Genomic DNA, 56026 nt, shown 5'->3' with positions numbered 1-56026 from the left:
CCGCGCGCATTCTGCCGCTAACTCCGGGACGCGCGGACGCGCTGTTCGAGCATGACGGCCAGATCACCAAGCACGATATTCGTGCGCTGACCCTTTCCGCCCTCGCCCCACGGCGCGGCGAAACGCTGTGGGATATCGGCGCTGGCTCGGGCTCCATCGCCATTGAATGGCTGCTGGCCGATCCCAGCCTGTCGGCGATCGCCATCGAGGCCAATCCCGATCGCGCCGACCGCATCATCCGCAATGCTGCCGCTTGCGGCGTGCCCAATCTCAAGCTGGTCATCGGCACTGCCCCCGAAGCGCTCACTGGCCTCGACGCCCCGCACGCCATTTTCATCGGCGGCGGCGGCTCGGATCCCGGCGTACTCGACGCAGCGATAGACGCGTTGCGCCCTGGCGGGCGGCTGGTCGCCAATGCCGTCACTATCGAGCTAGAAGCCCTATTGCTGGCCCAACACGCCACGCGCGGCGGCAGCCTTACCCGCATCGCCATCGCCCGCGCCGACGCGCTTGGCAGCATGACCGGCTGGCGCCCCGCCATGCCGATCACGCAATGGGTTTGGAGCAAGCCATGACCGTCCATTTCATCGGCGCCGGCCCCGGCGCGGCTGATCTCATTACCGTGCGCGGCAAAAACCTGCTCGCCGCCTGCCCGGTCTGTCTCTATGCCGGCTCCATCGTGCCGCCCGAAATGCTGGCGTGGTGCGGGCCGGACGCACGCCTCGTCGACACCGCACCAATGTCGCTCGATGAAATCGAGGCCGAATATGTGAAGGCCTGTGAAGCGGGTGAGGATGTGGCCCGTCTCCATTCCGGCGACCTTTCCGTGTGGAGCGCGGTGGCCGAGCAGATGCGCCGGCTGGACCGGCTCGGCATCCCCTATACGCTGACCCCCGGCGTGCCGGCCTTCGCGGCCGCCGCTGCTACGCTGGGCCGTGAGCTGACCATTCCCGCCGAAGCGCAAAGCCTGGTGCTGACCCGGATTTCCGGTCGTGCCTCGCCGATGCCCGAGCGCGAAACTCTCGCCGCTTTCGGCGCCACCGGGGCGACCTTGGCGATCCACCTTGCCATCCATGCGCTGAATCGCGTGGTGGCCGAACTGACACCACTTTACGGCGCTGATTGCCCCGTCGCCATCGTGTTTCACGCCTCCTGGCCCGATGAAAAAATCATCCGGGGCACGCTGGCGGATATCGAGGCCCGCTTTGCTGCGGACCCGGTGGAGCGCACCGCGATCATTTTTGTCGGCCGGGGCCTGGGGGCCGCAGATTTCCGCGAAAGCTCGCTCTACGACCCCGATTATCAGCGGCGGTTCCGCGACCGGACCTAATGCGCCGCCGGGCCGATCAGGCGTGAGCGGATGGCGTTCGACACATTGTCGAACAGGAACACCACGCCCAGGATCAGCAGCACCATATAGGCGACCTTGTCCCAGTCCGAGTTGGTGCCCATGGCTTCGAGCAGTTTGAGTCCGATGCCGCCGGCGCCGACAGCGCCGATGATGGTGGCCGAGCGGGTGTTGCTCTCCCAGAAATACAGCGACTGGGAAATGAACACCGGCAACACCTGCGGCACCACGCCGAAGCGATTGACCGAGCCCGCACTGGCCCCGACCGACTTGACGCCCTCGCGCTGCTTGTCGTCGACATTTTCCAGCGCCTCGGCATAGACCTTGCCCAGTGCGCCGGTGTCGGTGAACAGGATCGCCGCGATGCCGGGGATCGGGCCTGGGCCAAAACCCCGAGTGAAGAACAGCGCCCAGATCAGCATGTCGATGGAGCGCAGGAAGTCGAAACTGCGCTTCATCAGCCAATTGGCGGGGCGGCTGGCGGTGATGTTGCGGGCGGCGATGAAAGCCAGCGGAAAGGCGATCAGCGTGGCAAACAGCGTGCCGACAAAGGCCATCACCAGTGTCTGCATCAGCTTCGTGAGAATATCGCCATGCTGCCAGGTGCGGTTGCCGAGCCATTCGCTCAACACCAATGATCCCTGGCCTTGGAACACGAGGCCAATGGTCGACACCAGATCATTGCCCCAGAGCGGCGAGCGCGGATCGTAGAGGAAATTGGCCCAGCCGAGGAAACGGCGCTGCACCGCCACCTGATTGCTGCGAATTTCCGCCTGCCCGGCAAAGCCGTAATTAACCAGCACCTTGCTGCCGTCCTGCTCGATGGCCGATGGTGCATTGTCCGGCGCAAAGGCCCCGGCCTCGGTGATCATCACCGGCCAGACCGCACCATCGAGATGTACGTCCACCTGCGTGGTGGCGATTTCCAGCCGGTCATCCGCGCTGCCGAAACTGGCCGTCATGCCGCCATCGCTGCGCGGCGTCAGCCAGTCGATCTCGGCGCCCTCGGCATATTGCCCCCGGCTCGACCATTGCGGCGTCACCACGCCATCGGCAAAGCGCAGGCGTGGCTGGGCCCGCCAAGAGTACCAGTCTTGAATATAGATCGACGCGCGATCCCATTTGCCATTTTGCAGCGCCGGCCCGACGCTGAAGAAAAACCAGCAGAACACCAGATAGGCCAGCGTTGCCGTGATGCCGACCGGCAGGCCCCAGCGCTGGAAAAAACTCTGCTGAAACACGGCCGGATACTTGGTGGCAAGACGGTGGCGCTCCGCCAGGCTGATCGTGGTCATCAGGCTTTCTCCCGGCCCAGTTGGAAGGATTGGTCGCCCACCAGCCGGCGGCGCAGAAAGCCGGAGAACTGGTCGATGGCGATGACCGTCACCAACAGCAGGATGACGATGGCATAGGTTTTTGCGGCATGGTCGCGACCGATCGACAGGCGGAACGCCTCGCCGATGCCGCCGCCGCCGACTGCGCCGATAATGGTGGAGGCGCGGACGTTGATTTCGGTTCGCAGCAGCGTGTAGCTGACGAAATTGGGCAGCACTTGCGGCACAATGGCGTAGCGCACTCGCTCCAGCCAGGAGGCGCCGACCGAGCGCAGCCCTTCCTCGGGCTTCATGTCGGCATTTTCGACCACTTCGAAGAACAGTTTGCCCAACGCGCCGATGGTGTGCAGCGACACCGCAGCGATGGCGGCAATCGGGCCGATGGACAGCACCGCCGTCAGCAGCCCGGCAATGACGATCTCGGGAAAGGCCCGCAGCACTTCCATGATGCGCCGCACCACCCAGCGCACCGCGCCTGCGCCAACCAGATTGGTGGCGGCGAAAAAGCACAGCACGAAGGCCAGTGAGCCGCCGATAATGGTCGAGACGATGGCGATATTGACCGTGATGATCAGCTGATAAATGAAGTTCGGAATATAGAAGCTGTCGGTCAGATACAGGCGATCCGCCGTGTAATTATATTTGAGCGAGCCGTCGTAATAGGGCGACTCGATATCGAACATGGCGCGCACGATCTCGAACGGATCGTTGGGCACGAAGTTCTTCAGGAAATCGAACAGGTAGGGCAGGCGCTCGAAGAATTTTCCCGAGTTCGCCGCATTGGCGTAATTCATCGCCGCACCCAGCGCCACCAGCACCAGCGCCACGCCGATGAGCGAATAGACCCGCCGGGTGAGTACCTGGCTGCGATAGTGGCGCAGCAGGGTTTGGCTAGCGGGGGAGAGGCCCGGTGGGGCGTGGGCGGTGTCCGTCATGGCGTGCGGTGTCTCCACATTCACGATGTCATCCCGGACTTGATCCGGGATCCATCCCGAGATCTCAGGATGGGCCCCGGCTTTCGCCGGGGTGACACCGCGTTTGCTGGTCGTTGGGAAAGCAAAAATGGCGACGCCGGAGCGTCGCCATCACAGGATAAATCAGCCGCCGATGACCGACTTACGGGCGTCGATGATGGTCTGGTAGAATGCCTGATTGGCCGGAGCGAAATCGACATAGCCACCGCTGGTGAAGCTGTCGAAGCACTCGAAATCGGCCGCCGGCAGGCCGGTGAAGAAGGCGGTGACCTTGGCCTTCATCTCGTCGGACAGCTTGTTGGAGACCATCAGCGGGCCGTTGGGGATGATCGGCGACTGCCAGACTTCCACCAGATCGTCCATGTCGAGCAGGCCCTTGTCGACCATGATGCGCAGGTTGCCCGAGGTGTAGCCCTCGGAGAATTCGCCCTGGCCCGAACCGAAGGTGGTGCCGACATCCCAGGTGCCGTCAAGCACGCCGAGCACGAGGTTTTCATGGCCGCCGCCGAAGCCGGTCGAGCCGTAGAAATCGGCAATCGGGCCCCCGAGATCGACCGGCAGCGCGACGTTGGGAACCAGGAAGCCCGAGGTGGAGTCGGGATCGGCAAAGCCGAGCTTTTTGCCCTTGGTCGAGGCCAAGTCGGTGATGCCGGAGTCAGCGCGGGCGACCATGATGGTGTGGTAGCCGGTGGAACCGTCGTCCTGCTTGGTGGTCAGCACCGGATCAACGGCGTTGGGGTCCTGCAGGTAGATGGCGGCATAGGACGAGGCGCCCATGATGGCGATGTCGATGGTGCCACCGAGCAGTCCCTGGATGACGCCATTGTAGTCGGGCGACGGGAAGAACTGCACTTCGGAGACGCCGGTCGCGGCCTTCAGCGGCTCGGCGACGCATTCGGAGCGGCGGATCTGGTCGCTCTCATTCTCGCCGCCATCAAGGCCAATGCGCAGGACGGAAACGTCCTGGGCGAAAGCGGCAGTGGACATGGAGAGGGCCACGGAGGCCAGCAGGAGGGTGCGGATCGCGGTCATGGATGATTTCCTTTGGGGACGCGGGTTGATCGGCAGGCCCGCTGAGCGGGCTGCGGAACTCGGTTAGTGCGCGGCAGGCGCGCTGGTCTTGAGGGTGATGGGGGCGATGGCGGTGGACGTCATCGCCTCGGAGAAGGCTTCCTTGAGCCCGTCGGCGCCATAGATCGTGCGGGCCACATCGGTGGTCAGCTCGTTCGGCGTGCCGTCGAACACCACCTTGCCGGCGCTCATGCCGATGATGCGTTCGCAATAGGCCCGCGCCGTATCGAGCGTGTGCAGATTGGTGATGACGGTGATGCCTTCGGCATTGATGTCGCGCAGGCTGTCCATGACGATCTGGGCATTGCGCGGGTCGAGGCTGGCGATCGGCTCATCGGCCAGGATCATCTTCGGCCCCTGCATCAGCGCCCGGGCAATCGCCACGCGCTGCTGCTGGCCACCCGACAGGGTCTGCGCCCATTGCAGCGCCGTCTGGGCAATATCAAGCCGCTCCAGCGCCTTCAGCGCTGCCAGCTGCTCATCGGGCGAGAACATTTGCAGCAGATTGAGCACCGGATTGCGACCATTGAGCCGCCCCAGCATCACATTGGTGATGACATCGAGCCGGGGCACCAGATTGAACTGCTGGAAGATCATGGCGCAATCGCGCTGCCAATTGCGCAGGGCCTGCCCGCGTAAATCCGAGACGCGCAGCCCGTCATAATCGATGTAGCCGGAGGACACGTCATTGAGCCGGTTGATCATGCGCAGCAGCGTCGACTTGCCGGCGCCCGAGCGGCCAATCACCCCGACCATCTGGCCCTGGGGGATTTCGAGGTTCACGCCATCGACGGCCAGCTTGTCGCCGAAGCGCCGCGAAACATTGGAAATCTTGAGCATCTGGCGCCCTCGCCGTTACGTTGGCGCAGACCTAGGGGGGCGACGTGAAGCTGGGATAACGGTTGGATGACGGTTGTGTGACCGTGCACAGGGGCAGTTTGGTAGATTGGGGGGCACCGGTGTTGCCCACCCACAATGTCCCCCCGGCCTTGAGCCGGGGCCCATCCTGAGATGGCCATTCTACGCAAAATGGCCGCAGGGCCAGTATTGGCACCTTGCGGCCGTGGTAACATCTCGAGATGGGTCCCGGCTCAGGGCCGGGATGACACCGCGTTTGTGGGGCGCCCAGAGCTACCCGCCATATTTCTCCAGAAACGCTTCGATCCCCAGCTTGCGGAAATCCGGCAGCGCGGTATGCAGCGTCTCGTGATCCCAATCCCACCAGGCCAAGGCATCCAGCCGCCCCGCCACATCGTCGCTGAAGCGTTGCTTGATGGTCCGCGCCGGCACGCCCACGGCGATGGCGAAATCGGCCACGTCCTTGGTCACCACCGCATTGGAACCGATGATGGCGCCATTGCCAACCGTCACGCCCGGCATGATCACCGCGCCATGGCCGATCCAGGTATCGTGGCCGATGGTGATCCCCTGCCCGGCCCGCCAGTCGAAGAATTCCTGATCGTCCGCTTCGCCCTCGAAATACCAGGCCGAGCGATAGGTGAAGTGATGCAGCGAGGCGCGCTCCATTGGGTGCATCGAAGCATAAATGCGGACATGGCTGGCGATGTTGGCGAATTTGCCAATCTGCGCATAGGCGATCTGGGTGTTCTCGACGCAGTAGGAATAATCCCCCAGCGTCGAGCGCGACACGCTGCTGCCCGCGCCCACCTCGGTGTAGCGCCCCAGCGTCGAGCCGACGACATTGGCGGTCGGATGGACGGAGGGTTTCTCGCTCAACCGGGTCATGCCGCGATCCTTGGGGCAAACGCCATCACGTCGACAATCCGGTCGGCCACCTGCTCGCGCACCTCTTCATCATGGAAAATCCCCAGCAGGGCCACGCCCGCCGCCTTTTTCTTGGCGATCATTGCCACCACCACGCCGCGATTGGTGGCGTCGAGCGAGGCGGTCGGCTCATCGAGCAGCAGCACCTTGTGGTCGGTAATGAAGCCGCGCGCGATATTGACGCGCTGCTGCTCGCCGCCCGAGAAGGTTGCCGGCGGCAGGCTCCATAGCCGCTCGGGCAGATTGAGCCGCGCCAGCAACTCCCTTGCCCGGCCTTGTGCCTCAGCCTTGTCGGTGCCGCGCACCACCAGTGGCTCGGCCACCACATCGAGCGCCGACACCCGCGGCACGGTGCGCAAAAACTGGCTGACATAGCCGATGGAGTCGCGGCGCAAAGTCAGCACCAGGCGCGGCTCGGCCGTCGCCAGATCGATGATTTCGCCATGGTGCTGCAGCAGAATGGCCCCTTCATCGACGCCATAATTGCCATAGACCATTTTGAGGATCGAGCTTTTGCCGGCCCCCGATGGCCCGCCCAGCACGACGCATTCGCCGGCTGCGACTTCAAAGCTGACATTCTCCACCACCGGCAGGATCACCCCATCACGCAGATGCATGGTGAAGGTTTTGGCGAGATTTTGGACGGATAGAGCGGTCATGGTCACACCTGCAAAATCGAAGAGACGAGAAGCTGCGTATAGGGCTCGCGCGGATCGTCCAGCACGCGGTCGGTGAGGCCAGCCTCGATGACGTGGCCGTCTTTCATCACCATCATGCGGTGGCTGAGCAGCCGGGCCACGGCCAGATCATGGGTCACCACAATCGCCGCCAGCCCCAACTCGCCCACCAATTGGCGCAGCAGATCGAGCAGCCGCGCCTGCACCGAGACGTCAAGCCCGCCGGTCGGCTCGTCCATAAACACCAGCCGCGGCCCGGTCACCAGATTGCGGGCGATCTGCAGGCGCTGGCGCATGCCGCCGGAAAAATCGCGCGGCTGATCATCGATCCGGTCGGCGGCGATTTCCACCCGGCCGAGCCAGTCGAGTGCGGTGTCGCGGATATGGCCATAATGCCGATCGCCCACCGCCATCAGCCGCTCGCCCACATTGGCGCCGGCCGACACCGTCATGCGCAAGCCATCGGCCGGGTTCTGATGCACAAAACCCCAGTCGGTCCGCACCAGAAAGCGTCGTTCGGCCTCGCTCAGCTCATAGATATTGCGCCATTGCCCGTCGCGCATCCGATACAGGGTCTTGCCGGCGCTGGGCTCCAGCGTCGCCGATAGCGAGTTGAGCAGCGTGGTCTTGCCCGAACCGCTTTCGCCGACAATGGCCAGCACTTCGCCCGGCCATAGCTCGAAACTCACATCGGCGCAGCCCAGCCGGCTGCCGTAATATTTGCTCAGGCCTTCGACCCGAAGCAGCGGTTCGGTGCTCATTTCGTCGCCTCCATCGGGTCCACGCCCAGCACGCCCACATGGCCGGCGGCGCGGCGTTCTTCACAATTGTCGGTGTCCGAGCAGACATACATATGCCCGCCCCGATCATCCAAAATCACCTCATCGAGATAGACTTGTTCGGCGCCACACAGGGCGCAGGGCTCCTCGAAATGCTGGATGGCAAAGGGGTGGTCCTCGAAATCGAGGCTCACCACTTCGGTGTGTGGCGGCACCGCATAAATCCGATGCTCGCGCCCGGCGCCGAACAGTTGCAGCGCCTCGCTCATATGCATTTTTGGATTGTCGAATTTGGGCGTCGGACTGGGGTCCATCACGTAACGACCGGCCACCTTCACCGGATAGGCATAGGTGGTGGCGATCCGACCATGGCGGGCGATGTCCTCATAGAGTTTGACATGCATCAGGCCATATTCTTCCAGCGCGTGCATCTTGCGCGTCTCGGTTTCGCGCGGTTCGAGAAAGCGCAGCGGCTCAGGGATCGGCACCTGATAGACTAGGATTTGCCCGGCACTTAGCGCCCGCTCGGGAATGCGGTGGCGGGTCTGGATGATGCTGGCTTCGGCGGTGTGAGTGGTGGTCGCCACCTGTGCCACCTTGGCGAAGAACGCCCGGATCGACACCGCATTGGTGGTGTCGTCGGCCCCCTGGTCAATCACCTTGAGCACGTCCTCCGGCCCGATAATGGAGGCGGTCACCTGCACCCCGCCCGTACCCCAGCCATAGGGCATCGGCATTTCGCGGCTGGAAAACGGCACCTGATAACCCGGCACGGCAATGGCCTTGAGAATGGCGCGGCGGATCATCCGCTTGGTCTGCTCATCGAGATAGGCAAAGTTATATTGGGCGACGGCGTTCATTCCGCGGCCTCCTTCAGTTCAGTCGCATCGTGCTCGGCGCGCATGCGCCGGATCAGGTCCAGTTCAGCCTGGAAATCCACATAATGCGGCAGTTTCAGATGCTCGACGAAGCCGGTCGCCTGCACATTGTCGGAGTGCGAAATGACGAACTCCTCGTCCTGCGCCGGGGCCACCACGTCCTCGCCGAATTCGCGGGCGCGCAGCGCCCGGTCGACCAGCGACATGGCCATGGCCTTGCGCTCCGCCTGGCCAAACACTAGCCCGTAGCCGCGGGTAAACTGCGGCGGCACCTTGGCTGAGCCCTTGAATTGATTGACCATTTGGCATTCGGTGACGCGGATGCTGCCCAAGTTCACGGCAAAGCCCAGCTCAGGCACCTCGAACTCGACATCGACTTCGCCGATGCGGATTTCGCCGACAAAGGGGTGGCTGCGGCCATAGCCGCGCTGGGTCGAATAGCCGAGTGCCAGCAAAAAGCCCTCATCGCCGCGCGCCAGCGCCTGCAAGCGCAAATCGCGGTCGAGTGGGAAATCCAGTGGTTCGCGGGTTAGGTCGCCGACGTCGCGCTCGGGGTCGGTATCGCCATCGGGCTCCATCAGCCCCTGGCGGCCGAGCAGATCGGTGACGCGCGGGGCTTGTTCCGTCTCTGCTTCGCGGGTCACTGGGGCGGGTACATCGCCGTCGACGATGGATGGATCAAGCAGGCGGTGGGTGTAGTCGAAGGTCGGCCCCAGCAATTGCCCACCGGGCAGATCCTTGAACGTCGCCGAAATGCGGCGTTCGATCTTCATCGCCCCAGTTTCCACCGGCAGCGAATAGCCGAAGCGTGGCAAGGTTGTGCGATAGGCGCGCACCAGAAAGATGGCTTCGATCAAATCGCCCCGCGCCTGCAACAGCGCCAGCGCCGCCAGTTCGCGGTCATAGAGCGAGCCCTCGCCCATGGCGCGGTCGACGGCGAGGCCGAGCTGTTCCATGATCTGATCGAGGCGCAAGGCCGGCACCGAGCGGTCGCCGCGACGGCGGTCGGCCAGCAAGGCATGGGCGTTGGCAATGGCGGCTTCCCCGCCTTTGACGGCTACATACATCTCAGTGTCCTTCCGAAATCCGGGTCGAGCGTGGCAGGCCGAGCACTGCGCCATCCGCCACCAGCAGCAGGTCGATGCCGCGCGGAAACAGCTCGCGATTGTCGGCCCACTGGGCGACGAAATCCTCGGGCAGGCCGATGGGGCTGATGTGGCCGTGCCCCTTGATGCCGGGGCCGCGCAGGGTCAAGTCATTGCCACCGCTCAAGGATTTTACGGCGAGCACAATGGTGGTGGAGCGGTCGGGGTATTCCTGGGTGCCCAGATTGAACTGATCGAGCCGGGGCAAGTCGGCGGCCGAACCGGCGAAAGCGAACACGGCCCGGCCCGGTTCTTGGGTAATCGGAGCGCCGGTGTGGAAGGCGACGAAGGGGGCGATACCGGTGGTGTCGGCCAGCCAAATTGCGGTGTCCTGATCGGCTAAGGTCAGGAGAATGCTGGCTAATTCCGACGTCAGCGCGCCGTGGGCGGCGGCGGGTTGGGTGAGGGTTTGCGGCGTGCCGGGGTTGGCGAGGGCGTCCATGATGGCGCGGAAAGTCGCCTGCGATTGCAGGACGGGGTTGGCGAAACCACTGTCGAGTCCGAAATCCATCTCAGTCATCTCCGCGCACCATGGTGAAAAAGTCGACCTTGGTCGCTGCAGTTTCGTCGCGGCTCTGCTGCTCGGCTTTCGCCGCAAGGGCTTGGAGGGGTTGGATAATTTCGGCTTCGACCTGCGCGGACTGTTGCTGCCAGAGGGCGTCGATCACCGCGATCACCTCGGCTTTGGCGAGGTCGCGACCGAGGCAATAGCCGTGTCCGACTTCGCCACTGGCGAGGCGAATGCTGGCGCGGCTGACGCTGGCTTCGCCCAGATTGAACGGCGCGCCGCCGCCCCCGGCCCGACCGCGAACCATGACCAAACCGACCTCGGGACCACGCAGCACGGTGATAAGTGGCTTGTTGGGCCAGCGCTCCCAGTACTCGGCCAAAGCGCGGGCTGGGGCGGCGGCCAGGGTGTCGAGCACCGCTTTTCTATCCAACGAAGTCGGCGTTTGCATGCTTGCCTCGATTTGTCTATTACACTAGACAACTAATGTCCTGAATCCGGTCCTACGCTTCCTATGTGAAAATGCAATGACAGTTGTGAAATCCGATCTGGGCGGCATCGCCCTGTGGCGGCGCATCGTTGATGCGATCCGCCTCGATATCGTCGGCGGCAAGCTGGCGGCGGGGGATCGTCTGCCCACCGAAGCCATTCTGGCACAACGTTTTTCTGCCAATCGCCATACCGTGCGGCGGGCGCTGGCGGTGCTGGCGGAAGAGGGTGTGGTGGGCGCGGAACAGGGGCGCGGCACCTTTGTGCGCAGCGCCAAACGGCTGAGCTACCCCATCGGCAAGCGCACCAGATTCTCCGAAGGACTGGCCGGACAGGCGCAAAACGTCGCCGGGCAATTGCTGTCCAGCAGGCTCGAAAATGCCAGCGCCACGGCTGCCAAAGCACTCGGAATCAAGCTTGGGAGCAAGGTGGTTCGGCTCGAGACCATGTCGCTGGCGGATGGCAAACCGCTGTCGCGGGCAACAAGCATACTGCCGTATCGGCTATTTCCCGATATGGCCGACCGCTATGCCGAATTGCGGTCATTTACGGCGGTGTTTGCCAGCTATGGGCTGGGTGATTATGGCCGGGCCTCGACAAGGATTTCGGCGCGGCATGCCGATGTGGAGGAGACCAAATTGCTGGGGCTGGCGCCGGGGGCAATCCTGCTGGTGTCGGAGGCGGTGGATGAGGATTCGGCTGGAAATCCAATCTCTTATGCGCTGAGCCGGTTTCCGGCGGAGCGGATGGAATTGGTGGTTTAGGGCGCAGATCGAGGTGGATTGAGGGCACGACACCCCCACCCCGGCCCTCCCCTCAAGGGGGAGGGAGTGCATCGGGGCTCGCCGGTTTCAGTGGCAAGAGCTGGGTTCTAGACCGGTTCGACCAAGCCAGCATTGGCTGCCAGCATGCTGGCGAATTTCTTGCCGGCTGCTGCCAAATCGCCGGAATTGTCGATGCGGATCGTGTTTTCCGGCAATCCGTCGTCAACATTGCGGGCCAAACGCGCCTGAATCGACTCAGGTGTTTCGCGACCGCGCGCGGCGAGGCGTTGGGCCAAAACCGAACGTTCGGCGGTGACCAGGACCACCACCGCATCGGGGTGGCGTTCCAGCAATGCCGGAATGACGCGACGCGACAGATTGGCGACGACGACGCGACCGGCGGCGAGGTCGGCTTCGAGGGAAATGGGCAGACCATAGCGCAGGCCATGGGCACCCCAGCTCAGGGTGAACTGGCCCGCTGCTTCGGCGGCGGCGAAAGCGGCTTCGTCCATGCTGTCGTGATCTTCACTGCCGCCATCGGCGGGGCGGGTGACGACGCGACGGACGAAGACGACGCGGCCGGTCGGTTCCAGCCGTTCGCGGGCGTAACCGATCAGGCTGTCCTTGCCGACGCCACTCGGCCCGACAACGGCAACAAATTTTCCGCTCATATCACTCGCTGGCCCTGACGCCACACTGTCCGCACGATGGGGATACCATCCTCGACGCGCACATGCACGAAGTCGGCGCGCTTGCCGATGGCGATTTCGCCCCGGTCGTGAAAACCCGCCGCTTCGGCCGGGCGCTTGGTGACCAGCTGGATGGCCTTGAACAGGTCCATCGTGTCGGTGAGCGCGAAGGCCCCCTGCAGCATCGAGAAGGGGATGTAATCCGAGGACAGGATATCGAGCAGGTCGGCTTCGGCCAGTGCCCGCGCCGAGACATTGCCGGAGTGGGAACCGCCGCGCACCACATTGGGGCCGCCCATCAGGATGGCCATGCCGGCAGCGCGCGACGCTTTCGCGGCTTCCAGCGTGGTGGGGAATTCGGCGACGTCAATGCCCAGGGCCAGAGCTTCCTCGACATGGTCGCGGGTGGCGTCGTCATGGCTGGCCAGCACAATGCCCAGCTCGTGGCAGGCGGCGGCGATGGCGCGGCGATGCGGGCCGGCGTGAGCGGTGGATTCGGCAATGCGGCGCTCGGAAAAGTCGGCGAGCGCGGCGTCGCTCATTTTCAGCTTGCCCTGATAATAGGTCTTGTAGGCATCCATGCTGGCGAATTGGCGCTGGCCGGGGGCGTGGTCCATCAGCGAGGCCAGACGGACCTGCGGATCGTCCTTGAGCAGCAGGAAGCTCTCGAGGCAATCGGGGGCGGAGACTTCGCAGCGCAGATGGATATGGTGCTCGGCGCGCAGGCGGCCGGCTTTGGTGCCGGCGGCGATGGCATTTGCCAGCGTCAGCATTTCGGCGGCGCCCATATCGGAATTCTCATCGAGCCCGACGCGGATGGCGTCGAGCACGGTGGTGATGCCGGAGGCGGCGATCTGCGCGTCATGCGCCTGCACGGCGGCCACTGGGTTCCAGCGCACTTTGGGGCGCGGCGCATAATGGGTTTCGAGGTGGTCGGTGTGCAGCTCGACCAGACCGGGGATCAAATAATCCCCGTCGAGATCGACGCCGCTGCGGCTGGGCGCGCCGACATCGGTGATGAGGCCGCCATCGACCCGCACGGAGCCTTCCAGCACCTCATTGGCGAGCACGATCCGGGCATTGGTGAGGACAAGTTCCCCGAGAGCGACGGTGTTCATAACGATAAGCCGATCCTGCGTTCGTAAGCCTGGCATGTTGGGGCCTGCGCTAGCCGAACTTCATGACAGTTTGGCGACCACAGTCGATCTATCCCGCCGACAAGGGTCGTATTATCGTCATGCACAGCGGCGAGAACAAGCCGGCATGATTTGGGGACCAGCCATGAGCAATATCGTCGCCACCGGGTTCAATGCCGATTCCGAGGATGGGGAACTGTTCAGCCTCGAAGCCGACCTGCGGCGGCTGGCCGAGATTGGCACCGATACGGTGGAACTCGGGCTCACCGGGGTCGATCTGATCGCCGGCGGGCGCATCCTGCCCGAGCGACTCAATCGGCTCGTCGCGATGACCAAGCAGTTCGATTTTCGCTACACTGTGCATGGGCTGGTGTCGTCCAATTTCATGGACCCGGACACCCTGCCCTACCAGATGGCGGCGGCCAAGGCGCTGGCCGAAATCTGCGACCGCATCGATGCCCGCATCCTGGTGCAGCATAGCGGGGAATTGCGCGCCGACCAGTGGCACCACCGCCCGGGCGCCGACCAGCGCGAGCGCGAGGCGCTGGGCGAACTGGCCGAATTCTGCCGCCCCTATGGCATTCGCGTGGCGCTGGAAAACATCTTTTCCACCGCGCCGGGGCAGTATCGGCAGACGCCGGCCGAAGTGGCCGACACGGTGCGGGCGGTGAACCACCCCAATCTGGTGGGGCTGATCGATTTCAGCCACGCCTACATTGAATCCACCTATCGCGGGCTGGATTTTCGCCAGCAGCTTGCGGCCATGGCGCCGGTGACCGGGCATCTGCATGTGCATGACAGTTTTGGCCGGCCGCAGGGGTTTTATGTGCCCTATCATCAGGCCGAAAACGTCGCCATGGGGATTGGCGATCTGCATCTGCCGCTGGGCTGGGGCGATATCGACTGGGAGGGGATTTTCGCCGAGCTGACGTTTTTGCCGGGGACGGTGATGATGATGGAGATCGGGATGCGGTATCGGAGTGAGCGGGGGGAATGTTTGCGACGGGCTCGGGGGTTGGCGGGATTGGATGGTGTGAGGGCAGCGGCGCAGTAGTGCTCTTCCCTCGCCCCTTGAGGGAGAGGGACAGCTTTTCTGCGTTCAGCAGAAAAGCAGGGCGAGGGGTGTGGCGTCACCCCATGCTTTGAGGCGCGTTAAAGAGACCCCTCATCCGCCCTTCGGGCACCTTCTCCCTCAAGGGGAGAAGGGAGAAAGAACGGGCATCTCAGGATGGGTCCCGGCTCAAGGCCGGGATGACATCGAGTTTTTGGGATGTATTGAGGTTCACCCATCGTCTCTGCCCAAACCGGCACCCCCTCCTAGCCTCCCCCATCAAGGGGGAGGTATCAGATCGAGGTCGGGGCACCATCGAGTCACAACCACTGGGCGGCACCTCCCCCTTGATGGGGGAGGTTGGGAGGGGGTGTGGGGAGCCCCGATGCTTTGATGCGAACTGGAGCCCCCTCATCCGCCCTGCGGGCACCTTCTCCCACGAGGGGAGAAGGGCAGAAGGGAGCGTCGCCTCCCTACCCCGCCAGATAGCCAAATTGCGCTTTGTGCAGCACTGCGTAGGCGCCGTCTTGGGCCAGGAGGGCGGTGTGGGTGCCTTGTTCGACGATGCCGGTTTCGTCGATGACGACGATGCGGTCGGCGTGCTGGATTGTCGCCAGACGGTGGGCGATAACCAGGGTGGTGCGGCCTTGGGACAGCTCGCTCAGCGAGCGCTGAATGGCGACTTCGGTGGCGGTGTCGAGGGCGGAGGTGGCTTCGTCGAGGATCAGGATGGGTGGGTTTTTGAGGAATATTCGGGCGATGGCGATGCGCTGCTTCTGGCCGCCGGAGAGCTTGACCCCGCGCTCGCCGACCACGGTATCGAGGCCCTCGGGCAGACGCTTGATCACCGTGTCGAAGCGGGCGCGGCGGGCCGCTTCCATGATGGCGTCGTCAGTGGCGCCGAGCTGGCCGTAGGCGATGTTTTCGCGAATGGTGCCGCCGAACAGGAACACGTCCTGCTGCACGATGCCGATCTGGCTGCGCAATGACGTCTGGGTCATGTCGCGGATGTCGATGCCGTCGATGGAAATCGAGCCGCTGTTCAGCTCGTAAAAGCGCGGCAGCAGCGAGCAGAGCGTGGTCTTGCCGGCGCCGGAGGGGCCGACAATGGCGACGGTTTCGCCGGCATTGATGGTGAGGCTGACGCCGTCGAGGACGCTGCGACCGTCTTCATAGGCAAAGCCGATATTGTCGAAGATGATGTCGCCGTTGAGGTGGGTCACCGCCTGGGCGCCGGGGCGGTCGGCGATATCGGGGGCGGTGTCGATCAGCTTGGTGAAGCGGCGGAAGCCGGCAATGCCCTTGGGGTAGCTTTCGAGCACGCCGGTGATCTTGTCGACCGGGCGCATGAAGACGTTGACCAGCAGCAGGAAGCTGACAAAGCCGCCATTGGTCAGCTCGCCCTGCACCACCAGCCAGGCGCCGACCAGCATGACCACCAATTGCACGAGGCGCGTGCTGAGATAGGTGATGGTGACGCTGGCCGTCATATAGGCGTAGGCCTGCAGCTTGGTCTGGCGATAGGCATTGTTGTTGCCGGCGAACAGCTTGGCTTCGTGGGACTCATTGGCGAAGGCTTTCACCACGCGAATGCCGCCGATCGAGTCCTCGATGCGGGTGTTGAAGTCGCCGACCTGACGGAACAAAGTGCGCCAATTCTGGGTCATCCTGGCGCCATAGCGGCTGACCAGCCAGGTCATCACCGGCACGATCAGCGTGGTGATCAGCGCCAGTTGCCAATTGACGGTGAACATCAGCACGAAGGCGCCGATGAAGGTCATAATGGCAAGGAACACGTCTTCGGGGCCGTGATGGGCCACCTCGCCGACATCCTCAAGATCCTTGGTCACATGGGTGATCAGATGGCCGGTCTTGTTGTTGTCGAAAAAGCTGAAGCTGAGCTTTTGCAGATGGTCGAAGACCTGGCGGCGCATGTCGGTCTCGATGCCGATGCCGAGCATGTGGCCGAAATAATTGACCACCCCCATCAGCACCGCATTGAGCACATAGATCGCCAGCAATGCGGCGCCGGCGATCAGGATGAAGCCGAATTCGGAGCGCGGCAGCAGCTGGTCGATGAAATAGGCCACTGCCATCGGGAAGGCGAGTTCGAGCAGGCCGGCAATGATGGCGCAGCCGAAATCGAGAATGAACAGGCCCTTATAGGGGGCGTAATAGGAGAAAAAGCGCTTGAGCATGAAAGGCTACTGAATATGGGGGCGGGCAAGACAATAGCCGCAGGTCGCATATTAAGTAGAGCGCTTCAATCATAATATGGGTTGGGTCCACCCGTGACGCGCCGGGTGGACCGCTGATGGCTAGGCCGCGACAGCGCCGCCGGGGGCGCCCTTGGCGCCGGTCATGAAGGCCACGGCGTCGGACATGGTGTAGTCCTTGGGGTCGATGACGCAGAGGCGGCGGCCGAGGCGGTGGACATGAATGCGGTCGGCGACCTCGAAGACATGGGGCATGTTGTGGCTGATCAGGATGATCGGAATGCCGCGGGCGCGGACATCCTGGATCAGTTCGAGCACGCGGCGGGATTCCTTGACGCCGAGGGCGGCGGTGGGTTCATCGAGAATGATGACCTTGCTGCCAAAGGCGGCGGCGCGCGCCACCGCCACGCCCTGACGCTGGCCGCCGGACAGGGTTTCCACCGCCTGATTGATGTTCTGGATGGTCATCAGCCCCAGATCGGAGAGCTTTTCGCGGGCGATGCGCTCCATGGCCGAGCGGTCGAGCTGGCGGAAGACCGAGCCGAGAATGCCCGGCTTACGCAGTTCGCGGCCCATGAACATATTGTCGGCAATCGACAGGGCCGGCGACATGGCCAGCGTCTGATAGACGGTTTCCACCCCGGCATTGCGGGCATCGATGGGCGAGGTGAAATTGACCTTCTGCCCATCGAGGAACACCTCGCCGGTGTCGGGAATGATGGCCCCCGACAGGGCCTTGATCAGCGAGGATTTGCCGGCGCCGTTGTCGCCGATGACGCCGAGGATTTCCCCCGGCATCAGATCGAAGTCGCAATTGTCGAGCGCTGTGACGCGGCCATAGCGCTTGGAGAGGTTGCGCGCCTTGAGCAGGGGTTCGGTCATAGCGACACCTTTCTGATCCACTGGTCCACGGCGACGGCGGCGATGATCAGCACGCCGATCAGCAGATAGGTCCATTGCGCATCGGCGCCGAGCAGGCGCAGGCCGAGCGAGAAGACGCCGACGATCAGCGCCCCGAACAGCATGCCCAGGATCGAGCCGCGCCCGCCAAACAGCGAGATGCCGCCAATCACCACGGCGGTGATGCTTTCGATATTGGCCGACTGGCCGGAGGTGGGCGAGACCGAGCCGATGCGCCCGATCAATGCCCAGCCGGCAAAGGCACAGATCAGCCCCGACAGCATATAGACCGAGATCAGGATGCGCTTGGTGTTGACGCCGGACAGCTCGGCCGCGTCGGGATCGTCGCCCACGGCATAGACGTGGCGGCCCCAGGCGGTGTGGCGCAGCACATAGGCCAGCAGCAGCACCAGCAGCACGAAGAAGATCACCCCATAGGTGAACACCGCGCCGCCGAAATTGATGGTCTGGCCGAAAAATTGCAGGATCGGCGCCTGGGTTTCGATCTCCTGGGCGCGGATGGTTTCATTGCCCGAGTAGAGGAAATTGGTGGCCAGCGCGATCTGCCAGACGCCCAAGGTGACGATGAAGGGCGGCAGCTTGACCACCGCGACCAGCCAGCCATTGAGATAGCCGACCGCCGTGCCGGCGATCAGGCCAATGCCGATCGATACCACTGGCGGCAGGCCGTAGCGGAAGGTGAACTGGCCCATGATCACCGAGCTGAGCACCATGATGGCGCCGACCGACAGATCAATGCCGGCGGTGAGAATGACCAGCGATTGCGCGGCGCCGACAATGCCGACAATGGCGACCTGCTGGAGGATGAGCGTCAGCGCGAAGGAGGAGAAGAACTTGCCCCCCAGCAGCGCGCCAAAAATGATGATCGACAGCACCAGAACGATCAGCGGCACCAGCGACGGCGTGCTGTGCAGGGCGTGTTGCAGCCGCGACAGCAGTCCGGTCGGCTGGTGATCGAATGTGGCGACCGTCTCGTTGCGCGCGGCGCTGGCCGCATCCATGTCGGCTTCGCTGGGCATGGGCTCTCCTCCCCCATTGGTATCGAATAGGGGCGGAATCATGGTCCGCCCCCGGGCATACGCACTCAGGTTAAGGCACACTCTGGTTGTCGCAAGATTCGAAGCGAAAAGCCGGTTCCCACCTTTTCGCCCCTTGCTTTAGCCCCAGCAGAGCGCCGTGCCCTCGGTGCTGTCAATGCTGTCGACGCCAGCCACTGGCGCGTCGGTCACCAGCTTCACCCCGGTATCGAAGAATTCCTTGCCGGGGGTGGGTTCCGGCTTCACGCCGGTATCGGCCCAGGCCTTGATGGCCTCGACGCCAAGTGCGGCCATCTGCAGGGGATATTGCTGGGAGGTGGCGCCGATGACGCCGTCCTTGATGTTGGCGACGCCGGGGCAGCCGCCGTCGACCGAGACGATGGTCACGTCATTTTCGCGGCCAATGGATTTGAGCGCTTCATAGGCGCCCGCTGCCGAGGGCTCGTTGATGGTGTAAACAACGTTGATCATCGGGTCCTTGGCGAGCAGGTTTTCCATCGCCTTGCGGCCGCCCTCCTCGTTGCCGGCGGTCACATCATGGCCAACGATGCGCGGATCGGTTTCGTCGCCCCATTTATTGGGATCGCCCAGTTCGATGCCAAAGCCCTGGAGGAACCCCTGATCGCGCAGCACGTCGACGGTGGGCTGACTGATGCCCAGATCGAGCATGGCAATCTTGGCATTGGCGGCTTCGGCGCCGAGCGTGCCGGCGGTCCATTTGCCGATCAGTTCACCGGCGAGGAAATTGTCGGTGGCGAAGGTGGCGTCGGCGGCATCGGCCGGGGTCAGCGGGGTATCGAGCGCGATCACCAGCAGGCCGGCAGTGCGTGCCTGCTGCACCGACTGCACGATGGACGAGGTGTCCGAGGCGGTGATCAGAATGCCCTTGGCGCCATCGGCAATGCAGGTCTCGATGGCCGCGACCTGGGTTTCATGGTCGCCATCGACCTTGCCGGCATAGGATTTCAGCGTCACGCCCAATTCGGCGGCCTTGGCCTCGGCGCCTTCGCGCATCTTGACGAAGAACGGGTTGGTATCGGTCTTGGTGATGAGGCAGGCGGTAATAGCATCCTGGGCCATGACAGGCACGGACAGGCCGGCAAGGCACAGCGCCGTGCTCAAAAGCAGCTTGTTCAATTTATCTCTCCCTGGTGGGCGGCGAATTGGGCTCCTCCCTGATCCGCAGCCACTGATCTTTCGATCCGACGCCAGCATCGTGGCGCAGTTTTTGGCAGCCCGTCAATATATAAATCTCATTTATTTATTTATTCGATGCCGGGTATCTTCCCGGCTGATCGGACGCCGCTTATGGTGCTCGCCATGGGCAAACCAATCATCAGAACCCTTAGCAGCGGCGTGAACCAGAGTGGCGTTCGTGACTATAACGAACGGCTGCTGCTGACCTTGTTGCAGCGCAATGGCCCTACGGCGGGCAGCGATCTGGCGCGGCTGGCGAATTTGTCACCGCAGACGGTGTCGATCATTTTGCGCGAAATGGAGGCCGAGGGACTGCTGAGTCGCGGCACCCCGATCAAGGGCAAGGTGGGCAAGCCATCGGTGCCGATGAGTCTGGCCGAGGATGGGGTGTTGTCGTTCGGTTGCAAGGTGGGGCGGCGCAGCGCGGTGCTGCTGCTGGCCGATTTTCGCGGCACGGTGCGCCACCAATTGCAGCTCACCTATAAATATCCGATGCCGGAGCAGATCTTCCGCTTCATCAAGGAGGGGATGACGACGCTGCTGCTGCAATGCACCCCGGTGGAAGTCACCCGCATCTGCGGCATCGGCATCGCGATTCCGTTTGAGCTGTGGCGCTGGAACGAGCTGGTCCGCGCGCCGGCCGAGGCGCTGTATTCCTGGAAGGGCGTCGATTTCGCTGCCCAACTGGCCAGCTTCACCGATTTACCGGTCAGCGTGGTCAATGACGCCACCGCCGGTTGCCAGGCCGAGCATATTTATGGGCGGGGCAAGGAATTCCGCGACTACGCCTATTTCTTCATCGGCGCCTTTATTGGCGGCGGCGTGGTGCTCAACCACTCGGTGTATCAGGGCCATCAGGGCAATGCCGGGGCGCTGGGCTCGCTGCGCAGTTTTGGCCCGCATGGCGAAAGCCAGCAATTGATCGACACCGCCTCGATCCATTTGCTGGAGACACGGCTGACCGAAGTCGGGCTCGACCCGCAGGCGCTGTGGGCGCAGCCGCAGGACTGGAGCGGGCTATCGCGGCTGGTCGATCCCTGGCTCGGGCAGACGGCGCAGGAACTGGCCAAGGCGAGCCTCTCGGTCTGTTCGGTGATCGATTTCGAAGCCATCCTGATCGATGGCGCCTTTCCCGATGCGGTCAAGCATGCGCTGGTCGAGCGCACCCGCCGCTATCTGAACAATCAGGACATGCGCGGGCTGATCGCCCCCCGCATCGAAGCCGGCACCGTGGGCGGCAACGCCCGCGCCATCGGCGCCGCCACCAGCCCGCTATTCCAGCGCTATTTCATGAACGGCAATATCCGCCTGCAGGCGTAGATTGCAGCAGCGCTAGCGATCCTGTTCGGCCAATGCCAGTTCGGTGCCGAGCCAGGCGACCAGCCGGTCGATGGCGGGATTGCCGCGGCGCTGGGGCGCGCTGACCACGTAGTAGCCGCCGAGGCGGATATTGGTGTCGAACAGTTCCACCAGCCGGCCGCTGGACAGATCGTCAGCGGCCAGAATGCGGCTGCCCAGCACGATGCCCTGATTGGCGCTCGCCGCGTCGAGCCCGAGGCTGGAATCCCAGAGGCGCGGGCCGTGCAGGCGATGGCCGGCCCCTACCCCGGCCGCCTCGAACCAGTCGGTCCATTGGCGGTGGCTGGCCTCATGGATCAGCGGCCAGTTGGGCAGGTCGGCCAGCGATTTTGGCGTGCCGTGGGTGGCCAGCCATTGCGGGCTGGCGAGCGGAAACATACGCGGGCGCAATAGCGGCATTCCGCCTGCGGCAAGCGTGTCGAAATCGCCGAAGCCGATGACCAGATCGGCTTCGCCGCTGGCAAAATCGGGCATGGCGTCGGTGGAGCGCAGCACCACCTCGGTGCCACGCAAAATCTCCTCAATGATGGCGAGGCGCGGGGTCAGCCAGCGGGTGGCGAGCCCGGGAATGCACCAAATGCGCAGCATGGCCCCGGCCCGGGCCGAGCGCAATTCGCCGGCGGTATTGGCGATCAGGCGGAAGGCCTTGCTGACCGAAGCGAGGAGGATCTGGCCTTCATCGGTCAGCGTGACGCCGCGCGGCCCGGCGGTGAGCAGCTTGCGGCCCATCCAGGCCTCCAGATTACGCACATGGCGGCTGACCACGGTGTGGCTGACGCCGAGATCATCGGCGGCCTTGCGCATCGAGCCGGTGCGGCCGGTGGCCTCGAAAGCGCGCAGCATCAGCAAAGGCGGCAGGCGCGAGGCGGAATCGTCGGGCATGGCGGGCGTCTCCGGTGGCAACATGGATGCACCACACTGCCCCACATAATCACATACCGCCCTGGCCCGGCAACGGCCTAGGCTGGGCGCATTGAGGAGACTTGCCATGACCGACAATGCCAGCCTGCAGACCCGCCGCCAGACGGCCTTGCCGCGCGGCATCGGCACCGCCTTTCCGGTGTTTGCCCAGCGCGCCGAGGGCAGCGAATTGTGGGACGTCGAGGGCAAGCGCTATATCGACTTTGCTGCCGGCATTGCCGTGCTCAATACCGGCCACCGCCATCCCAAGGTGATGGCGGCGGTGCAGGCGCAGCTCGACAAGTTTACCCATACCGCGTTTCAGATCGTGCCCTATGAGCCCTATGTGGCGGTCTGCGAGCGGCTGAATGCGCTGGCGCCGTTTTCAGGGCCGGCCAAATCGGTGCTGTTTTCGACCGGGGCCGAGGCGGTGGAGAATGCAGTGAAAATCGCGCGGGCGCATACCGGGCGGCCCGGTGTGATTGCGTTCAGCGGCGGGTTTCATGGCCGCACCACTTTCACCATGGCCCTGACCGGCAAGGTGGCGCCGTACAAGAAGAAATTCGGCATTTCGCCGCCGGGGATTTTTCACGTGCCGTTCCCGGCGGAATCGCATGGCGTCAGTGTGGGTGAGAGCCTGCGGGCGCTGGAGACGCTGTTTCGAGCCGATATCGATCCGAGCGAGGTGGCGGCCATCATCATCGAACCGGTGCAGGGCGAAGGCGGGTTTCTGCCGGCGCCGACCGAGCTGCTGGTGGCGCTGCGGCAGGTTGCCGATCAGCATGGCATCGTGCTGATTGCCGATGAAATCCAGACGGGCTTCGCCCGGACGGGCAAGATGTTTGGCATCGAGCATTCGGGAGTGGAGCCAGATCTGGTGACGGTGGCCAAGGCGTTGGCGGGTGGGTTTCCGCTGTCGGGGGTGATTGGGCGGGCCGAGATCATGGACGCGCCGGAAGCCGGCGGGCTGGGCGGCACTTATGCGGGGAGCCCGATGGCCTGTGCGGCGGCGCTGGCGGTGTTGGAGGTGATTGCCGAGGAAGGGCTGGTCGAGCGGGCCAATAGGATTGGGGAGCGGATCAAGGCGGCGCTGGAGATTACGGCGCGGCGCAATGATATTACCCCGATTGCGTTTATTCGCGGGCCTGGCGCGATGGTGGCGTTCGATATTGTGGGCGCGGATGGCGGGCCGGATGCGGCGGCGACCAAGCGGGTCATTCAGGCGGCGCTGGCGGATGGGTTGATCCTGTTGTCCTGCGGCATCCATGGCAATAGCATCCGGCTGCTCAACCCGCTCACCATCTCGAACGCGCTGCTGGATGAGGGGCTGGACAAGCTCGAAGCCGCGCTGATTGCGGCGCGGAACTAAGGATATGGCCATGCACAATCTTGCCGATAGCAGCCTGTTCAAGAACCAGGCGTTTCTCGATGGGCGCTTCGTTGGCGCGGCCAGCATCGATGTGACCAACCCGGCCAGTGGCGATGTGGTGGGTCAGGTGCCGGCGTTCGGGGCGGCTGAGGCGACCCAGGCGGTGGAAGCGGCGGCCGCCGCCCTGCCCGGCTGGAGCGCCCGTACGGCCAAGGAACGCAGCAAAATTTTGCGCGACTGGTTCAATCTGGTGGTGGCCAACCGGCAGGATCTGGCGGTGATCCTGACCAGCGAACAGGGCAAGCCGCTGGCCGAGGCGCTGGGCGAAATCGACTATGCTGCGTCCTATATCGAATTTTATGCCGAAGAGGCCAAGCGCATCGCCGGCGAAATGCTGCCCAGCCATCGCGCCGATGCGCGCCTGCTGGTGCTGCGCCAGCCGATTGGCGTGGTAGCGGCGATTACGCCGTGGAATTTCCCGGCGGCGATGATTACCCGCAAGATCGCCCCGGCACTGGCGGCGGGCTGTACGGTGGTGGTCAAGCCGGCGCTGGAAACGCCACTGACGGCGCTGGCACTGGCCGAACTGGCGCAGCGCGCGGGTTTTCCGGCGGGTACGATCAATGTGGTGACCGGCGATGCCAAGGCCATTGGCGGGGTGCTGACCAGCCATCCCAAGGTGCGGCTGGTGGGGTTCACCGGCTCGACGGCGGTGGGCAAGATCTTGATGGCGCAGGCCGCCACCACGGTCAAGAAAGTGGCGCTGGAGCTGGGCGGCAATGCGCCGTTTATCGTGTTTGATGACGCCGATCTCGATGCGGCGGTGGAAGGCGCGATTGTCTCGAAATACCGCAATATGGGGCAGACCTGCGTTTGCACCAATCGCTTCTATGTGCAGGCCAGCGTGCATGATGCGTTCGTGGACAAGCTGGTGGCGCGGGTGGCGGCGCTGAAGGTGGGCGATGGTTTTGCCGAGGGGGTCAACCAGGGGCCGCTGATCACCGAGGCGGCGGTGCGCAAGGTGGAGGATCATATTGCAGACGCCAAAGCCAAGGGCGCGACGGTGCGGCTGGGCGGGCAGCGCCATGCGCTCGGGCGGACGTTTTTTGAGCCGACGGTGCTTACCGGGGCCAATGCCGGGATGACGCTGGCCAATGAGGAGACGTTTGGGCCGCTGGCGGCGGTGTTCCGCTTCGAGACTGAGGCGGAGGTGATTGCGGCCGCCAATGACACCGAGACCGGGTTGGCGGCGTATTTTTATGCCCGCGATGTGGGGCGGATTTTCCGCGTCATGGAGGGGTTGGAATACGGCATGGTGGGCATCAATACCGGGTTGATTTCTACCGAACTGGCGCCGTTTGGTGGGGTCAAGGAAAGCGGCAATTCGCGCGAGGGCTCGCAGCACGGGATATTGGAGTTCACCGAACTCAAATATGCCTGCCTGGGCGGGCTCGCCGACTGATCGAAGTCCGGCTAGGGTGAAGGCCATGTCCTTCACCCTGCGCCAATTGCAATATTTTATCGCCGTGGCTGAGCACGGCACTGTGTCGGGTGCGGCGCAGAATTTGTCGATCTCGCAATCGGCGGTGACCGAGGCGATCCGCGACCTGGAGCTTGATCTGGGGGTGTCGCTGTTTGAGCGGCATCGACGCGGGCTCAATATTACCCATCAGGGACATCAGTTTCATCGTCATGCCGCGCGTATTCTGTCCGGGGTGCAGGATGCGCGGCGGAGCTTTGTGGAAGTGGCCTCGGCGCCGCCTAGCCCGCTGGCGCTGGGGGTGACGTCGCTGGTGGCCGGCTATGTGCTGTCCGAATTGCTGGCGCGCTACCGGCGGGCCTATCCGGCGGTGCAGGTGACGGCGATTGAGGATAATCGCGACTATCTCGAACATCTGCTGATCGGCGGCGAGCTGGATGTCGCGGTGATGGTGATTTCCGATTTGCAGGATCGCCATGCCCTGCAGGCGGAAATCTTCGAGACCTCGTCCTATCGGCTGTGGCTGCCGCTGGGGCACCGGCTGGCTTCTGCCGATGTGATCCAGATCGAGGATATCGTGCCCGAGCCGCTGATCATGCTGACGGTGGACGAGACCGAGGAGAATACCGGCAAGCTGCTGTCGGCGCTCGGCACCAAACCGCGCGTCGCGTTTCGTACCCGCTCGGTGGAAGCGGTGCGCAGTCTGGTGGCGACCGGAGCGGGCGTCGCGATCCTGCCCGATCTGGTGTATCGGCCCTGGTCGCTGGAAGGCGACCGCATCGAAAACCGGATTATCTCGGGAAGTTTGCCGGTGGTTCAGGTCGGCATGGTGTGGCGACGCGGCTCAGATCTGCCGCAATCCGCCCGCGATTTCATCGGCTTAGTGCAGGCACAGCAGAACCAGCGCAAGTTCTGAACGCGTGGTATCGATTTTGCCGATATCATCTATCTGTCGAATGAATTTGCGAAAGTTAATGCGGGGCGTACTCTTTCCATAGCTGGCGGGGACCGGCGATTTTGGGAGGACAAAATGACGTCTGTGTTACGCACCTGTACCGCCATTGCCATGGCGACTGTATTTTCCGCCCAGGCCATGGGCGCCGAAGCATTGCAGGCGCTGGGCGCCGGCGAAGGCGAATTGAGCATCGTCGCCTGGGCCGGCTATATCGAGCGCGGCGAAACCGACCCGGCCTATGACTGGGTGAGTGATTTCGAAAAAGCCACCAGCTGCCAGGTTTCGGTCAAGACCGCCGCGACCTCGGACGAAATGGTGGCGCTGATGAATGAAGGCGGCTTCGACCTGGTCACCGCCTCGGGCGACGCTTCGCAGCGGCTGATTGCCGGCGGCAAGGTGCAGCCGATCAATACCGCGCTGATCCCGTCGTGGTCGACGCTCGATCCGCGCATCCAGAACGCCGCCTGGCACACCATTGACGACGTGCATTACGGCACTCCCTATGTCTGGGGTCCCAACGTGCTGATGTATAATACCGAAGTGTTTGGCGACACGCCGCCGACCAGCTGGAATGTGGTGTTCGAGCCGATGGACTTCCCCGATGGGCAGCCCAATGCCGGCCGCATCCAGGCCTATGACGGCCCGATCTATATTGCCGACGCCGCCAATTATCTGATGGCGCACAAGCCCGAGCTGGGCATTACCAGCCCGTATGAGTTGAACGAAGAGCAGTATGCCGCCGCGCTCGAGCTGCTGCGCGTGCAGCGCACGCTGGTTGGCCGCTACTGGCACGACGCCTTCATCCAGATCGATGACTTCAAGAATGAAGGCGTGGCCGCGTCCGGCTCGTGGCCGTTCCAGGTCAATATCCTCAAAGCCGACAGTCCGGTGACCTCGGTGTTCCCCGAGGAAGGCACCACCGGCTGGGCCGATACCACCATGCTGCACGCCAACAGCGCGCATCCGAACTGCGCCTATATGTGGATGGAGCATTCGCTCGCCCCCAAGGTCCAGGGCGACGTCTCGGCCTGGTTCGGCGCCAACCCCTCGGTCCCGGCTGCGTGCCAGGGCAATGAGCTGCTGGGCGCCACCGGCTGCACCGATAATGGCTATGACCAGTTCGACCAGGTCAAGTTCTGGCGCACCCCGACCACGCAGTGCACCCAGGGCGAATGCGTGCCCTATTATCGCTGGGTCTCGGACTATATCGGCGTGATCGGCGGCCGCTGACCGCCCGACCAAGGGGGGAGGCAGGCTGCCTCCCCCACCCTGCCCCAGTTGAATTCTGACGATCCTGTCTGGCCGGCCGGCAAAGGCTGTGCTGCGCGGCGGTGTGTCCGCCGTCGGAAACGGAGCTGCTAAAAATGACCGTTGCTGTGTCCCTGCAAGGCGTTTCGCGCCATTTCGGCCCGATCAAGGCCATGGATCAGGTCGATCTCGATATCGTCAGCGGCGAATTTTTCGCCATGCTGGGCCCATCGGGATCGGGCAAGACCACATGCCTGCGGGTGATTGCCGGCTTTGAGCAACCCACGCTCGGCCATATCGAGATTTTCGGCGAGAATGCCACCGGCGTGCCGCCCTATCGGCGCAACGTCAACACGGTGTTCCAGGACTATGCGCTGTTCCCGCATCTGAACGTGTTGGACAATGTCGCCTATTCGCTGATGCTGAAAAAGGTGCCGCGAGCCGAGCGCGACAAGGCCGCCGAAGCGGCGCTGGAGATGGTGAAGCTGGATGGCTATGGCGCGCGGCGTCCCTCGGAATTATCGGGTGGGCAGCGGCAGCGCGTGGCCCTGGCTCGGGCGCTGGTCAACCGGCCCAAGGTGTTGCTGCTCGATGAGCCGCTGGGCGCGCTCGATCTCAAGCTGCGCGAAAGCATGCAGGAAGAGCTGAAGTCGCTGCAAAAGGCGCTGGGCATCACCTTTATTTTCGTCACCCATGATCAGGGCGAGGCGCTGTCGATGGCGGATCGGGTGGCGGTGTTTTCGGGTGGTCGCGTCATTCAGGTCGGCACGCCCGAGGAAATCTATGCCCGGCCCAATAGCCGCTTTGTCGCTGATTTCGTCGGCTCCTCCAACGTGCTCAATCCCGGCCAGGTGGCGGTGCTGACCGGCGAGCGGCGCTGGGCGAGCCTCCGCACCGAAGCCGTGCGGCTGGTGCCCGAGGCAGGCAGCGCGCTGGCCGGCGTGGTGACGACCAAGAATTATCTGGGCGCGACGACGCGGGTCGGCATTGATGTCGATGGCGGCAGCATCCATGCACTGGTGCCTTCGGGCCACGAATTGCCCGCCATTGGCGCGCGCACCGGCCTCGCCTTCGAGCGCAGCGCGCTGCATCTGATGGAGGGTGAGCAATGAGCACCCCGGCCCTCACCATTGCCATAAATGAGCGGCGTCCGGGGGCTCTCGGCTGGCTGTCGGATCAATTGTGGCGCCACCCCAAACTGTTCGTAGCGCTGTTGCTGGCCCCGCCTTTGCTGTGGCTCGGCGTGGTCTATATCGGCTCGCTGCTGGCGCTATTGGCGCAGAGCTTTTACGCCATCGACGAATTCAGCGGCGTAGTCGACTATTCGCACCTGACGCTCAAGAGCTATGGCGAATTGTTCCGCCCGGCCAATCTCGACATCATCATCCGCACCGTGCTGATGGCCAGCGCCGTGACCCTGGCCTCGGCGGTGATCGCCTTTCCCATCGCCTATATGGCGGCGCGCTATGTGCGCGGCAAATGGAAGGCGCTGTTCTATCTCGGCGTCATGCTGCCGCTGTGGTCGAGCTATCTGGTCAAGATCTATGCCTGGAAGCTGATCCTGGCCAAGGAAGGCATCCTGAACTGGATCTTCGCCCAGTTGCATATCACCTTCGTGCTCGACGCCATTCTGGCCCTCCCGGTGGTCGGCGGCAGCTCGCTGTCGATCAGCTATCTCGGCACCTTCCTGGTCTTTGTCTATGTGTGGATGCCCTACATGATCCTGCCGACGCAGGCGGCAATCGAGCGGGTGCCGGTCAATCTGACCGACGCCTCGTCGGACCTCGGGGCCACGCCGTTCCAGACCTTCTGGAAGGTGATTTTCCCACTGGCGCTGCCTGGGGTGATCGCCGGCTCGATCTTCACTTTCTCGCTGACGCTGGGCGATTACATCATTCCCCAGATCGTCGGCACCTCGCGCCTGTTCATCGGCCAGGCCGTGTACCAGCACCAGGGCACGGCCGGGAATATCCCGCTGGCCGCCGCCTTCACCGTGGTGCCGATCCTGATCATGGGCCTCTATCTGTGGGCCGCCAAGAAGAAGGGGGCATTCGATGCGCTCTGACCTGACGCGGGCTCCGCTGGGCCTCAAGATAGCTTCGGCCGCCGGGCTGATCTTCCTGATCGCGCCCCTGGTGCTGATCTTCATCTATGCCTTCACCACCGAGGAGAAGAGCTATCAATGGCCGCCGCCGGGCTTCACGCTGAAATGGTTCGAGGTGACCTGGAACCGGCCCGACGTGTGGCAGGCGCTGACGCTGTCGGTGCAGGTGGCGAGTATTTCCACCGCCATCGCGCTGGTGCTCGGCACACTGTGCGCGGCGGCGGTGAGCCAGACGCAGTTTTTCGGCCGCGAGACGATTTCGCTGCTGGTCATTCTGCCCATCGCCCTGCCCGGCGTCATCACCGGTATCGCCTTGCGCTCGGCCTTCAGCATCGCCGAAATCCCGTTCAGCTTCTGGACCATTGTGCTGGGCCACGCCACCTTCTGCGTCGTGGTGGTTTACAACAATGCGGTGGCGCGGTTCCGCCGCACCTCCAAGTCGCTGATCGAGGCCTCGATGGACCTCGGTGCCGACGGCTTCCAGACTTTCCGCCATGTCATCCTGCCCAATATCGGCACGGCCTTGCTGGCCGGTGGCATGCTGGCCTTCGCGCTGTCGTTTGACGAAGTGATTGTCACCACCTTCACCTCCGGGCAGCAGCAGACGCTGCCGCTATGGATGCTGGAGGAACTGGTCCGGCCGCGTCAGCGCCCGGTGACCAATGTCGTCGCCATGATTGTGGTGCTGGTTACCACCCTGCCCATTCTGGCCGCCTTTTACCTCACCCGCGACGGCGACCAGATCGCCGGCGCCGGCAAATAACCTGCTCAGGAGATGATGATGGACACCAGCATGCTGATCGGCGCGCAGTTCGAGAGCGGCGTGGATTTCGAAGAACAGGTGCTCAATCCGCGGACGGGCGGCTTGATCAAGGCCATCCCCGAAGCCTCGCTGGCGCAGGTGGACAAGGCGGTGACGGCAGCTGGCAAGGCGTTTGTCCACTGGTCGCGCACCACGCCGCAGCAGCGTTCGACCTATCTGCTGCGCATTGCCGACGCCATCGAGGCCGAGGCGGATGAGTTCGCGGCGCTGGAAGCGCTTAATTGCGGCAAGCCGATCAATGCGGTGCGCAATGACGAAATCCCGGCGGTGGTGGATTGCTATCGCTTCTTTGCCGGGGCGGTGCGTAATATGAGCGGCGTGGTTGCCGGCGAATATATGGCAGGCCACACCTCCATGGTGCGGCGCGATCCGATCGGCATTGTCGGCTCGATTGCGCCGTGGAATTATCCGCTGATGATGATGGCGTGGAAGCTGGCGCCGGCGATTGCCGGGGGCAATACCGTGGTGTTCAAACCCTCGGAACAGACCCCGCTCAGCGCACTCAAGCTGGCGCGGATCCTGGCGAAAATCCTGCCCGAGGGCGTGGTCAATATCGTGCTGGGACGAGGCGAAAGCGTCGGCAATGCGCTGATCAACCACCCCAAGATCGATATGGTGTCGATCACCGGCGACATCGCCACCGGCAAGAAAGTGCTGCAGGCGGCGGCCAAATCGGTCAAGCGCACCCATCTCGAACTGGGCGGCAAGGCCCCGGTGATCGTTTATGACGATGCCGATCTTGATGCCGTGGTGACCGGGCTGCGGGCCTTTGGCTATTACAATGCCGGGCAGGACTGCACGGCGGCCTGCCGCATCTATGCCGGCTCCAAGATTTATGACCGGCTGGTGGCGGATTTATCGTCGGCCGTCTCCACCATCCAGTTCAACCAGGAAGATGACAGCCTCAACGAAATGGGGCCGCTCATCTCCCTGCGGCAGCGCGACCGGGTGGCCAGCTTTGTCGAGCGGGCACAGGAAATGTCCCATATCGAGGTGACGGCTGGCGGCAAGAAGTCGGGCGAACAGGGCTTTTTCTTCGAGCCGACCGTGGTGGCCGGAGCGTTGCAGAGTGACGAAATCGTGCGCCGCGAAGTGTTCGGGCCGGTGGTTTCCATTACCCGCTTTGACGAACCCGATCAGGCCGTCGAATGGGCCAATGACAGCGATTACGGGCTGGCCTCGTCGGTGTGGACCAAGGATATTTCCAAGGCGATGAGCGCCGCCGCCAGCCTGCGATACGGCTGCACCTGGATCAACACCCACTTCATGCTGGTCAATGAAATGCCGCATGGCGGCATCAAACAGTCCGGCTATGGCAAGGATCTGTCGAGCTATTCGCTCGAAGACTACACCAGCGTTCGCCACGTGATGATCAATCACGGCTGACGCATTTCAGCTCCCTGCGCCAATCCGGTCGCTGCGCGTTGCGGTGGCCGGATTGTCGTTTGTGCAGACGCGCCCCGCCGCTAAGGCCGAAAACAGCACGCTGACGAAATTTGCCGACCCATCCCTAGAAAACCGACAAGGCGCATGATATGAATTTCTGTGTTGCATGTCATTTGCAGCACTGAATTCTAATTCAGTGACCATATAGGGCACCACATGCTAAATACTGTCGAGATTGAGGAAACCAAGCGCTGCTGGGCGCGTCGTGCGATCAAGGTGATGGAGGCGGACGCCCATCGCTCGGCCGACTCACACCTCATTCCGCTGGCCGTTCCGACATTTCCCGACATCGACATCTATCTCAAGGACGAGTCGACCCACCCCACCGGCAGCCTGAAACACCGGCTGGCCCGCTCGCTGATCCTCTATGGCATCTGCAACGGCCTGATTGGCCCGACCACCGCGTTGGTTGAGGCCTCGTCCGGCTCCACCGCCGTCAGCGAAGCCTATTATGCCAAGCTGCTGGGGCTGAGATTTTTCGCCGTATTGCCGCGCACCACCAGCCAGAGCAAGGTGGAGGCGATCGAGCAGCAGGGCGGCTCCTGCTATTTCGTCGATGATCCCTCCGCCATCTATGAGGAAGCCCGGCTGCTCGCGGTGCGCGAGAATGGGCACTATCTGGATCAGTTCACCTTCGCCGAGCGGGCGACGGACTGGCGCGGCAATAACAATATCGCCGAATCCATCTTCCAGCAAATGACCATGGAACGGCATCCCATCCCCCGCTGGGTGGTCATGAGCCCCGGCACTGGCGGCACCTCCGCCACCATTGGCCGCTACATTCTCTATCGCGGCCTCAACACCAGCCTGTGCGTCCCCGACCCGGAATTCTCGGTGTTTTACGAGGGCTGGTGCGGCGCCAATCAGGACGCCCAATGCGCGCGCGGCAGCCGCATCGAAGGCATTGGTCGCCCCCGCATGGAGGCCTCCTTTATCCCGGCCGTGATCGACGCCATGCTCAAGGTGCCGGACACCGCCTCCATCGCCGCCACCCGCGTGCTGTCGCGGTTGTTGAGCCGGCGCGTCGGCGCCTCCACCGGCACCAATTTCATCGGCATGCTGTGGGCGGCGAGCCAGATGCGCGAGGACAAGGATGCCGGCTCGATCGTGTCGCTCATCTGCGATAGCGGCGAGCGCTATGCCCAGACCTATTTTGATGACGCCTGGTTGACCCAGCAAGGCCTGGACATCGCCCCCCACGAAGCCCTGATCGAAGACATCCTCGAGACCGGCGTTTTTCACCCCGATCTGCTGCTCGGCACCCGCCAGCGCTAATTTTCAACTGCACGAGCCCACCATGACCGTCATTGCTACCGATCTCGCCCCCGCCGCTGTCGGCCCCTATTCGCAGGCCCGCCGCCATGGCGACCTGCTCTTCGTCTCGGGCCAATTGCCGCTCGACCCCGCCACCGGCACCATGCCGGACGATGCCGTCGCGCAGATGGCGCAGTCCCTGCGCAACATCGCCGCCATCGCCGAAGCCGCCGGCAGCTCGCTCGCCAACACCATCAAGACCACCGTGCTGGTGACGGATCTGTCACGCTGGGGCGAACTCAACGCGGAATATGCCCGTCACTTTCAGGAGCCCTACCCCGCCCGCGCAACCTCCCAGGTGAGCGCCCTGCCAATGGGGGCCAAGGTCGAAATCGAGGCAGTGATCGCCCTCTAGAGTCACGCGGCCCAGTCGTGCTGACGACCATCGCGCCGAAAACAGGGCGCGATGGCAAGCACGCGCCCCATTCCTGTCAGCAGCCCCCAGCAGGGCATTTGCGGCCGTCGCTGCCGAGGTGCGGCCCTTTTCAAAATGCGGCTTTCCCATACGTCAAACCGCCCGATCAGCAAGAATACTGCGTCGGGGAACGCCTGCTGCTGGACAGCGGAAGCGGGCTCAAACAGGGTAGGGAAAAGGGATTCGCGTGATGACCGTTGCTACAAAACTCGATGCCGTTCTTGCCGCAGTAGATGGTGGACTCGAGCAGAGCCTTGACCGCCTCTATGCCCTGCTCCGCATCAAGTCCGTCTCCACCGATCCCGCTTATGCGGCGGAATGCCAGCGCGCGGCAGATTGGATCACGAGTGAGCTCACCGGGCTGGGCTTTGACGCTGCGGCGCGCCCGACGCCGGGCCATCCGGTGGTGGTGGCGCATGGTCCTGAGCAGGCCGGGCCGCATGTGCTGTTTTATGCCCATTATGACGTGCAGCCGGTCGATCCGCTGAACCTCTGGCACACCGATCCGTTTGAGCCCGAGCTCAAGACCGATGCCAGCGGCCGCCAGATCATCGTGGCGCGCGGCGCGTCGGACGACAAGGGGCAGATGATGACGTTCATCGAAGCCTGTCGCGCCTGGAAGGCAACCACTGGCAGCCTGCCGATCAGAATATCGATGATGATCGAGGGTGAGGAAGAAAGCGGCGGCGTGAACCTGCCGCCCTTCATGGAAGCCAACAAGGCTGAGCTGGGCGTCGCCGGTATCGCGCTGGTCTGCGACACGCGGATGTGGGATGCCGCAACGCCGTCCGTCATCACCATGCTGCGTGGCCTTGTGGCCGACGAGGTGGAAATCAGCTGCGCCAACAAGGATCTGCATTCCGGCATGTTCGGCAATGCCGCGCGCAATCCCAATCAACTGCTTGCCGAAATCATCGCCAGCCTGCGGGGGCCGGATGGCTCGGTGACGCTGCCGGGGTTTTACGATGACGTGGCCGAAATCAGCCCGGCGCTGAAAGCGCAGTGGCAGGGGCTGGGCTTTGATCAGGCGGCGTTCCTGGGCGAAGCAGGGCTGTCGGTGCCGGCCGGCGAGCAGGATCGCTCGGTGCTGGAAATGCTGTGGGCGCGGCCGACCTGCGAAATCAACGGCATGATCGGCGGCTATACCGGCGACGGCTTCAAGACCGTCATCCCGGCCAAGGCCAGCGCCAAGATAAGCTTCCGGCTGGTGTCGGGCATGGACCCGGCCAAGATCCGCGCGGCGTTCCGCCAGCATGTGCAGGAGCGCATTCCGGCGGATTGTTCGGTGACCTTCACCGAACATGGCGGCTCGCCGGCCATCACCGTGCCCAGCGATGGCACTCATCTGCGTCAGGCGCTGGCGGCGCTTTCCGACGAATGGGGCAAGCCGGCGGTGATCACCGGCTCGGGCGGCTCGATTCCCGTGGTTGGCGACTTCAAGCGCATTCTTGACCTCGATGCGCTGCTGATCGGCTTTGCCCGCGTCGACAACAAAATCCACTCGCCCAACGAGAAATATGATCTCGAGAGCTATCACCGCGGCATTCGTAGCTGGGTGCGCGTTCTGGCCGCCCTGGCAGGCTGACGCCTAAGGGCGCTTGGCTGCCAGAGTGGCAATCTCGCCCATAGACACCGGCTTCAGTGGTGGGCGGATGTTGTAATAGTCCTGCGGAGGCTGGCCCTGTGCGGCGGCCACGACCTGCGCCACCGTAGAGCCGCAGAGCCGCCCCTGACAGGGCCCCATGCCGCAGCGCAGCGCCGCCTTGATCTGATTGGGTCCAAGCCCATCCTTGGCCAAGGCGTGCACCGCCGAGGCGCTGACGGACTCGCAGCGGCACAGCACCACATCGCCGCTCGGCGTATTGATGGCCGTACGTGGCGGATAGAGGTCATCGAGGAAAGCACGAACGCTTAGGTGGGCATTGAGCGCGCGCCGTTCGTCGGCCGCGAGCCGGTCGCGGGCCGCATTGTCCAGCCGGCCCAGCTCATGCAGAATATCCAGCGCTGCCAACCGGCCCTGATGCTCGGCGCTGCGCGCACCGACAATGCCGCCGGCATCGCCCGCAACACGGATGCCCTCGACCGAACTTGCCCCCCCGGCGTCAAGAACCGGCTTGAAGGCGAACTGGCGCTGGTCCCAAACATGGGCGCACCCGAGCATGCGGGTCGCGTTCTGGCCAGGAATAACGCCCTCATGCAGCGCCACCAGCCCGGCGACAATATGGTGGGTCTTGTTGCCGGATCGAAAGCGAACCCCTTCCGCCCGCTGATTGCCCTGAATTTCAATGTCGCGCACTGCCCCATAGGTCGGGATGCCGGCGCGCCGCAGCGCCAGTTTCAGTTTCAGCCCCTTGAGCAGATAGCCCGGTCCCTTGCCGGTCAGCGCCCGCGGCATGGCGCGGATGGCGCCCAGCATGTGGCCAGACTCGGCGGTATCAAGCAGCGCCGCAATCGGCACGCCCGCCAATACGCATTGATGGGCCAGCAGATAAAACAGCGGTCCGGACCCAGCAATGACGATGGGTTCATCGGCGACAAGAGCGCTATTCTTGATCAGGATTTGCAGCGCACCGGCGGTCATCACCCCAGGCAAGGTCCAGCCGGCAACCGGCACTGGTCGCTCCATTGCTCCGGTAGCAAGGATCAGCTTTGAGGTCTGCAGCTTGTGCGTGATGCCCTCGCGGCTGGCAAACACCTCAAGCCCCGGCGCCACATGCCACATATTGGTCTCGGGCCAATAGGCGGCCGCGCTGGCGCGGAAGCGGCGGACCAGATCGGCGCCATGCAGATAGTCGCTGCCCAGGGTTTCTGCCTTCCGGCTACCGGCGGGCGTACGCTCGATGCCACGATAGATCTGCCCGCCGGGCGCGGGTTGTTCATCGAGCAGCAGCACGCGCAGCTTATGCTCGGCCAGCAGCGTGGCCGCCGCCAGCCCCGCAGGACCGGCGCCCACGACGATGGTGTCCCATTGCCCGGCATCGGCGGGTGGCACAGTGTTCGTCATGACGGGTTTGCTCCTGTGTCGGTGCGTATATCCATGCCGGCTACGACCGAGGTCATGCAGGCCTGTCGACCCGCGCGCCCATCGATGGTGACGAGGCATTCAAAACACACGCCCATCATGCAATAGGGGCCGCGCGGTTTGCCCGAAGTCGGGGACATGCGGAAATTGATTTGGCCGGCGGCCAGTAGCGCTGCGGCAACGGTGTCGCCTGCTTGCGCCGTGACACTGCGACCGTCCACCGTCAGGGTAATCAGTTCCGGCGCGACGCTTCCCGCGTCCGCTGTCAGTTTCTTGAACATCGCGCAGCCCCTCTAATGTGACGATCCACCGGTGTGGCTCTGCCAGTCCCCGAAGCGATCCGCGGCAAAGGCCTCGACGTCTTCCGGCAACTGACCCGCCAGGATGGCCGGGGCCAGCATCAGCGCGTGAATGCCGGCCAACGTCACCCCGCTATGGGCTGTGGCGGCAAAGGCACCGGGATAGCGCTCCGATTGCTGATAGATCGGCAGCCCATCAGGCGTCATCACCCGCAGGCACGACCAGCTGCGCACCAGATCCAGATTGGCAATGCGCGGAAAAATACGCACCACGCGCTCCGCAATCTGCCCCAGCTGAGCAACCCCGATGGATTTGTCGAAGCCGACATTTTCCTGCGTCGAACCCAGCAGAACCGTGCCCTCGGCCATCTGGCGGATCGCGGTCGTCGGCATGTGCAGGAATGGCGTGGTCCGAGCGGTGATCATCAACTGGCCGCGCTGCGGGAACACGGCAAGATCAAGACCAATGTCGCGCCCCAGCTCGCGGCTACCCAGCCCGGCGGCTAGCAACAACCGCCCTGCCCGCAATTGGCGCTCACCGACCGAAACCGCAAACCCGCTGCCATCGGGACGGATCTGATCGACCGACTTTCCCGACAGCATCGTCACGCCGCTCTTGTGCAGCGCAATGCGCAGGGCCTGAAGCAGCAGCAGCGGATTGACCGCGCCGTCCTGTTTACAAAACGTCGCGCCATAAACGTCGGGGCCCAACTCCGGCATGGTTTCGCGCAGCGTGCTGGCGGCGATGAACTCGACCGCAAAATCATCCTGGGGGGAACCGGGTGGCGCCAGGAGCGCCATGCGCTTCTCGGCCTCGGCCTCCGACAGCAGGAAGTGCAGGCCACCCTTCTGTTCGAAGCCAATATCGACACCACTGACATCGCCCAAGGCTTCGGCGAATTCTGGCCAGAGCTTTACCGCCTTGCGGGTCCAGTTGGCGTAGGCCGGCGCGTCGACGCCCTTGCCCTGCGTCCACAGCAGGCCAAAATTACCCACCGAGGCGCGATAGGCGCCGTCTTCACCATCGACAATCGCCACGCGTGCGCCGGCACGTGCCGCGCCCCAGGCAGCGGCGCAGCCGATCAGGCCACCACCAATGATCAGCAAATCATAGTCAGTCGCCACGGTGCACCACCCTCGTCTTGCCTACCGTCAAAAATACCCAATTCATGGGGTCACCCGGCGTGCGCGGCGCAGCCATCGGAGCGCTGGCGCAGCGGCAAAGATCACCAGCGTCAGCCGCGCCACATGCATTACCGAAACATAGGCAACCTCTTGCCCCATCGCCAAAGCGAGCAGGCTCATCTCGGTCAACCCGCCCGGCGAATAGGCGAGGAAAGTGTGGCTGATCTCGGTGCCGGTGATCGTGCTGACAATCAGCGCAAACAGCACCGCAACCGCGATCATGAGCAGTGAGGAGCCGACGCCCAGCCCCATATCGCGGCCGACCTGCCTGAGGCTGGCGCCCACAAAGCGTCCGCCAATGACGGTTCCGATCACCACCTGAGCGATGATGACGACCAAGTCCGGCGGCGCAACGGTGACCAGCCCGGTGACATGGGCGATCCCGCTCAGCACCATCGGCCCTAGGATCGCTGGCGCAGGCAGGCGCAGAAAAGACGCGAATGGCACGCCCAACAGGGCGCAGCCTCCCAGCACCAGCCAGTCCTGCACCGTCAGCGCGTCAAGCGCCGCTCCGCGTGGCGCGGCGCTGCCGCTGGAGACGCCCATGGCCACGCCAAAGAACAAGACCCCGAATAGAATAACCGCCAAAATCCGCGTGGCGTGCGCCATGGCGATGCGTTTTTCCTCGCCGCCGGCCTCGACGCCCATGATCACCATGTCGTTGAGACCGCCCGGCATGGCGCTGAAAAACGCCGTCACCGGATCGTAGCGGCCGATACCCCGGTAAAACCAGTAAGACGCAGCAGCAGCGGCGATGGAAAAGGGGATCAGGAAGGCGAAGGTGATACTCCAGCGCCCCAGCGCCAACAGAATGCTCGCATCAATCCCCGAACCGAGCATGACGCCCAGCACCGGGAGAAACACCACCCGCAGCCGGGCCGGTGAGCGGATAGGGGCACCCGACAACGCAGCAATCGTCGTGCCGATCATCGGGCCAAGCATCCAGGGCAGCGGCAGGCCGACGGCCTGCGCCAACACGCCGGACAAGGCGCCGACCAGCAGGGCCAGCATGGCGCGCCACGGCGGTTGGAACCGCGACAAGAGTTTATGCAGCGCCAATCTGACTACTCCCCCACCACCGTATGGTGATCCGGGCGGAGCCTCCTGCCCCGCCCGTAATGTCCGGTCTAGCCGGCCCAGATCGTGCGCTGCGCCTGCACCAGCGCCGTAATCACCGACGACGCGACGATGAAGGTTGCGCCGGTTTCGGGGGACAGGTTGGGGCTGCTGCTCATGGCGAAATTGCCGACGCTGCTTTCAATCCGGATATTGAAAAAGCGGCGGGTGCCAGGCTTGCGGTTGAAGAAGGTCAAGTGCGTCGCGTCGAGACCTGTCCCGGCCAGGGCGGCCGCGGCAACGACATTGACGCCATGCAGCTGGCCGACGGCTTCGCGTGCAGTGCCGACAAAATCAGGCGTATCGCCCTCGACTGTGGTGCTGGTCACGGCCTCGATGAACACCCGTGCCTCGGGATCGCGCGCGGCCACCGTTGCAGCATCAAGGCCAGCAATGGCGCCACCCAGCAGGCGGAGCCGATGGCCGGCCTGCTTGCCGGCGGCTTCGACCTTGGTCGCAAAATCGGCATCACCCAACGCCATGCCGCTGATCGACCAGATATCGGCCACCGCAATCGCGGCAACGCCATGCTCGAGCAGCCCATCTGGCCCGGCGGCTTCGATGATCAGATCAGGCTTGGTGGCCAGAAACTCAGCGCGGTCGGCGGTGGTCAGCGCCGTGATCCCTGGCCGCTCGGCACTGCGCCGGGTCAGCACGGCGCAAACTTCGTAAGCCCCCGCCTCGCCTGCCTGAATGCTGGTGATGATCGCCTGGGCGATACGTCCTGCGCCGATGATGCCGACGCGGCACACGCCGCCGGAACCGTGAAGCGGATTGAAAGGCATGGGCATGTTACCTGTATTGGCGGGGACGAAGCCCGGCATGGAACCAGTCCAGCATGGTGATGACGTCATAGACCGGAATGCCGAACTCACGCTCAACGGAAGCCGAATAGGGCGACAGATTGGTGCATTCGAACACCAGCGCGCCGATATTTGGATTTTCCTCCAGGAGACCCCGGACGGTGTCCAAGACTTCCTGTTCCTGCCTGGCAAAATCGATCTTCGGATTGCCGCTGATCAGATTGGCGCGGAAATAGCCTTCGAGCGACATGCCGGCGATCGGGCCGTCGAAGCTCACGCCCACGCCGGCAAAATGCGCCGGGGTCAGGGACGGCTTCTTGGCCGTCACCACGGCAACCTGCTGCGAGGTCGGCAGCATGCGCTGCAGCATCGGGATCTGCAGCAGGCTGGAGCTGGCGACCGGCACCGGGCTGCGCGCGGCCAGATGGGGCTGCATGATCGCGAGGAACCCGCAGCTGGTCGAGATGCCGTCGACGCCGCGCGCCACCAAATCATCAATGGCTCGATAGAAAACCTGCAACGTCTCGCCTTCCGGCGTGAGGTCGGCGCCAAGCGAAACGCCCTTAATGACCGAATACTGCACCGGATAATCGAAGGTTTCGGCATTGCCGATATCGCCGACAAAACGCTGGAAGCGGGTGTCGAGGATGATGATGCCGAGCTTGGCGCCATAGACGGGGCGACCGCGATGGCGGCCCAGGGGGGATTCAGTGGGGGTCATTCTACAAGCCCGTTCGCTAGCCACCAGGATGCGGACATATCGCTCAAGTTCCGCTTGAGTGTCAATGAAATCCAAATGGAACTTAGAAATTTGTCAGCAGGGTGAAAAGGTTAGTCGACGATAGAAAAATTTATCGAGCCCAAGGTTTCAAACTGGGCCTGAACGTGGTCACCCGCCGAAAACTCGACCGCCGCCGTTGCGGCGCCGGCTAGAACGATGTCGCCGGGGCAAAGCGCTTCGCCGGCGCTGGCAGCCATCCGGGCTGCCGCCACCAACGCACGCGCCGGATTGCCGAGGATTGCGGCAGTGGAACCGATTTGCCGAGGCCGACCGTTGATCGACAGGATCAGCCCGAGATTGGCAACATCGGTGCCGGGCGCGTACCAGTCACCGATAACAAACCCCGCGGCAGAGGTATTGTCGGCCACCACGTCTGCCACGTCGAACTTGAAGTCGGCGAAGCGGCTGTCGATGATTTCCATGGCGGGCGCGACGCCCGCCACTGCATTCAACGCCTCAAGCGCACTCACATTGCCTTCCAGGCGATGCCGGATCAGATAGGCGACCTCCGGTTCGACGCGCGGATGCACGAACCGGCTCATCGAAACGCAGCCGCCCTCTTCGAGACGCATGGATTCGGTCAGGCGGCCCCAGATCAGGTCATCGAGCCCCATCTGCAGCTGCTTGGCGCGGCTGGTGAACCCCATCTTGATGCCGATCCGCCGGTCGCCGCGCGCATAGCGGCGGTTCATGGACAGCGTCTGGATGGCGTAGCCCTGGTCAACACTCAGGGTATGCGTGTCGGAAAATTGAGGAATTGCTGTAGCGCAAAGGGCCGCCTCATCGGCGATTTCCGCCAGTCTTTGCAGGTCAGTCATGCTGCACTTTCTTTTTGCTTGATCATGTCCAGCGCCACGTCGACGATCATGTCTTCCTGGCCGCCCACCATGCCGCGCTTGCCCAGTTCAACCAGGATTTCGCGGGTATCGAGGCCATAAAGCCCTGCCGCCCGTTCGGCGTGACGCAGGAAGGACGAATAGACCCCCGCATAACCCAGGGTCAGCGTTTCGCGGTCGACCCGAACCGGGCGGTCCTGCAACGGACGCACCAGGGTTTCGGCGGCGTCCTGCAATTTGAACAGATCGCAGCCATGCTCGAAGCCATAGACATTGGCCACGGCGATGAAGGCTTCGAGCGGGCAATTGCCGGCCCCTGCCCCCATGCCCGCCAACGAAGCATCGACACGGATCGCGCCGTGCTGAACGGCGACAATTGTATTGGCGACCGACAGCGACAGGTTCTCATGCATATGTACGCCGCGCTGGGTTTCGGGCTTCAGCGCCTTGGCATAAGCGTCGAAACGCTCGGTCACGCCGGCCATGGTCAGCGCGCCACCGGAATCGGTGACATAGACGCAGTCCGCGCCATAGCTTTCCATCTTGACGGCCTGGGCCGCCAAAGCTTCGGGCGAGGTCATATGCGACATCATCAGGAAGCCGGACACGTCCAGCCCCATCTCCTTGGCGGCGCGAATATGCTGAGCGCTGACATCGGCCTCGGTGCAATGGGTGGCGATGCGCACCGAACGGACGCCATTGTCGCGGGCGCGCTTGAGATCTTCGATGGTGCCGATGCCGGGCAGCAACAGCGTCGTCAGCACGGCGTTCTTGCAGACCTTGGCGGCTTCCTTGATCCAGGCTTCGTCGGTATGGGCGCCGAAGCCATAGTTGAAGGTCGACCCCATCAGCCCGTCGCCATGGGCGACCTCGATGGCGTCGACGCCGGCCTCGTCCAGCGCCTGCGCAATGTCGCGCACATGGCCCAGATCATATTGATGCCGCACGGCATGCATGCCGTCGCGCAGCGTCACGTCCTGAATGTAAAGCCTGCTCATCTTACGCTGCCCTCGCCGTCCAGTTGCGTTTCTCGACCAGGCGTTCAGCAGTCTTCATCGCCGCCGATGTCATGATGTCGAGGTTCCCCGCATAGGCCGGCAGATAATGCGCCGCGCCTTCGACCTCGAGGAAAATGGAGACCTTGATCCCGGTGAAGCTGCCGCCCATTTCGGGGATCAGCAGCGGCGCGTTCGAGCCGATCTGTTCGAACTGAACTTCCTGCTTGAGGCGATAGCCGGGCACGTAGCTCTGCACGTCCCGCACCATCTCTTCGACCGATGCGCGGATCTTGTCGGTGTCGGCTGCGTCGCACAGGCAGAACACCGTATCGCGCATGATCATCGGCGGTTCGGCCGGGTTGAGAATGATGATCGCCTTGCCGCGCTGGGCACCACCGACCTGCTCGATGGCAGCGGCAGTGGTTTCGGTGAATTCATCGATATTGGCGCGCGTGCCTGGGCCAGCCGATTTGGAGCTGATTGAAGCAACGATTTCGGCATAGCGCACCGGGCTGACCCGGTTGACTGCTGCCACCATCGGAATGGTCGCCTGGCCACCGCAGGTGACCATGTTCACATTGCCCGCCTCAAGGTGCTTATCGAGATTGACCGCGGGAATGATGAACGGTCCGACAGCAGCAGGCGTCAGATCGATCACCTGCTTGCCATCGGCCTGCAACGCTTCATTGTGGTGCCGATGGGCGCCGGCGCTGGTGGCGTCGAACACCACGCGGATGTCGGGATATTCGGCGAGCCGGCGCAGACCTTCGAGGCCCTCATGCGTCGTGGTGACGCCCATGCGGCTGGCGCGAGCCAAGCCGTCGCTGCTGGGATCAATGCCCACCATCGCCCCCATCTCGAGGGTCTTGGAGTGGCGCAGTATCTTGATCATCAGATCGGTGCCGATATTGCCCGAGCCGATAATGGCGCATTTGATTTTCGTCATGTTCACTCCCTCCCAAATCCAACGCTGACTGAGCCGAGCCGATTGATCCGCGCTTCAAACACATCACCGGGCTGGGCCACGACCATCGGGCCGAGCGCGCCGGACAACACCACGTCGCCAGGTCCGAGCGGCCGGCCGGCGGCGGCCATGGTGCGCGCCAGCCACAGCGTGGCATTGAGCGGGCTACCGAGGCAGGCAGCGCCCGCCCCCACCGACACCGGCTCGCCGTTGCGCAGCATCACCATGCCGCACAGACGCAGGTCGAAATCACTTAGCTGGCGCGGGGTCTGGCCCAGCACGTAGAGGCCGCTCGAGGCGTTGTCGGCCACCGTGTCGGCAATACGGATGTCCCAATTGCTGACCCGGCTGCCCACCACCTCGATCGCCGGCAAGGCGAAGGCGATGGAGGTCATCAGGGTCGTCATGGTCAAATGCGGGCCGGTCAGCGGCGCCGAGATGACAAACGCCACCTCCGCCTCGACCTTGGGCTGCAACACCCGGCCGAAGGCGATGTCTTCGCCGTCCTGCACTTCCATATCGGCAAACAGCACGCCGTAATCGGGCTGGTCGACGCCGAGCTGCGCCTGCACCGTCTTGGCGGTCAGACCGATCTTGCGGCCCGAAATCTTGCGGCCCTGGGCTTCCCAGCGGCGGGTATTGATGTCCTGCACCTGATAGGCCGCAGCAACGTCGCCGGCCCCGATCCGATCGCGTACGGGGTCGACCGGCGTGCCGGTTTCCCAGGCCTGCCACAGTCGGTCCGCGGCCTCTTGGATGTTAGTTTCTGACACGATCGCCATACCTTTCGGAGAGTTTTCGGCGGCGTTAGCGCGCCGCCACCACGATCACTTCGATCAGCAGGTCGGCACGGGCCAGCTTGACCTCGCCGCACGAACGGGCCGGCGGGTTCTGCGGGTCGATCCACGCATCCCAGACTTCGTTCATGGCCTTGAAGTCAGCCATATCGCTCAGCCAGATCGTGGCGCTGAGGATCTTGCTCTTGTCGCTGCCGGCCAGTGCCAGCGCCTGATCGATCCGAGCCAGCGTGCCCTTGGTCTGGTGGGTGATGTCGCCATCGGTATCGGCGGAAACCTGGCCGGCCAGATAGACGGTGTCGCCGTGGATGACGACGCGGCTGCGGCGGTGATTGGTGTCAAAACGGGTGATGGTCATGGCAAAATTCCTGTTGAGTTAAAGTGTGCGCCGGGAGGGCCTCAAGCCCGGTCCGCAGCATGGCCGTTCAAGACCGCAAAGCCGGCATCAAGGTCGGCGATCAGATCGTCGGTATCTTCGAGCCCGATATGGAGGCGGAACACCTGCGCGCCGAAACCGCCGGTTTCGGCCGTGCGGGTGACGGTGCCGGTGGTCGGCAAAGCGAGGCTTTCAAAGCCGCCCCAGGACGCGCCGATGCCAAACAGCTTCAGCGCGTCGATCATGGCGACCATGTCGGCATATTCAAACCGCGGGTCGAGCACGACGGAGAACAGCGAGCAGGCGCCGGTGAAGTCGCGCTTCCACAGCCCATGCCCCGGCGCACCGGGCAGCGCCGGATGCAGCACCTGCTTTACCTCGGCGCGGCCTTCGAGCCATTGCGCCACGGCCATGCCGGCGCGCATGTGTTCGGCGAGACGCACCCGCAAGGTCCGCAGGCCACGCAGGGCCAGCCAGCAATCATCGGGGCTGGCATATTGCCCCAGCGTCACCGCCGTATTGCGGACACGGCTCCAGTCATCATCGCTATTGGTGGTGATGGTGCCGAGCATCAGATCGGAGTGGCCGCCAATATATTTGGTGCCGGCCTGGATCGAGCAATCCACGCCATGCTCGAACGGCCTGAAGAAGGACAGCCCCCAGGTATTGTCCATCAGCAGCTTGGCGCCGACAGCGCGGGCGACGCGCGACAGCATGGCGACGTCCTGCACTTCCATGGTGTGGCTGCCGGGGCTTTCGGCATAGATCACCGTGGTATTGTCCTGCACCAGGGCGCGCAGGCCGGCCTCGTCGATGGTCGGCTTGTAGTAGGTCACGGACATGCCGCTATCCTTGCCGATGCTCGACAGGAACGACCGGGTCGGACCGTAAACGCTGTCCGGCATCAGGCAATGCTGGCCGCCCTTGAGATAGGCAAACAGCGCGGTGGTTACCGCCGCCAATCCGGTCGAGACGATCTGGCAGCGGCTGCCGCCTTCGATTTCGGCCACAGCGTCTTCAAGGTGGAAGTGGGTCTGCCCGCCCTTCAACCCATAGGTGAGCACCTGGTCGAGCGGGCGCTGACGCACTGCGTCCCGCGCCGCGATGGTGGGAAACAGCACGCTGGAGCCACGCTCCAGCGGCGGATTTACAAAGGATTGTCCGTCCGAATTGGACCGCCCCATCTGTACGAGGCGGGTGCCAAATCCATAATTCTCGTCATTGTCGCGCATGGCATATGCCCCGATTAAACAGCTATTGGATGACGCAGCGACTAACGCCCGGCGTCATAGGCCTCTTGGTTTGGCTTCATCCCCAGCCCGCTCATCAGCCGGTTGCTCAGGTTGAAGTAGGCGGTGATGGCGATGACGTAGAAAATGTCCTGCTCGGTGACGCCAGCGGCGCGCAGCGGCTCCAGATCCTGGTCATCGACCAGCGCCGGATGGGCGGTCAGCGTATAGGCATAGTCGGCAATGGCCCGCTCGCGCTCGGTCAGTGCCGCGTGGCGATAATTGACCTCGACGATGGCGGTCCATAGCGGATCGCTGGTGATCGAACGCAGGCGCGCAGCATGGGTGAAGGTGCACGACACGCAGCTGTTTTCGACGCTGGCCACCAGGGCGATCAACTCGCGCTCCTTGGGGCTGAGACTGCCTGCGGTGTCCTTCATGACCGAGCGGCTCAGCCCGTCCAGCGCGATGACAACTTCGGGCATACCGGCCATGGCCAGCTGCGAATTGCGGACATAGCCAATCCGCTCAATCGTCGTGTCGAAAACCTTCTGCAGCTCAGGAGTAGGCGCGACGGTTTCCAAGTCAAGCCAGGTGAGGGAAGCTGATGCCTGAGCCGCGCTGTTTGTGTTCTGATCAGTCATATGTTTTCTCCAATTTGTGCGCTGTTCTGGCCGAAGGTCCGCACGGTTTTCGTTCTGTTGCATTCAACGTGAGAGTGCTGCCTACTGCGTCACGTCGGACTTGGCGGAAGCCGTTGGGATCGCGGTGGAATTCAATTGAAACTCTGACGCGACGTGCGTATTTGATTGACTCGAATATATGCAGTCATGCTGGAGCCGCGCCGTGAAGAGACCTGATGCCGCTGGGCAAACCCTCTCGGAGAGTACCTACCAAGCCTTGTCCGCCATGATCCTTCGTCGGGAGCTTCCGGGTGGCAAGGTGATCGAGGAACGCCCGCTGTCCGAAATTCTCGATATTTCGCGGACGCCGCTGCGCATCGCGCTGAGCCGGCTGCATGGCGAAGGGATGCTCGACCGCCTGTCCAACGGCCTCTACATGGTGCCCTCGCCGACCATCGAAGAATATCTCGACCTGCTGCAGCTGCGCCGCCTGCTGGAAGGCGAAGCCTGCGCCGGCGCCGCTGGTCGCATGGACCCGGCGATCCTGGCGGACCTCAAGGCCCGCATCGAAGCCATGGCGAGCCGCGAAGAGGCTGACCTGCCGGTCTATTTTGCGCTGGATGAAGACCTGCACATGGCCATCGCCAAGGCCAGCGGCAACGTCGCCCTGGAGCAGACCATCGCCACGGTTCGCCGTCGCGTCCGCATGTGCAACGTCAACCGCTACCCCGGTCGGTTCCGCGAGAACTGCAAGGAACACCTTGAAATCCTGCAGGCGATTGCCGACGGCAACAGCGACGCGGCGCGTGCTGCCCTGAACCACCACCTGACCCGCGTCTGGGACGGTTTCGTCGACAATCTGGCCCGACGCTAAGCAGCGGCCACGCGCATCGCTTGATGCTATCCGCGCGGCCCTACTCAACAAGACGCTCCAGCGAGCCCAGCAGGTTCTTGGTATAGGGATGGTTGGGCGCCAGGAACACGTCCTGGACGTTCCCGACCTCGACAATCTCGCCGTTCCGCATGACGACAACGCGGTTGGCGAATTGGCGCACCAGGCCCAGATCATGGGTGATGAACAACAGCGACATCCCGGTGGCCGCCTTGAGCTCGGCGAGCAGATCGAGGATTTGGGCGCGAACCGAAACGTCCAACGCTGACACGGCCTCGTCGCACACGATCAACTGCGGCTTGAGCGCAAGCGCCCGGGCAATCGCAATACGCTGGCGCTGCCCACCCGAAAACTGATGCGGGTGCCAATCGAGATGTTCCTTCTTCAGGCCAACCCGTTCCAGCAGCTCTCCTGCGGCCGCCCGGCGCTGGCCTTGCGGCATCACATCCTGATGGACGTTCCACGGCTCGCAGACGATGGCTTCCACCGTCAGCTGCGGGTTGAGCGAGGCAGTCGGGTCCTGGAAGATGATCTGCATGTCCCGCCGCATGGCGCGCAGGCCATCGGCATCCATGGCCATCAAATTCTTGCCGTCCACCACGACTGAACCGGCATCGGCCTTCTCCAGCAACAGGATCGAGCGCACCAGCGTCGACTTGCCGGACCCGGTCTCGCCCACGACGCAGACGATTTCGTCGGGAAAGATGTCGAGGTCGATATTGTTGACCGCCAGCTTGTCGGCACTGACCCGGCGGCCGAAGAAATTCTTCCGGGCCGGGTAAATCTTGGTCAGGTTCGAGACCTCGCACATCGGCTTGCCACCGACGGGCCGGTCATAGGCAATGATGGCGGCGTGGGGATCGGGCACGGCGGCGATCAGGCGCTTGGCATAGTCGTTGGTCGGATTGGCCAGCACAGCGCTGGTCACCCCGGATTCAACCACCTCGCCCCGGTTCATCACCACCACGGTGTTGGAAAACTGCCGCGCCACGTTGATGTCGTGCGTGATGATGGCGATCGCCATCCCGGTTTCCTTCTGCAAATCGCGGAGCAATTGCAGAATTTCGGCTTGCACGGTCAGGTCGAGCGCACTGGTCGGCTCGTCAGCGATGAGCAATTCAGGGCCCATGGCGATAGCCACGGCGATCATGATGCGCTGGCGCTGCCCGCCCGAAAACTGGTGCGGGTAGTCATCGAAGCGCGTCTTGGGGTCGGCAATACCGACCCGTCCCAGCAGGTCGAGCGCCCGCGCTCGCGCCGTTGGCTTGGCCACCCCATGGGTGGTCATGGCTTCGGTGATGTGATCGCCCACGGTATGCAGCGGGTTCAGGCTCGCCAGCGGATCCTGAAAGATCATCGAGATGCGCTTGCCGTTGATTTCCCGGCGCTGACGCGCCCCGATCTTGAGCAGATCGATATCGCCAAACATGATCCGGCCACTGGTGATGCGCGCTGGCGGCATCGGCAACAGGTTCAGAATTGTCGAGGTGCTGACACTCTTTCCCGAACCGCTTTCGCCGATGATCGCCAGAGTCTCGCCCGCGTTGATCGACCAGCTGACATTGCGCACGGCCTTGATCGCGGCGCTGCCCGAGCCGAATTCAATCGACAGGTTTTCAACACGCAGGAGTGGGACAGAAGTGCTCACTTGTTGTTCTCCGACGTTTGCAGGCGCCATTTCTGCCGCGGGTCAAGCGCGGTTTTCATCCAGTCGGCGAGAACGATCAGCGAGACCGCCGTCAGCACGATGGCCAAGCCCGGCCAAAGCGCCAGCCACCATTGCGTGGCGAGATATTCCCGGCCCTGCGCGACCATCAGCCCCCACGAAATACCGGGCGGCTGCACGCCGACGCCGATAAAGCTGAGGCTGGATTCGGCGAGCATGGTGAAGGCCACTTCCACCGCCAGCAGTGTCACCAGCGTGGGCAGCAGGGTGGGCAGCAGGTGCACGCGGGTAATCCACGAGACCGGCGCACCGATGGCACGCGACGCGGTGACATAGACCCGGCTGCGCACTTCCATGGTTTCGGCACGCGTGACGCGGATGAACAGCGCCACGCGGCTCACCGCCAGCACCACGACCACCGTGCCGATGCTGCTCTTGACGATATAGAGCAGCAGGATGGCCAGCAGCAGCGTCGGAAAGCTCATCAGGGCGTCGGCAAAGCGCATGATCACCGAGGACATGAAGCCATTGCGCATGCCAGCCACCAGCCCGAGAAAGATCCCGACAGTGGCGCCGATGGCAACAGCCGCCAGGGTGATGCCCACCGTTGGCTGCGCTGCCATGACGAGACGATCGAAGGTCGGCCGGCCCAGCGAGTCACTGCCCAGGATGAAGTTCCAACTGGGCTCCATTGTCAGGGGCGGCAGGTTGCGGGTGGTGAAATTCACCATCCCGGCAGACTCGGCAAAGAATATCGGTCCAATCAGGAACATGACGGCGATCAGCAAGAGATAGCCGATCGATAAGGCAGCGCCCGGCTGCGAGCGGACGAACCAAAGGAATGCGACCAGGCGCGGCGTAGCGGGTGTGCCCACCATTTCATCCTCAACCATGGTTGATACGGGGGTCGATAAGCGCGTGCAGGACGTCTGCCAGCGCGGTGACGAGAAAGATTGCGATGGCCGTGACGATGACGACTGCCTGCAACAGGTTGAAGTCTCGATAGATGACCGAATCCAGCATGAGGCGCCCCACGCCGGACAGGCCAAAGATCATCTCGATGACGATGGCGCCATTCAGGATGCCGGCCGACTGATAGGCCACCACCATGAGCATCGGGATCACCGCGTTAGGCAGCGCATGGCGCATGACGATCACCGATTGGCGGACGCCCTTTGCCTGCGCGGCCCGGACATAGTCCGCGCTCAACACCGCAATCATCGAGGTGCGCACCACCTGCACGAGAATACCAAGCGGGCGGAACACCAGCACCGCCACCGGCAATATCCAATGCAAGGGAGTACCCGTGCCAGAAGTCGGCAGCCAGCGCAGCATCACGGCGAAAACCAGAATGCCCACAATGGCGAGCCAGAAATCGGGCAGGCTAGCCGCGCCTAGCGAGGCGCCGCCGGCAATGCGATCGAACAAGCCATCGGGGCGCAGGGCGGCAAGCGATCCGATGATCAGCGCCAGCACTGTCGCGATGGGAATAGCCAGGGCAGCCAGCGTCAGCGTCGTCGGCATCGCCTCCTTCACCACATCAATGGCGGGGCGCGCAAAACGCAGCGAGTCACCAAGATCGCCACGCGACAAATCCGACAAGAATTTGCCGAACTGGGTCATGACGGGATCGTTGAAACCGCGCTGCTCGGCAATCTGCGCGCGCACCAGTTCCGACGTATCCATCGGCACATACAGGTCGGTGGGGTTGCCACTCAAACGGGCAAAGAAAAAGATAAGCGTAATCAGGATGGCCAGGGAAAGCCCCCCGCTCAACGCCCGCTTAAGGATGAATTGCAGCATGTCATGCCTTTCGTGGCGCAGACGAACGGATGCGACGGGGATGCGCGGCGCCGATAGGATCGGCGCCGCGCCAGTGCATTTTTAGTTCAGCGTGATGTCGGCCAGCTCGATGACGGCGTTGGTGCGGGCGTTCGGCTCGTAGGTGATCCGGTCGCTCATGCGCACGATGTTCACCATGTAATAGAGCCAGACTTCCGGCACGACTTCCTCATGCTCGAGACGCATGACTTCCTGGAAGATACGCAGGCGCTCGTCACCCACAGCGGCCATGCCGCTTTCGATGAGTGCATCCATTTCCTTGATGGCTTCTTCGCCGATCGGAAGGTCTGCGGTCATGTTGCCCGAGTGGTACTTGGAGAAGATGCTCATGCCAGCATCGCCCGTGGTGTTGTCGTGGTTGGAGAACACCAGCGTGGGATCACGGCCCGGCTCAAAGCTGTCGCGACGGATGGAGCTGCGGAACAGACCCATTTCCAGCGCCTCGACACGCACATTCAGACCAACCTGCTGCCACATCGAGATCAGTGCCTCGATGACTTCATCCTGGTTGGAGAAGGTGCTCGAACCGCTGATCGAGATCATGCGGATCGGACGATCCAGCGGAGCGCCATCGGCACGAGCCTCGTCCAGCAGGCGCTTGGCCTCGACGGGGTCATATTCGTACTGGCCGATGGTGGGGCTGTAGCCGAACACGCTCGGGCCGACGATCTGGTTGGCCAGGGTCAGCTTGCTGTTCAGCAGCGTGCCGATCAGTGCCTGACGATCGAGCGCCAGGTTGAGCGCCTTGCGGACGCGCACGTCGTCGAACGGCGCCTGGTCGGTATTGATCTTGATGCGCGACAGTTCGGCGCTCTGGAACACGACGTCGGTGTCCTTGGCATCCTGCTCGCCGATGGACAGAGCCAGATCGGCCTCGCCAACGTCGACCATGGCACCGCGCACACTGGCTTCGTCACGCCAGATGAAGTTTGCCTTTTCGACCTGAGGCTGCTCGCCCCAATAGCCGTCAAAGCGCTCGAGCGTCACCGAGGTCTGGGTATCCCAGTTGGTGAAAACATATGGCCCGGTGCCGATGGGCGTGCGGGTGATTTCGTTGCGCGGGGTCGACAGCGGAACGATGGGCAGGGATTCCGTCATCAGCGGCAGGATGGGCTGCACCGGATTGGTGACGATACGGACTGTCTCGTCATCGACAGCCTCAACCTTCACTTCGACGCCGGAGAACACGAAGATCAACGCATCGCAACCCATGGCCGGATCGAGCATGCGGTCAAACGAGTAGATGACGGCTTCTGGGGTGAGCGGGCTGCCGTCGTGGAATTTCACGCCCTGGCGCAGCTTGAACAGCCATGAGCCGTCCTCTTCCTGCTCCCACGAAGTGGCCAGACGCGGCACGGCGCCGCCCTTGATGGCATCAATCTCGGTCAGTGATTCAAGCACGTTTTGCTTGAGGATACGGCCGGTCGACGAAACGCTGACCTGGCAGCCATCCATGGTCTGCGGCCCGGACGTTCCGACGATGGTGACCGTACCTGGTTCAGCAGCCATGCCCGGGGCCGAGCTCAGGGCGAGCCCCAATACCGCCGCGGACAAAGTTGAGAGAATTCGCATTCGTTCCTCCAGAAACCCTGTGAAGTGGTTTTTTTGAATGTGTCTCATTGAGCGCCGCAGTTCCGCCATTGCTCCCACGAACGCGACGCCGGAAATTTATGTTGGATTTCCTTCGGATGTCAAACACATTTCTGTCAGCATCCTGCCGGGATGTAGTTTTGATTTCCTGACGCTGCACGGACTGAGCAACACTGTCCCTTGCCAAGCCGCCTTCGAATCCAATCCATTTTGCGGACGCAAAACGAATCTCGGACATTGCGTTTGATTGCGCCGACCGCCAGGCAGATCAGGGCCTTAGGGATAAACACCAGAGCGCTCACCGCCCCGCAGGTTCGGGGCAGCAAGATGGTCTTGGCCTCTGGCTTGAGATGCTGCTTTTCGCGTCAAATCACCAACAGCAGACCGGCGGCTACCGGCACGATGAAGGTGTGGTCCTGGGGCTGAAATGGCCGTCGTCAGAACATTCGGCGCAGATTGGGTCGCCGATTAGCGGAATGTCGGTCTCGTACTGGGACCGTCGAGCACGGTGGACAGATACGTCCAGCCGACGCATTCCTTCAGAGGCCTCAGCAGCACGTCGCGGCTCAGCGTTTACGTCTCGCTTGAGCCTAACTGCGGCTATCGCGGCCTCGTCTGGAGGTAGCACCGTGACTGGTGCCACCTCCTTCCTGCATTATGCTTAGGTGCGCGCCGCTGCCGTACCATAGGGGATGGTGCGTCCGCCGAAGCGTCGTAGCCGGGTATTGGCTTGTTCGGCGTGACCGACAAAGCCTTCGAGCATGCTGAGACGCGAGCAATACTCGCCAAAATACACCGAGGCTTCGTCGGTCAGCACGCGTTGATAGGTGCAGGTCTTGAGAAATTTCCCGACCCAAAGACCGCCGGTGTAGCGCGCCGCGCCCAGGGTTGGCAGCGTGTGGTTGGTGCCGATGACCTTGTCGCCATAGGCCACATTGGTTCGCTCGCCGAGAAAGAGCGCCCCATAATTGCGCAGATTTTCCAGGAAATAATCCGGATCGCGCGTCATCACCTGCACATGTTCGGAGGCAATGCGATCCGCCTCGGCAAGCAGTTCGGCGTCATCCTTGCAGAGGATGATCTCGCCATGCTCTTCCCACGCCTTGCGGGCGTTGATCGCCGTGGGGAGCACGGACAGCAATTCGTTGATCTTCTGGCTGGTCGCCTCGGCCAGGGCCGCGCTCGTGGTCAGGAGAATGGCGGGTGAATCCGGCCCATGTTCGGCCTGGCCGAGAATATCGGTGGCGCAGGTCAGGGCATCGGCCGTTTCATCGGCGATGATCAAGGTTTCGGTCGGGCCGGCGAACAGATCGATCCCGACACGGCCATAAAGCTGGCGCTTCGCCTCGGCCACATAGGCATTGCCGGGCCCGACGAGCATGTCGACCGCCGCGATCGTGTCCGTCCCCAGCGCCATGGCGACAACGGCCTGCACGCCGCCCAGGCAATAGATTTCATCGGCCCCTGCGAGATGCTGTGCCGCTACAATGGCGGATGATGGCCGGCCATTGACCGGCGGCGCGCAGGTGATGATCCGCTCGACCCCGGCCACCTTGGCGGTCACCACCGACATATGGGCCGAGGCGAGCAGCGGGAACTTGCCGCCGGGCACGTAGCAGCCGACATTGGCCACTGGAATATTGCGGTGGCCGGGATAGGTTTCAACCTCGAGATCGAGCAGGCATTCGCGCTGCTTCTGGGCGAAATTGCGCACCTGTTGCTGCGCGAAAAGGATATCGTCCAGATCCTCCTTGGCCATCGCGTCGACACAGTCCTGAATGTCCTGCTTCGACAGACGGTAGCTTTCCCGATCATAGCCATCGAACTTGATCGACAGGCGCCGGACCGCCTGATCGCCGTCGCGTTCGACGTCGGCAATGATGCCCTCGACCGTCTGTTTCACGGCGGGATTGCTGACATTGCCGCGCGGGACTGCCGCAGTCTTCAGATATTTAGGCATGCGTTCCTCCTCCGGGAGAAGCTGCAATTGCGGCTATCGTCCCGTTTCAATAAAATTAGCTCTGGTGTTTCAGCCCCTTACGGTGCGCTAGGCTGGCCGGTCCAAGCGCACCGTTCGCCGGATCATCAGTTTTCCGGGTTCAAGCCTGAATTCCGCTGTGAGTTCGGGGGCGTCAATTCGCTGGGTCAGAATCTCAAGCGCGCTATCGACCATCCGCGACGTCTGCTGCCGCATCGTGGTCAGTTCGATGCCGGACCAGGACGCCATGGCAATATCGTCGAAGCCGATAATCGAAACGTCCTCGGGCACCCTCAATCCCAGATCCACCTTGATCCCGTCGAGCGCACCGATTGCGGTGATGTCGTTGGCGCAGAAAATCGCGTCCGGGCGTTCCGATTGCAGCATCAACCGCTTCACCGCTTGCCGGCCGCTCTCATAGGTAAAGTCTCCACCCTCGACGAGCGGCGGCGGACAACCGAGTTTGGCCAGTTGGTCCGAATAGCCCTGGAAACGGTCCTTGTTGGTCGAGCTGTCCTGCAGGCCGGAGATGAAGGCAAACCGCTTATGGTTGGTGTTGTAGAGGAACTGGGCGATGTCCCGGCCGGCCACGACGTTGTCGCAAGCGACCGCCGAGACGTCGCCGCTTTCGACATAGCGGTTGAACAGCACGACCGGCAGACCGAACTCCCGGCATTCATCGATCGCCTTCGATGACAATTCCGCCGACAGCACCAGCAAGCCATCCACGCGATACTGATGCACCTTGCGCACCGCTGAATCGGTGTTCTCGCCCTCTTTCACCGTCATCAGCATGACATGCATGCCCAGGGCCTGCAGACGCTCGTCAAGCAGCCGCAGCACATCCCAGTAGAACGGGTTCCGGGTTGAGCCGGTGACGATGGCGACGAGGCCGGATTTCTGCGTACTCAGGCCCCGCGCCATGATGTTGACCTGATAGCCGAGCAGTTCGGCGGCCGAAAATATCCGGTCTCGCGTCTCTTTCGACACCAGATCACCATTCGCGAAGGCGCGTGACACCGTGGACTGGGACACACCCGCATGGCGGGCGACGTCCCGCGCCGTAACACCGCCCATTCTTGCCTTTGGCTCTGAACCATTCGCCGCGCTAGACACCGTTTGCCTCATTTCATGTTTATTGGCGGGCCGTCACAACCGCTTCCACGAGAACGCCCTTGCCGAGATCGGCAACGCCGACCGTCGCCCGCGCTGGCAGGTTTTCTGGGCTGATCCATGCCGTCCAGGCGTCGTTCAGTTCGGTCTTGAGCGACATGTCAGTAATATATAGCGTTGCATGAAGCAGCTTGTCTTTGCCTGACTCCAGCTCGTTCAGCATCGTTTCGATCTTCTGGCAAACCTGTGCCATCTGCACAGACATTCCGACCGTGAAATCGTCGGCAACAACGCCCCCCAGATAAATAACGCCCGAATTAATCACGGCGCGGTGCATGATTGGGGTTTTATAGCGTCTGTCGATCATTTCATTTCCTTTTGAGAGCGGCGGTGCAAAATTAGTCCACGGTAGCGGCGGGATAGTCCCGCTTCGGGCGGCGTAAAAGTCGGCCACCTATCTTCCTTCTGCGACGCTTGCAGGAGGGTTGGGGATCTATACCGTGG

General features: G+C 63.2%; 55 protein-coding genes (1 of these 55 cut by a window edge). 17 read left to right on the top strand and 38 right to left on the bottom strand.

Annotated features, from left to right (window positions below):
- Positions 1–575, top strand: the end of a protein-coding gene (cbiE, locus tag ACX3OZ_RS06935) for a precorrin-6y C5,15-methyltransferase (decarboxylating) subunit CbiE (RefSeq protein ID WP_459104145.1). 631 nt of this gene lie to the left of the window's left edge; only the last 575 of its 1206 coding nucleotides appear in the window; its start codon lies off the left edge, out of view; the stop codon is at positions 573–575.
- Positions 572–1330 carry a precorrin-4 C(11)-methyltransferase gene (cobM, locus tag ACX3OZ_RS06930; protein WP_459104144.1) on the top strand — a complete coding sequence of 253 codons (759 nt, stop codon included), beginning with the start codon at positions 572–574 and terminating at the stop codon, positions 1328–1330. The genes cbiE and cobM overlap by 4 nt, the downstream gene beginning before the upstream one ends.
- Here the strand turns inward: cobM and phnE (ACX3OZ_RS06925) are convergent.
- The 11 genes from phnE (ACX3OZ_RS06925) to phnG form a co-directional block, all read right to left on the bottom strand.
- Positions 1327–2643: a phosphonate ABC transporter, permease protein PhnE gene (gene phnE / locus ACX3OZ_RS06925; RefSeq protein ID WP_459104143.1), complete on the bottom strand. Its 1317-nt coding sequence runs from the start codon at positions 2641–2643 to the stop codon at positions 1327–1329. The genes cobM and phnE (ACX3OZ_RS06925) overlap by 4 nt on opposite strands.
- Complete coding sequence (gene phnE / locus ACX3OZ_RS06920) at positions 2643–3617, bottom strand: phosphonate ABC transporter, permease protein PhnE (protein ID WP_459104142.1); 975 nt, start codon at positions 3615–3617, stop codon at positions 2643–2645. The genes phnE (ACX3OZ_RS06925) and phnE (ACX3OZ_RS06920) overlap by 1 nt, the downstream gene beginning before the upstream one ends.
- 162 nt (positions 3618–3779) lie before the next feature.
- Positions 3780–4688 carry a phosphonate ABC transporter substrate-binding protein gene (gene phnD / locus ACX3OZ_RS06915; protein ID WP_459096294.1) on the bottom strand — a complete coding sequence of 303 codons (909 nt, stop codon included), beginning with the start codon at positions 4686–4688 and terminating at the stop codon, positions 3780–3782.
- Positions 4689–4751: 63 nt separating this feature from the next.
- Positions 4752–5567 (bottom strand): phosphonate ABC transporter ATP-binding protein, encoded by an 816-nt coding sequence (gene phnC, locus ACX3OZ_RS06910; protein WP_459104141.1) that lies wholly within the window; start codon positions 5565–5567, stop codon positions 4752–4754.
- A 291-nt stretch (positions 5568–5858) separates the two neighbouring features.
- Complete coding sequence (locus ACX3OZ_RS06905) at positions 5859–6473, bottom strand: DapH/DapD/GlmU-related protein (protein WP_459104140.1); 615 nt, start codon at positions 6471–6473, stop codon at positions 5859–5861.
- The gene (gene phnL, locus ACX3OZ_RS06900; RefSeq protein ID WP_459104139.1) at positions 6470–7171 is read right to left on the bottom strand and encodes a phosphonate C-P lyase system protein PhnL; all 702 of its coding nucleotides are present in this window, start codon (positions 7169–7171) and stop codon (positions 6470–6472) included. The genes ACX3OZ_RS06905 and phnL overlap by 4 nt, the downstream gene beginning before the upstream one ends.
- A gap of 2 nt (positions 7172–7173) precedes the next feature.
- Entirely contained in the window at positions 7174–7950 is a 777-nt protein-coding gene (phnK, locus tag ACX3OZ_RS06895) for a phosphonate C-P lyase system protein PhnK (protein WP_459104138.1), read from the bottom strand.
- Positions 7947–8828 carry an alpha-D-ribose 1-methylphosphonate 5-phosphate C-P-lyase PhnJ gene (locus ACX3OZ_RS06890; RefSeq protein WP_459104137.1) on the bottom strand — a complete coding sequence of 294 codons (882 nt, stop codon included), beginning with the start codon at positions 8826–8828 and terminating at the stop codon, positions 7947–7949. The genes phnK and ACX3OZ_RS06890 overlap by 4 nt, the downstream gene beginning before the upstream one ends.
- Entirely contained in the window at positions 8825–9913 is a 1089-nt protein-coding gene (locus tag ACX3OZ_RS06885) for a carbon-phosphorus lyase complex subunit (RefSeq protein WP_459104136.1), read from the bottom strand. Before ACX3OZ_RS06885 ends, ACX3OZ_RS06890 begins: the two co-directional genes overlap by 4 nt.
- A 1-nt stretch (position 9914) precedes the next feature.
- A complete protein-coding gene (gene phnH / locus ACX3OZ_RS06880) occupies positions 9915–10502 on the bottom strand; it encodes a phosphonate C-P lyase system protein PhnH (RefSeq protein ID WP_459104135.1) in 588 nt (195 codons plus the stop codon).
- A gap of 1 nt (position 10503) precedes the next feature.
- Entirely contained in the window at positions 10504–10950 is a 447-nt protein-coding gene (phnG, locus tag ACX3OZ_RS06875; protein ID WP_459104134.1) for a phosphonate C-P lyase system protein PhnG, read from the bottom strand.
- Between the two features lie 76 nt (positions 10951–11026).
- On the opposite strand from phnG, the gene phnF reads away from it, so the two are divergent.
- Entirely contained in the window at positions 11027–11752 is a 726-nt protein-coding gene (gene phnF / locus ACX3OZ_RS06870; RefSeq protein WP_459104133.1) for a phosphonate metabolism transcriptional regulator PhnF, read from the top strand.
- 107 nt (positions 11753–11859) lie between these two features.
- Here phnF and phnN read toward each other — a convergent pair whose 3' ends face one another.
- Positions 11860–12423, bottom strand: coding sequence for a phosphonate metabolism protein/1,5-bisphosphokinase (PRPP-forming) PhnN (gene phnN, locus ACX3OZ_RS06865; protein ID WP_459104132.1), 564 nt, complete (start codon positions 12421–12423; stop codon positions 11860–11862).
- Positions 12420–13559: an alpha-D-ribose 1-methylphosphonate 5-triphosphate diphosphatase gene (locus tag ACX3OZ_RS06860; RefSeq protein ID WP_459104131.1), complete on the bottom strand. Its 1140-nt coding sequence runs from the start codon at positions 13557–13559 to the stop codon at positions 12420–12422. Before ACX3OZ_RS06860 ends, phnN begins: the two co-directional genes overlap by 4 nt.
- 163 nt (positions 13560–13722) lie before the next feature.
- Here ACX3OZ_RS06860 and ACX3OZ_RS06855 point away from each other — a divergent pair, with 163 nt between their 5' ends.
- Positions 13723–14631 (top strand): TIM barrel protein, encoded by a 909-nt coding sequence (locus ACX3OZ_RS06855; protein WP_459104130.1) that lies wholly within the window; start codon positions 13723–13725, stop codon positions 14629–14631.
- A 470-nt stretch (positions 14632–15101) separates the two neighbouring features.
- On the opposite strand, the gene ACX3OZ_RS06850 is transcribed toward ACX3OZ_RS06855, so the two are convergent.
- The 4 genes from ACX3OZ_RS06850 to ACX3OZ_RS06835 all read right to left on the bottom strand — a co-directional run bounded on the left by ACX3OZ_RS06850 (position 15102) and on the right by ACX3OZ_RS06835 (position 19939).
- Complete coding sequence (locus tag ACX3OZ_RS06850; RefSeq protein ID WP_459104129.1) at positions 15102–16826, bottom strand: ABC transporter ATP-binding protein; 1725 nt, start codon at positions 16824–16826, stop codon at positions 15102–15104.
- Positions 16827–16946: 120 nt separating this feature from the next.
- The gene (locus ACX3OZ_RS06845; protein WP_459096280.1) at positions 16947–17726 is read right to left on the bottom strand and encodes an ATP-binding cassette domain-containing protein; all 780 of its coding nucleotides are present in this window, start codon (positions 17724–17726) and stop codon (positions 16947–16949) included.
- Entirely contained in the window at positions 17723–18784 is a 1062-nt protein-coding gene (locus ACX3OZ_RS06840) for an ABC transporter permease (RefSeq protein WP_459096279.1), read from the bottom strand. Before ACX3OZ_RS06840 ends, ACX3OZ_RS06845 begins: the two co-directional genes overlap by 4 nt.
- 138 nt (positions 18785–18922) lie before the next feature.
- Positions 18923–19939, bottom strand: a complete 1017-nt coding sequence (locus ACX3OZ_RS06835) for a substrate-binding domain-containing protein (RefSeq protein WP_459096278.1) — start codon at positions 19937–19939, stop codon at positions 18923–18925.
- A 183-nt stretch (positions 19940–20122) separates the two neighbouring features.
- On the opposite strand from ACX3OZ_RS06835, the gene ACX3OZ_RS06830 reads away from it, so the two are divergent.
- A complete protein-coding gene (locus ACX3OZ_RS06830; RefSeq protein ID WP_459104128.1) occupies positions 20123–21319 on the top strand; it encodes an ROK family protein in 1197 nt (398 codons plus the stop codon).
- Positions 21320–21331: 12 nt separating this feature from the next.
- Here ACX3OZ_RS06830 and ACX3OZ_RS06825 read toward each other — a convergent pair whose 3' ends face one another.
- Positions 21332–22240: a LysR substrate-binding domain-containing protein gene (locus ACX3OZ_RS06825; protein WP_459104127.1), complete on the bottom strand. Its 909-nt coding sequence runs from the start codon at positions 22238–22240 to the stop codon at positions 21332–21334.
- Positions 22241–22346: 106 nt separating this feature from the next.
- On the opposite strand from ACX3OZ_RS06825, the gene gabT reads away from it, so the two are divergent.
- The 11 genes from gabT (at position 22347) to ACX3OZ_RS06770 (ending at position 34997) form a co-directional block, all read left to right on the top strand.
- A complete protein-coding gene (gabT, locus tag ACX3OZ_RS06820) occupies positions 22347–23627 on the top strand; it encodes a 4-aminobutyrate--2-oxoglutarate transaminase (RefSeq protein WP_459104126.1) in 1281 nt (426 codons plus the stop codon).
- Between the two features lie 10 nt (positions 23628–23637).
- Positions 23638–25089 (top strand): NAD-dependent succinate-semialdehyde dehydrogenase, encoded by a 1452-nt coding sequence (locus ACX3OZ_RS06815; RefSeq protein WP_459104125.1) that lies wholly within the window; start codon positions 23638–23640, stop codon positions 25087–25089.
- 25 nt (positions 25090–25114) lie between these two features.
- Positions 25115–26023: a LysR family transcriptional regulator gene (locus tag ACX3OZ_RS06810; RefSeq protein ID WP_459104124.1), complete on the top strand. Its 909-nt coding sequence runs from the start codon at positions 25115–25117 to the stop codon at positions 26021–26023.
- A 114-nt stretch (positions 26024–26137) separates the two neighbouring features.
- Entirely contained in the window at positions 26138–27292 is a 1155-nt protein-coding gene (locus ACX3OZ_RS06805; protein ID WP_459104123.1) for an ABC transporter substrate-binding protein, read from the top strand.
- A gap of 134 nt (positions 27293–27426) precedes the next feature.
- Positions 27427–28422 carry an ABC transporter ATP-binding protein gene (locus ACX3OZ_RS06800; RefSeq protein ID WP_459104122.1) on the top strand — a complete coding sequence of 332 codons (996 nt, stop codon included), beginning with the start codon at positions 27427–27429 and terminating at the stop codon, positions 28420–28422.
- Complete coding sequence (locus ACX3OZ_RS06795) at positions 28419–29375, top strand: ABC transporter permease (protein ID WP_459104121.1); 957 nt, start codon at positions 28419–28421, stop codon at positions 29373–29375. The genes ACX3OZ_RS06800 and ACX3OZ_RS06795 overlap by 4 nt, the downstream gene beginning before the upstream one ends.
- Complete coding sequence (locus ACX3OZ_RS06790) at positions 29365–30177, top strand: ABC transporter permease (RefSeq protein ID WP_459096269.1); 813 nt, start codon at positions 29365–29367, stop codon at positions 30175–30177. Before ACX3OZ_RS06795 ends, ACX3OZ_RS06790 begins: the two co-directional genes overlap by 11 nt.
- 18 nt (positions 30178–30195) lie before the next feature.
- The gene (locus tag ACX3OZ_RS06785) at positions 30196–31623 is read left to right on the top strand and encodes a gamma-aminobutyraldehyde dehydrogenase (protein ID WP_459104120.1); all 1428 of its coding nucleotides are present in this window, start codon (positions 30196–30198) and stop codon (positions 31621–31623) included.
- A 216-nt stretch (positions 31624–31839) separates the two neighbouring features.
- A complete protein-coding gene (locus ACX3OZ_RS06780; protein WP_459104119.1) occupies positions 31840–32958 on the top strand; it encodes a PLP-dependent cysteine synthase family protein in 1119 nt (372 codons plus the stop codon).
- Between the two features lie 22 nt (positions 32959–32980).
- Entirely contained in the window at positions 32981–33352 is a 372-nt protein-coding gene (locus ACX3OZ_RS06775; protein WP_459104118.1) for a Rid family detoxifying hydrolase, read from the top strand.
- 250 nt (positions 33353–33602) lie between these two features.
- The gene (locus ACX3OZ_RS06770) at positions 33603–34997 is read left to right on the top strand and encodes a M20/M25/M40 family metallo-hydrolase (protein ID WP_459104117.1); all 1395 of its coding nucleotides are present in this window, start codon (positions 33603–33605) and stop codon (positions 34995–34997) included.
- 3 nt (positions 34998–35000) lie between these two features.
- Here the strand turns inward: ACX3OZ_RS06770 and ACX3OZ_RS06765 are convergent, their stop codons facing one another.
- The 13 genes from ACX3OZ_RS06765 to ACX3OZ_RS06705 form a co-directional block, all read right to left on the bottom strand.
- Positions 35001–36416: an FAD-dependent oxidoreductase gene (locus ACX3OZ_RS06765; protein WP_459104116.1), complete on the bottom strand. Its 1416-nt coding sequence runs from the start codon at positions 36414–36416 to the stop codon at positions 35001–35003.
- Positions 36413–36715, bottom strand: a complete 303-nt coding sequence (locus tag ACX3OZ_RS06760) for a (2Fe-2S)-binding protein (protein WP_459104115.1) — start codon at positions 36713–36715, stop codon at positions 36413–36415. The genes ACX3OZ_RS06765 and ACX3OZ_RS06760 overlap by 4 nt, the downstream gene beginning before the upstream one ends.
- A gap of 12 nt (positions 36716–36727) precedes the next feature.
- On the bottom strand, positions 36728–37858 hold the full coding sequence (locus ACX3OZ_RS06755) for an NAD(P)/FAD-dependent oxidoreductase (RefSeq protein WP_459104114.1): 1131 nt from the start codon (positions 37856–37858) through the stop codon (positions 36728–36730).
- A gap of 42 nt (positions 37859–37900) precedes the next feature.
- Positions 37901–38977, bottom strand: a complete 1077-nt coding sequence (locus ACX3OZ_RS06750; RefSeq protein ID WP_459104113.1) for an AbrB family transcriptional regulator — start codon at positions 38975–38977, stop codon at positions 37901–37903.
- A gap of 68 nt (positions 38978–39045) precedes the next feature.
- Positions 39046–39819 (bottom strand): hypothetical protein, encoded by a 774-nt coding sequence (locus ACX3OZ_RS06745; protein ID WP_459104112.1) that lies wholly within the window; start codon positions 39817–39819, stop codon positions 39046–39048.
- Positions 39820–39826: 7 nt separating this feature from the next.
- A complete protein-coding gene (locus tag ACX3OZ_RS06740; protein WP_459104111.1) occupies positions 39827–40558 on the bottom strand; it encodes an aspartate/glutamate racemase family protein in 732 nt (243 codons plus the stop codon).
- Positions 40559–40668: 110 nt separating this feature from the next.
- The gene (locus ACX3OZ_RS06735; protein ID WP_459104110.1) at positions 40669–41436 is read right to left on the bottom strand and encodes a 2-keto-4-pentenoate hydratase; all 768 of its coding nucleotides are present in this window, start codon (positions 41434–41436) and stop codon (positions 40669–40671) included.
- Complete coding sequence (gene dmpG, locus ACX3OZ_RS06730) at positions 41433–42452, bottom strand: 4-hydroxy-2-oxovalerate aldolase (protein ID WP_459104109.1); 1020 nt, start codon at positions 42450–42452, stop codon at positions 41433–41435. Before dmpG ends, ACX3OZ_RS06735 begins: the two co-directional genes overlap by 4 nt.
- A gap of 1 nt (position 42453) precedes the next feature.
- Positions 42454–43398 carry an acetaldehyde dehydrogenase (acetylating) gene (locus ACX3OZ_RS06725; protein ID WP_459104108.1) on the bottom strand — a complete coding sequence of 315 codons (945 nt, stop codon included), beginning with the start codon at positions 43396–43398 and terminating at the stop codon, positions 42454–42456.
- A 2-nt stretch (positions 43399–43400) separates the two neighbouring features.
- Positions 43401–44198: a 2-keto-4-pentenoate hydratase gene (locus ACX3OZ_RS06720; protein ID WP_459096255.1), complete on the bottom strand. Its 798-nt coding sequence runs from the start codon at positions 44196–44198 to the stop codon at positions 43401–43403.
- A 25-nt stretch (positions 44199–44223) separates the two neighbouring features.
- The gene (locus ACX3OZ_RS06715) at positions 44224–44571 is read right to left on the bottom strand and encodes a RidA family protein (protein ID WP_459104107.1); all 348 of its coding nucleotides are present in this window, start codon (positions 44569–44571) and stop codon (positions 44224–44226) included.
- A 41-nt stretch (positions 44572–44612) separates the two neighbouring features.
- Positions 44613–45821, bottom strand: coding sequence for a cystathionine beta-lyase (gene metC, locus ACX3OZ_RS06710; RefSeq protein ID WP_459104106.1), 1209 nt, complete (start codon positions 45819–45821; stop codon positions 44613–44615).
- A gap of 41 nt (positions 45822–45862) precedes the next feature.
- A complete protein-coding gene (locus ACX3OZ_RS06705; protein ID WP_459096252.1) occupies positions 45863–46462 on the bottom strand; it encodes a peroxidase-related enzyme in 600 nt (199 codons plus the stop codon).
- Positions 46463–46664: 202 nt separating this feature from the next.
- Here ACX3OZ_RS06705 and ACX3OZ_RS06700 point away from each other — a divergent pair, with 202 nt between their 5' ends.
- Positions 46665–47315: a GntR family transcriptional regulator gene (locus ACX3OZ_RS06700; protein WP_459096251.1), complete on the top strand. Its 651-nt coding sequence runs from the start codon at positions 46665–46667 to the stop codon at positions 47313–47315.
- A gap of 40 nt (positions 47316–47355) precedes the next feature.
- Here ACX3OZ_RS06700 and ACX3OZ_RS06695 read toward each other — a convergent pair whose 3' ends face one another.
- From ACX3OZ_RS06695 to ACX3OZ_RS06665, 7 genes are all read right to left on the bottom strand, one after another.
- Positions 47356–48981, bottom strand: coding sequence for a dipeptide ABC transporter ATP-binding protein (locus ACX3OZ_RS06695; protein WP_459104105.1), 1626 nt, complete (start codon positions 48979–48981; stop codon positions 47356–47358).
- Positions 48978–49874 carry an ABC transporter permease gene (locus tag ACX3OZ_RS06690; RefSeq protein WP_459104104.1) on the bottom strand — a complete coding sequence of 299 codons (897 nt, stop codon included), beginning with the start codon at positions 49872–49874 and terminating at the stop codon, positions 48978–48980. The genes ACX3OZ_RS06695 and ACX3OZ_RS06690 overlap by 4 nt, the downstream gene beginning before the upstream one ends.
- A 10-nt stretch (positions 49875–49884) precedes the next feature.
- Positions 49885–50802, bottom strand: a complete 918-nt coding sequence (locus tag ACX3OZ_RS06685; RefSeq protein ID WP_459096248.1) for an ABC transporter permease — start codon at positions 50800–50802, stop codon at positions 49885–49887.
- An 81-nt stretch (positions 50803–50883) separates the two neighbouring features.
- Positions 50884–52413, bottom strand: coding sequence for an ABC transporter substrate-binding protein (locus ACX3OZ_RS06680; protein ID WP_459096247.1), 1530 nt, complete (start codon positions 52411–52413; stop codon positions 50884–50886).
- A gap of 679 nt (positions 52414–53092) precedes the next feature.
- Positions 53093–54391 carry a histidinol dehydrogenase gene (gene hisD / locus ACX3OZ_RS06675; RefSeq protein WP_459104103.1) on the bottom strand — a complete coding sequence of 433 codons (1299 nt, stop codon included), beginning with the start codon at positions 54389–54391 and terminating at the stop codon, positions 53093–53095.
- A gap of 87 nt (positions 54392–54478) precedes the next feature.
- Complete coding sequence (locus tag ACX3OZ_RS06670) at positions 54479–55537, bottom strand: LacI family DNA-binding transcriptional regulator (protein ID WP_459104102.1); 1059 nt, start codon at positions 55535–55537, stop codon at positions 54479–54481.
- Between the two features lie 7 nt (positions 55538–55544).
- The gene (locus ACX3OZ_RS06665) at positions 55545–55889 is read right to left on the bottom strand and encodes a RidA family protein (RefSeq protein WP_459104101.1); all 345 of its coding nucleotides are present in this window, start codon (positions 55887–55889) and stop codon (positions 55545–55547) included.
- Between the last annotated feature and the right edge of the window lie 137 nt (positions 55890–56026).

It is taken from the genome of Devosia sp. A369, assembly GCF_054489345.1.
The sequence above is the reverse complement of the archived record's forward strand: the minus strand, read 5'-3'. Positions and strand labels throughout refer to the sequence as shown.

Excerpts from the sequence above, each read along its gene's own strand:
- cobM (WP_459104144.1), top strand. The coding sequence starts at position 572 with ATGACCGTCCATTTCATCGGCGCCGGCCCCGGCGCGGCTGATCTCATT.
- phnE (WP_459104143.1), bottom strand. The coding sequence starts at position 2,643 with ATGACCACGATCAGCCTGGCGGAGCGCCACCGTCTTGCCACCAAGTAT.
- phnE (WP_459104142.1), bottom strand. The coding sequence starts at position 3,617 with ATGACGGACACCGCCCACGCCCCACCGGGCCTCTCCCCCGCTAGCCAA.
- phnD (WP_459096294.1), bottom strand. The coding sequence starts at position 4,688 with ATGACCGCGATCCGCACCCTCCTGCTGGCCTCCGTGGCCCTCTCCATG.
- phnC (WP_459104141.1), bottom strand. The coding sequence starts at position 5,567 with ATGCTCAAGATTTCCAATGTTTCGCGGCGCTTCGGCGACAAGCTGGCC.
- ACX3OZ_RS06905 (WP_459104140.1), bottom strand. The coding sequence starts at position 6,473 with ATGACCCGGTTGAGCGAGAAACCCTCCGTCCATCCGACCGCCAATGTC.
- phnL (WP_459104139.1), bottom strand. The coding sequence starts at position 7,171 with ATGACCGCTCTATCCGTCCAAAATCTCGCCAAAACCTTCACCATGCAT.
- phnK (WP_459104138.1), bottom strand. The coding sequence starts at position 7,950 with ATGAGCACCGAACCGCTGCTTCGGGTCGAAGGCCTGAGCAAATATTAC.
- ACX3OZ_RS06890 (WP_459104137.1), bottom strand. The coding sequence starts at position 8,828 with ATGAACGCCGTCGCCCAATATAACTTTGCCTATCTCGATGAGCAGACC.
- ACX3OZ_RS06885 (WP_459104136.1), bottom strand. The coding sequence starts at position 9,913 with ATGTATGTAGCCGTCAAAGGCGGGGAAGCCGCCATTGCCAACGCCCAT.
- phnH (WP_459104135.1), bottom strand. The coding sequence starts at position 10,502 with ATGGATTTCGGACTCGACAGTGGTTTCGCCAACCCCGTCCTGCAATCG.
- phnG (WP_459104134.1), bottom strand. The coding sequence starts at position 10,950 with ATGCAAACGCCGACTTCGTTGGATAGAAAAGCGGTGCTCGACACCCTG.
- phnF (WP_459104133.1), top strand. The coding sequence starts at position 11,027 with ATGACAGTTGTGAAATCCGATCTGGGCGGCATCGCCCTGTGGCGGCGC.
- phnN (WP_459104132.1), bottom strand. The coding sequence starts at position 12,423 with ATGAGCGGAAAATTTGTTGCCGTTGTCGGGCCGAGTGGCGTCGGCAAG.
- ACX3OZ_RS06860 (WP_459104131.1), bottom strand. The coding sequence starts at position 13,559 with ATGAACACCGTCGCTCTCGGGGAACTTGTCCTCACCAATGCCCGGATC.
- ACX3OZ_RS06855 (WP_459104130.1), top strand. The coding sequence starts at position 13,723 with ATGAGCAATATCGTCGCCACCGGGTTCAATGCCGATTCCGAGGATGGG.
- ACX3OZ_RS06850 (WP_459104129.1), bottom strand. The coding sequence starts at position 16,826 with ATGCTCAAGCGCTTTTTCTCCTATTACGCCCCCTATAAGGGCCTGTTC.
- ACX3OZ_RS06845 (WP_459096280.1), bottom strand. The coding sequence starts at position 17,726 with ATGACCGAACCCCTGCTCAAGGCGCGCAACCTCTCCAAGCGCTATGGC.
- ACX3OZ_RS06840 (WP_459096279.1), bottom strand. The coding sequence starts at position 18,784 with ATGCCCAGCGAAGCCGACATGGATGCGGCCAGCGCCGCGCGCAACGAG.
- ACX3OZ_RS06830 (WP_459104128.1), top strand. The coding sequence starts at position 20,123 with ATGGGCAAACCAATCATCAGAACCCTTAGCAGCGGCGTGAACCAGAGT.
- ACX3OZ_RS06825 (WP_459104127.1), bottom strand. The coding sequence starts at position 22,240 with ATGCCCGACGATTCCGCCTCGCGCCTGCCGCCTTTGCTGATGCTGCGC.
- gabT (WP_459104126.1), top strand. The coding sequence starts at position 22,347 with ATGACCGACAATGCCAGCCTGCAGACCCGCCGCCAGACGGCCTTGCCG.
- ACX3OZ_RS06815 (WP_459104125.1), top strand. The coding sequence starts at position 23,638 with ATGCACAATCTTGCCGATAGCAGCCTGTTCAAGAACCAGGCGTTTCTC.
- ACX3OZ_RS06810 (WP_459104124.1), top strand. The coding sequence starts at position 25,115 with ATGTCCTTCACCCTGCGCCAATTGCAATATTTTATCGCCGTGGCTGAG.
- ACX3OZ_RS06805 (WP_459104123.1), top strand. The coding sequence starts at position 26,138 with ATGACGTCTGTGTTACGCACCTGTACCGCCATTGCCATGGCGACTGTA.
- ACX3OZ_RS06800 (WP_459104122.1), top strand. The coding sequence starts at position 27,427 with ATGACCGTTGCTGTGTCCCTGCAAGGCGTTTCGCGCCATTTCGGCCCG.
- ACX3OZ_RS06795 (WP_459104121.1), top strand. The coding sequence starts at position 28,419 with ATGAGCACCCCGGCCCTCACCATTGCCATAAATGAGCGGCGTCCGGGG.
- ACX3OZ_RS06790 (WP_459096269.1), top strand. The coding sequence starts at position 29,365 with ATGCGCTCTGACCTGACGCGGGCTCCGCTGGGCCTCAAGATAGCTTCG.
- ACX3OZ_RS06785 (WP_459104120.1), top strand. The coding sequence starts at position 30,196 with ATGGACACCAGCATGCTGATCGGCGCGCAGTTCGAGAGCGGCGTGGAT.
- ACX3OZ_RS06780 (WP_459104119.1), top strand. The coding sequence starts at position 31,840 with ATGCTAAATACTGTCGAGATTGAGGAAACCAAGCGCTGCTGGGCGCGT.
- ACX3OZ_RS06775 (WP_459104118.1), top strand. The coding sequence starts at position 32,981 with ATGACCGTCATTGCTACCGATCTCGCCCCCGCCGCTGTCGGCCCCTAT.
- ACX3OZ_RS06770 (WP_459104117.1), top strand. The coding sequence starts at position 33,603 with ATGACCGTTGCTACAAAACTCGATGCCGTTCTTGCCGCAGTAGATGGT.
- ACX3OZ_RS06765 (WP_459104116.1), bottom strand. The coding sequence starts at position 36,416 with ATGACGAACACTGTGCCACCCGCCGATGCCGGGCAATGGGACACCATC.
- ACX3OZ_RS06760 (WP_459104115.1), bottom strand. The coding sequence starts at position 36,715 with ATGTTCAAGAAACTGACAGCGGACGCGGGAAGCGTCGCGCCGGAACTG.
- ACX3OZ_RS06745 (WP_459104112.1), bottom strand. The coding sequence starts at position 39,819 with ATGCCTTTCAATCCGCTTCACGGTTCCGGCGGCGTGTGCCGCGTCGGC.
- ACX3OZ_RS06740 (WP_459104111.1), bottom strand. The coding sequence starts at position 40,558 with ATGACCCCCACTGAATCCCCCCTGGGCCGCCATCGCGGTCGCCCCGTC.
- ACX3OZ_RS06735 (WP_459104110.1), bottom strand. The coding sequence starts at position 41,436 with ATGACTGACCTGCAAAGACTGGCGGAAATCGCCGATGAGGCGGCCCTT.
- dmpG (WP_459104109.1), bottom strand. The coding sequence starts at position 42,452 with ATGAGCAGGCTTTACATTCAGGACGTGACGCTGCGCGACGGCATGCAT.
- ACX3OZ_RS06725 (WP_459104108.1), bottom strand. The coding sequence starts at position 43,398 with ATGACGAAAATCAAATGCGCCATTATCGGCTCGGGCAATATCGGCACC.
- ACX3OZ_RS06720 (WP_459096255.1), bottom strand. The coding sequence starts at position 44,198 with ATGGCGATCGTGTCAGAAACTAACATCCAAGAGGCCGCGGACCGACTG.
- ACX3OZ_RS06715 (WP_459104107.1), bottom strand. The coding sequence starts at position 44,571 with ATGACCATCACCCGTTTTGACACCAATCACCGCCGCAGCCGCGTCGTC.
- metC (WP_459104106.1), bottom strand. The coding sequence starts at position 45,821 with ATGCGCGACAATGACGAGAATTATGGATTTGGCACCCGCCTCGTACAG.
- ACX3OZ_RS06705 (WP_459096252.1), bottom strand. The coding sequence starts at position 46,462 with ATGACTGATCAGAACACAAACAGCGCGGCTCAGGCATCAGCTTCCCTC.
- ACX3OZ_RS06685 (WP_459096248.1), bottom strand. The coding sequence starts at position 50,802 with ATGCTGCAATTCATCCTTAAGCGGGCGTTGAGCGGGGGGCTTTCCCTG.
- ACX3OZ_RS06680 (WP_459096247.1), bottom strand. The coding sequence starts at position 52,413 with ATGCGAATTCTCTCAACTTTGTCCGCGGCGGTATTGGGGCTCGCCCTG.
- hisD (WP_459104103.1), bottom strand. The coding sequence starts at position 54,391 with ATGCCTAAATATCTGAAGACTGCGGCAGTCCCGCGCGGCAATGTCAGC.
- ACX3OZ_RS06670 (WP_459104102.1), bottom strand. The coding sequence starts at position 55,537 with ATGAGGCAAACGGTGTCTAGCGCGGCGAATGGTTCAGAGCCAAAGGCA.
- ACX3OZ_RS06665 (WP_459104101.1), bottom strand. The coding sequence starts at position 55,889 with ATGATCGACAGACGCTATAAAACCCCAATCATGCACCGCGCCGTGATT.